51 protein-coding genes are annotated in these 57,671 nt (G+C 53.4%); 14 read left to right on the forward strand and 37 right to left on the reverse strand.

Annotated features, from left to right (window positions below; translation table 11 throughout):
* Positions 1-18: 18 nt before the first annotated feature.
* Together FAP39_RS10885 and FAP39_RS10890 are read right to left on the reverse strand one after the other, a co-directional pair.
* Positions 19-918, reverse strand: coding sequence for a thiamine pyrophosphate-binding protein (locus tag FAP39_RS10885; RefSeq protein WP_246059083.1), 900 nt, complete (start codon positions 916-918; stop codon positions 19-21).
* 193 nt (positions 919-1,111) lie between these two features.
* Positions 1,112-2,203, reverse strand: a complete 1,092-nt coding sequence (locus FAP39_RS10890) for an NAD(P)/FAD-dependent oxidoreductase (RefSeq protein WP_138016429.1) — start codon at positions 2,201-2,203, stop codon at positions 1,112-1,114.
* Between the two features lie 86 nt (positions 2,204-2,289).
* On the opposite strand from FAP39_RS10890, the gene FAP39_RS10895 reads away from it, so the two are divergent.
* Positions 2,290-2,637 carry a winged helix-turn-helix transcriptional regulator gene (locus FAP39_RS10895; protein WP_138016430.1) on the forward strand — a complete coding sequence of 116 codons (348 nt, stop codon included), beginning with the start codon at positions 2,290-2,292 and terminating at the stop codon, positions 2,635-2,637.
* 80 nt (positions 2,638-2,717) lie between these two features.
* Here FAP39_RS10895 and FAP39_RS10900 read toward each other — a convergent pair whose 3' ends face one another.
* Both FAP39_RS10900 and FAP39_RS10905 read right to left on the reverse strand, forming a co-directional pair.
* Entirely contained in the window at positions 2,718-3,401 is a 684-nt protein-coding gene (locus FAP39_RS10900) for a DUF1295 domain-containing protein (RefSeq protein WP_246059085.1), read from the reverse strand.
* Positions 3,402-3,433: 32 nt separating this feature from the next.
* The gene (locus FAP39_RS10905; RefSeq protein ID WP_138016432.1) at positions 3,434-3,904 is read right to left on the reverse strand and encodes a DUF2269 family protein; all 471 of its coding nucleotides are present in this window, start codon (positions 3,902-3,904) and stop codon (positions 3,434-3,436) included.
* A gap of 99 nt (positions 3,905-4,003) precedes the next feature.
* Between FAP39_RS10905 and FAP39_RS10910 the strand changes: the two genes are divergently transcribed.
* Positions 4,004-4,480 (forward strand): TetR/AcrR family transcriptional regulator, encoded by a 477-nt coding sequence (locus FAP39_RS10910; protein WP_138016433.1) that lies wholly within the window; start codon positions 4,004-4,006, stop codon positions 4,478-4,480.
* Positions 4,481-4,616: 136 nt separating this feature from the next.
* On the opposite strand, the gene FAP39_RS10915 is transcribed toward FAP39_RS10910, so the two are convergent.
* The 7 genes from FAP39_RS10915 to FAP39_RS10945 form a co-directional block, all read right to left on the reverse strand.
* Positions 4,617-5,762 carry an iron-containing alcohol dehydrogenase gene (locus FAP39_RS10915; protein WP_138016434.1) on the reverse strand — a complete coding sequence of 382 codons (1,146 nt, stop codon included), beginning with the start codon at positions 5,760-5,762 and terminating at the stop codon, positions 4,617-4,619.
* Positions 5,763-5,862: 100 nt separating this feature from the next.
* Positions 5,863-7,227, reverse strand: coding sequence for a glutamine synthetase family protein (locus tag FAP39_RS10920; RefSeq protein ID WP_138016435.1), 1,365 nt, complete (start codon positions 7,225-7,227; stop codon positions 5,863-5,865).
* A gap of 129 nt (positions 7,228-7,356) precedes the next feature.
* Positions 7,357-8,196 carry a DMT family transporter gene (locus tag FAP39_RS10925; protein WP_138016436.1) on the reverse strand — a complete coding sequence of 280 codons (840 nt, stop codon included), beginning with the start codon at positions 8,194-8,196 and terminating at the stop codon, positions 7,357-7,359.
* Positions 8,193-9,548: a (R)-1-hydroxy-2-aminoethylphosphonate ammonia-lyase gene (gene pbfA, locus FAP39_RS10930; RefSeq protein WP_138016437.1), complete on the reverse strand. Its 1,356-nt coding sequence runs from the start codon at positions 9,546-9,548 to the stop codon at positions 8,193-8,195. The genes FAP39_RS10925 and pbfA overlap by 4 nt, the downstream gene beginning before the upstream one ends.
* 78 nt (positions 9,549-9,626) lie before the next feature.
* On the reverse strand, positions 9,627-11,075 hold the full coding sequence (phnY, locus tag FAP39_RS10935; protein WP_138016438.1) for a phosphonoacetaldehyde dehydrogenase: 1,449 nt from the start codon (positions 11,073-11,075) through the stop codon (positions 9,627-9,629).
* A 13-nt stretch (positions 11,076-11,088) separates the two neighbouring features.
* Complete coding sequence (gene phnA / locus FAP39_RS10940; RefSeq protein WP_138016439.1) at positions 11,089-12,333, reverse strand: phosphonoacetate hydrolase; 1,245 nt, start codon at positions 12,331-12,333, stop codon at positions 11,089-11,091.
* 21 nt (positions 12,334-12,354) lie between these two features.
* Complete coding sequence (locus tag FAP39_RS10945; protein WP_138016440.1) at positions 12,355-13,542, reverse strand: 2-aminoethylphosphonate--pyruvate transaminase; 1,188 nt, start codon at positions 13,540-13,542, stop codon at positions 12,355-12,357.
* A gap of 118 nt (positions 13,543-13,660) precedes the next feature.
* Here FAP39_RS10945 and FAP39_RS10950 point away from each other — a divergent pair, with 118 nt between their 5' ends.
* The gene (locus FAP39_RS10950) at positions 13,661-14,551 is read left to right on the forward strand and encodes a LysR substrate-binding domain-containing protein (protein ID WP_138016441.1); all 891 of its coding nucleotides are present in this window, start codon (positions 13,661-13,663) and stop codon (positions 14,549-14,551) included.
* Between the two features lie 38 nt (positions 14,552-14,589).
* Here the strand turns inward: FAP39_RS10950 and FAP39_RS10955 are convergent, their stop codons facing one another.
* The 10 genes from FAP39_RS10955 to FAP39_RS17545 form a co-directional block, all read right to left on the reverse strand.
* A complete protein-coding gene (locus FAP39_RS10955) occupies positions 14,590-16,611 on the reverse strand; it encodes a putative 2-aminoethylphosphonate ABC transporter permease subunit (protein WP_138016442.1) in 2,022 nt (673 codons plus the stop codon).
* Positions 16,611-17,720, reverse strand: a complete 1,110-nt coding sequence (locus FAP39_RS10960) for a putative 2-aminoethylphosphonate ABC transporter ATP-binding protein (RefSeq protein WP_138016508.1) — start codon at positions 17,718-17,720, stop codon at positions 16,611-16,613. Before FAP39_RS10960 ends, FAP39_RS10955 begins: the two co-directional genes overlap by 1 nt.
* Positions 17,721-17,854: 134 nt before the next feature.
* On the reverse strand, positions 17,855-18,871 hold the full coding sequence (locus FAP39_RS10965) for a putative 2-aminoethylphosphonate ABC transporter substrate-binding protein (protein ID WP_138016443.1): 1,017 nt from the start codon (positions 18,869-18,871) through the stop codon (positions 17,855-17,857).
* Positions 18,872-19,011: 140 nt separating this feature from the next.
* Positions 19,012-20,064 (reverse strand): GlxA family transcriptional regulator, encoded by a 1,053-nt coding sequence (locus tag FAP39_RS10970; protein WP_138016444.1) that lies wholly within the window; start codon positions 20,062-20,064, stop codon positions 19,012-19,014.
* Between the two features lie 36 nt (positions 20,065-20,100).
* Positions 20,101-22,563, reverse strand: a complete 2,463-nt coding sequence (locus FAP39_RS10975) for a GcvT family protein (protein WP_138016445.1) — start codon at positions 22,561-22,563, stop codon at positions 20,101-20,103.
* Positions 22,564-22,650: 87 nt separating this feature from the next.
* Complete coding sequence (locus FAP39_RS10980) at positions 22,651-23,412, reverse strand: DeoR/GlpR family DNA-binding transcription regulator (protein ID WP_171006833.1); 762 nt, start codon at positions 23,410-23,412, stop codon at positions 22,651-22,653.
* A 193-nt stretch (positions 23,413-23,605) separates the two neighbouring features.
* Positions 23,606-25,288, reverse strand: coding sequence for a Na/Pi cotransporter family protein (locus FAP39_RS10985; RefSeq protein ID WP_138016447.1), 1,683 nt, complete (start codon positions 25,286-25,288; stop codon positions 23,606-23,608).
* Position 25,289: 1 nt separating this feature from the next.
* The gene (locus tag FAP39_RS10990) at positions 25,290-26,078 is read right to left on the reverse strand and encodes an inositol monophosphatase family protein (RefSeq protein ID WP_138016448.1); all 789 of its coding nucleotides are present in this window, start codon (positions 26,076-26,078) and stop codon (positions 25,290-25,292) included.
* Positions 26,075-26,866: a DeoR/GlpR family DNA-binding transcription regulator gene (locus FAP39_RS10995; RefSeq protein ID WP_138016449.1), complete on the reverse strand. Its 792-nt coding sequence runs from the start codon at positions 26,864-26,866 to the stop codon at positions 26,075-26,077. The genes FAP39_RS10990 and FAP39_RS10995 overlap by 4 nt, the downstream gene beginning before the upstream one ends.
* A gap of 42 nt (positions 26,867-26,908) precedes the next feature.
* Positions 26,909-27,067: a hypothetical protein gene (locus tag FAP39_RS17545; protein ID WP_171006834.1), complete on the reverse strand. Its 159-nt coding sequence runs from the start codon at positions 27,065-27,067 to the stop codon at positions 26,909-26,911.
* A gap of 114 nt (positions 27,068-27,181) precedes the next feature.
* On the opposite strand from FAP39_RS17545, the gene FAP39_RS11000 reads away from it, so the two are divergent.
* Positions 27,182-28,324 carry a DUF3095 domain-containing protein gene (locus tag FAP39_RS11000; protein WP_246059088.1) on the forward strand — a complete coding sequence of 381 codons (1,143 nt, stop codon included), beginning with the start codon at positions 27,182-27,184 and terminating at the stop codon, positions 28,322-28,324.
* On the opposite strand, the gene FAP39_RS11005 is transcribed toward FAP39_RS11000, so the two are convergent.
* The gene (locus tag FAP39_RS11005) at positions 28,297-28,611 is read right to left on the reverse strand and encodes a hypothetical protein (RefSeq protein ID WP_138016450.1); all 315 of its coding nucleotides are present in this window, start codon (positions 28,609-28,611) and stop codon (positions 28,297-28,299) included. The genes FAP39_RS11000 and FAP39_RS11005 overlap by 28 nt on opposite strands.
* Positions 28,612-28,892: 281 nt before the next feature.
* Positions 28,893-29,570 (reverse strand): TetR family transcriptional regulator C-terminal domain-containing protein, encoded by a 678-nt coding sequence (locus tag FAP39_RS11010; RefSeq protein WP_138016451.1) that lies wholly within the window; start codon positions 29,568-29,570, stop codon positions 28,893-28,895.
* A gap of 342 nt (positions 29,571-29,912) precedes the next feature.
* Here FAP39_RS11010 and trhA point away from each other — a divergent pair, with 342 nt between their 5' ends.
* Both trhA and FAP39_RS11020 read left to right on the forward strand, forming a co-directional pair.
* Positions 29,913-30,554, forward strand: a complete 642-nt coding sequence (gene trhA, locus FAP39_RS11015; RefSeq protein ID WP_138016452.1) for a PAQR family membrane homeostasis protein TrhA — start codon at positions 29,913-29,915, stop codon at positions 30,552-30,554.
* 206 nt (positions 30,555-30,760) lie between these two features.
* On the forward strand, positions 30,761-30,985 hold the full coding sequence (locus tag FAP39_RS11020) for a hexameric tyrosine-coordinated heme protein (RefSeq protein WP_138016453.1): 225 nt from the start codon (positions 30,761-30,763) through the stop codon (positions 30,983-30,985).
* A gap of 267 nt (positions 30,986-31,252) precedes the next feature.
* Here the strand turns inward: FAP39_RS11020 and FAP39_RS11025 are convergent, their stop codons facing one another.
* From FAP39_RS11025 to FAP39_RS11050, 6 genes are all read right to left on the reverse strand, one after another.
* Entirely contained in the window at positions 31,253-32,437 is a 1,185-nt protein-coding gene (locus FAP39_RS11025; protein ID WP_138016454.1) for an amino acid aminotransferase, read from the reverse strand.
* Positions 32,437-33,291 carry a 3-mercaptopyruvate sulfurtransferase gene (gene sseA / locus FAP39_RS11030; protein ID WP_138016455.1) on the reverse strand — a complete coding sequence of 285 codons (855 nt, stop codon included), beginning with the start codon at positions 33,289-33,291 and terminating at the stop codon, positions 32,437-32,439. The genes FAP39_RS11025 and sseA overlap by 1 nt, the downstream gene beginning before the upstream one ends.
* Positions 33,292-33,381: 90 nt before the next feature.
* A complete protein-coding gene (gene smpB, locus FAP39_RS11035) occupies positions 33,382-33,858 on the reverse strand; it encodes an SsrA-binding protein SmpB (RefSeq protein WP_138016456.1) in 477 nt (158 codons plus the stop codon).
* A 181-nt stretch (positions 33,859-34,039) separates the two neighbouring features.
* Complete coding sequence (locus FAP39_RS11040) at positions 34,040-35,350, reverse strand: ABC transporter permease (protein ID WP_138016510.1); 1,311 nt, start codon at positions 35,348-35,350, stop codon at positions 34,040-34,042.
* Between the two features lie 5 nt (positions 35,351-35,355).
* The gene (locus FAP39_RS11045; RefSeq protein WP_138016457.1) at positions 35,356-36,162 is read right to left on the reverse strand and encodes a taurine ABC transporter ATP-binding protein; all 807 of its coding nucleotides are present in this window, start codon (positions 36,160-36,162) and stop codon (positions 35,356-35,358) included.
* A gap of 94 nt (positions 36,163-36,256) precedes the next feature.
* On the reverse strand, positions 36,257-37,255 hold the full coding sequence (locus FAP39_RS11050; protein WP_138016458.1) for a taurine ABC transporter substrate-binding protein: 999 nt from the start codon (positions 37,253-37,255) through the stop codon (positions 36,257-36,259).
* A 411-nt stretch (positions 37,256-37,666) separates the two neighbouring features.
* On the opposite strand from FAP39_RS11050, the gene FAP39_RS11055 reads away from it, so the two are divergent.
* From FAP39_RS11055 to FAP39_RS11085, 7 genes are all read left to right on the forward strand, one after another.
* Positions 37,667-39,067: an aminotransferase family protein gene (locus FAP39_RS11055; protein ID WP_138016459.1), complete on the forward strand. Its 1,401-nt coding sequence runs from the start codon at positions 37,667-37,669 to the stop codon at positions 39,065-39,067.
* 162 nt (positions 39,068-39,229) lie between these two features.
* Positions 39,230-40,693 (forward strand): MocR-like pyridoxine biosynthesis transcription factor PdxR, encoded by a 1,464-nt coding sequence (gene pdxR / locus FAP39_RS11060; protein ID WP_138016460.1) that lies wholly within the window; start codon positions 39,230-39,232, stop codon positions 40,691-40,693.
* A 100-nt stretch (positions 40,694-40,793) separates the two neighbouring features.
* A complete protein-coding gene (gene xsc, locus FAP39_RS11065) occupies positions 40,794-42,569 on the forward strand; it encodes a sulfoacetaldehyde acetyltransferase (protein WP_138016461.1) in 1,776 nt (591 codons plus the stop codon).
* Positions 42,570-42,573: 4 nt separating this feature from the next.
* Entirely contained in the window at positions 42,574-43,743 is a 1,170-nt protein-coding gene (locus tag FAP39_RS11070) for an acetate/propionate family kinase (protein WP_138016462.1), read from the forward strand.
* A gap of 124 nt (positions 43,744-43,867) precedes the next feature.
* Complete coding sequence (locus tag FAP39_RS11075) at positions 43,868-46,675, forward strand: molybdopterin oxidoreductase family protein (RefSeq protein WP_138016463.1); 2,808 nt, start codon at positions 43,868-43,870, stop codon at positions 46,673-46,675.
* On the forward strand, positions 46,672-47,445 hold the full coding sequence (locus FAP39_RS11080) for a 4Fe-4S dicluster domain-containing protein (protein ID WP_138016464.1): 774 nt from the start codon (positions 46,672-46,674) through the stop codon (positions 47,443-47,445). Before FAP39_RS11075 ends, FAP39_RS11080 begins: the two co-directional genes overlap by 4 nt.
* Positions 47,445-48,317 (forward strand): dimethyl sulfoxide reductase anchor subunit family protein, encoded by an 873-nt coding sequence (locus FAP39_RS11085; protein WP_138016465.1) that lies wholly within the window; start codon positions 47,445-47,447, stop codon positions 48,315-48,317. The genes FAP39_RS11080 and FAP39_RS11085 overlap by 1 nt, the downstream gene beginning before the upstream one ends.
* Before the next feature lies 1 nt (position 48,318).
* Here FAP39_RS11085 and FAP39_RS11090 read toward each other — a convergent pair whose 3' ends face one another.
* The 8 genes from FAP39_RS11090 to FAP39_RS11125 form a co-directional block, all read right to left on the reverse strand.
* The gene (locus tag FAP39_RS11090) at positions 48,319-49,041 is read right to left on the reverse strand and encodes a porin family protein (protein WP_138016466.1); all 723 of its coding nucleotides are present in this window, start codon (positions 49,039-49,041) and stop codon (positions 48,319-48,321) included.
* Positions 49,042-49,068: 27 nt separating this feature from the next.
* Positions 49,069-49,728: a DUF1523 family protein gene (locus FAP39_RS11095; protein ID WP_138016467.1), complete on the reverse strand. Its 660-nt coding sequence runs from the start codon at positions 49,726-49,728 to the stop codon at positions 49,069-49,071.
* 10 nt (positions 49,729-49,738) lie between these two features.
* Positions 49,739-50,005, reverse strand: coding sequence for a hypothetical protein (locus FAP39_RS11100; RefSeq protein WP_138016468.1), 267 nt, complete (start codon positions 50,003-50,005; stop codon positions 49,739-49,741).
* A 4-nt stretch (positions 50,006-50,009) separates the two neighbouring features.
* The gene (locus tag FAP39_RS11105; protein WP_138016469.1) at positions 50,010-51,344 is read right to left on the reverse strand and encodes a DUF6638 family protein; all 1,335 of its coding nucleotides are present in this window, start codon (positions 51,342-51,344) and stop codon (positions 50,010-50,012) included.
* Positions 51,341-52,375, reverse strand: a complete 1,035-nt coding sequence (locus FAP39_RS11110; RefSeq protein ID WP_138016470.1) for a hypothetical protein — start codon at positions 52,373-52,375, stop codon at positions 51,341-51,343. Before FAP39_RS11110 ends, FAP39_RS11105 begins: the two co-directional genes overlap by 4 nt.
* Positions 52,375-54,306 carry an AAA family ATPase gene (locus FAP39_RS11115; protein ID WP_138016471.1) on the reverse strand — a complete coding sequence of 644 codons (1,932 nt, stop codon included), beginning with the start codon at positions 54,304-54,306 and terminating at the stop codon, positions 52,375-52,377. The genes FAP39_RS11110 and FAP39_RS11115 overlap by 1 nt, the downstream gene beginning before the upstream one ends.
* 67 nt (positions 54,307-54,373) lie before the next feature.
* A complete protein-coding gene (locus FAP39_RS11120) occupies positions 54,374-55,495 on the reverse strand; it encodes a hypothetical protein (RefSeq protein ID WP_138016472.1) in 1,122 nt (373 codons plus the stop codon).
* 26 nt (positions 55,496-55,521) lie between these two features.
* Positions 55,522-56,598, reverse strand: a complete 1,077-nt coding sequence (locus FAP39_RS11125) for a coiled-coil domain-containing protein (protein ID WP_171006835.1) — start codon at positions 56,596-56,598, stop codon at positions 55,522-55,524.
* Positions 56,599-56,812: 214 nt separating this feature from the next.
* Here FAP39_RS11125 and FAP39_RS11130 point away from each other — a divergent pair, with 214 nt between their 5' ends.
* On the forward strand, positions 56,813-57,589 hold the full coding sequence (locus FAP39_RS11130) for an ion transporter (RefSeq protein ID WP_246059092.1): 777 nt from the start codon (positions 56,813-56,815) through the stop codon (positions 57,587-57,589).
* Positions 57,590-57,671: the final 82 nt, after the last annotated feature.

The raw sequence follows: 57,671 nt of genomic DNA on the forward strand, positions 1-57,671 counted from the left end.
ACATAAACCAGATGCATCTTAGCCAAGCCGCAAACCTGTCCTAAAAAGCAGGACCACTTCATTCATCAACTTGCCACGGTCCGTCGTAAAGTCGTGCAACCCCGTTCCAAAACAAACGATACAATCAGATTGCGCAATCAACTCATAAGCTGCGGGCGTGGAAAGTGTCCCGAAGATATCGATGTTATACGGATGATCCCTAAATAGTCCTTTGGCCTTCAACGTTGTCGCAAGCGGGGCCTCAAGCCGATCAGCCAGCTTAATCAACTGGTCGCGCGCTCCAACGGCCCCGCCACCCGCCAATATCAATGGTCGACGCGCAGACGCGATCATACCGATGGCTTCGTCCAGAATATCGCCTTGGGCAACCCCCCCCGGTGCGGTGAATACGTCAAGCACCTGAAGCTCGTGCGTCACCTCCTGCCACATAAAGTCAGACGGCATATTCAAAACGACAGGGCGACGTTCGACTTGTGCTCGATAAAAGGCCCGCGCAACATCCATGCCAACCGTGTCGGGCGTCCGAACTTGCTCGAAACCGGCTCCGGTTGCTTTAACCAGTTCGCGTTGATCGATACCTTGAAGATGCCGCGGGTTGGCGACAGGTGTATCCCCCGCAAGCAAAACCATCGGAATATGCCCCCTTGCGCCCTCCGTCAGCGCCGTGATGCAATTGGTCAGTGCAGGGCCATGCGTCACTGTGGCGACGCCTATTTTACCTGCAACGTGGGCATGCGCCAACGCCATCAGTACCGAGCTGCCCTCGTGCGCGGCAGGAACGAACCGGCCGCCACAGTCCCGCACAAAACTGTCGACCATGAACAGATTGGCGTCGCCCATCAATCCAAACATCGTATCGACGCCGTGCTCGCTTACCGCGCGGGCAATAGATTGATAGACATGCATTTGGCTTTTCATCGGTGTGTTCTCCTGTCGCGATTTCAAACCAGATATCTGATAATAGATGCGTAAAGGGCGCGTTGTTCGCGCTAGCAAAAGAGAGTTTGCGGAATTTCCGCGCAATACCACTCATTCATGCGGCATTTTCACAACGAACCCCACCTACGAGCCAAACCACAGACGGGCTGGGCGGTCACCTAAGCCAACCACCCTATTTTTTGTCACCAGAAAGACCAAACGCTTTGCGATACTTAGGTATGAACAACGCGCTCCCCTTCATCTTGCGGGTGATCCAGTCACCCACGGTCAAGAAGAGCCAACTGTTGCCAACTACCGGTCCAAGCGGCACCAAGATCGGCGGCAACTTCCATGGCGTGTAAGCCTTTTGCTCTTCAACAGGTCCACCGCCCAGAACCCGCTTCAAGGTCTTAACAAGCCATGGGGTCTGTCGGGAAATCGCGACAATCGTCATACCATCGCCTAGGTCTGCGATATCTCCGGCAACGAAGACGTTCGAAAGTCCCGCAGGGCGCATCCAGCGGTCGGTCTTGACCCGGCCAGACGGACCAAATGCGACGCCCGGCAAAGCTTCGAGCAACTTTGATTGTGGTTTTGATCCAATCACGGGGAACACAAGATCGGCTGATATTACCCGCCCGTCGGCCAAGGCAACCGAACCGTTGAAGGGCATGTCTACACTCTGCAAATCTTGCGCTTTTTGTCCAAAAACAATGGAAACTCCAAGGTGCTCAAGCTTGCGTTTGAGCTGATCTCCCAACCGAGCCGGATACATCGGAAACAACCTGTCATCCGACGAAATCAACGTCACGTCCTTGCTCGGGTGCGCCGATGCAATTTCCCCAGCAAGCTCCGTACCAACGGCACCGGCCCCAACGATGGCGACCGACTTCGCCTCGGTCAATTGCGCACTTACCTGTGCGCTGGCTTGACGAAAATCATCGATGCTTTGGCCCGCTGGTTTAAACGGAGCCGCATAGGACGATCCTGTGGCGACGACGATGACATCAGCCGGATACACCGCCCCGTTTTCCAAAGTGACATCAGACTGCGATATCGACACAGCACGTCCACGAACCACTTGGCCCTCGGTCAGCAAATGATCATAGGGCAGGATGATTTGATCCAACAGCGTCGTATCAACAATGGCGCGAATGGCTGCAGGCGGCATGACAAAAGCCTCGCGTTGCTCAATCAGCGTCACATCGGCATGCGCATCCAGTTCCTTGGCCACCTCAAATCCAACATACCCCCCACCAACGATGACGATTTTCTTTCTGACCATGACGGCACCTGCTGCTTGCTTATGTTGTCATCCCTAGGTAAATTTGCATGGCCCAAACAACAAGTACGATCATCTAGGATACTGTAATGGAAATATCTGGACCGGATAAAAATTGTGTCGTCGAGACATTGATTTCCGCGATTTCTGGTCGCTGGAAGTTGTTGATTTTGTTTTGGCTTTCTCAGGATTCCTATCGTTTCAACCAACTTCAACGGAATTTGGGAAACATCACGCACCGGACCCTGACACGTCAACTGACCGAGCTACAGGAGGCCGGCTTTGTCTCTCGGCAAGACTTCAAGACAATTCCACCACATGTCGAGTACAGCCTCACACCCTTGGGGCACAGCTTGGGGCCCTTGCTCCAGGCGATGCACGAATGGGCGGAAGCCAACGCCGACAAAATGCCTGAACCATCACCCAAAGCTGGATAGCTGTCGCGAGGGAGACGACAACGCATTCAACTTGCAGCCCGACCATCCATAGGCGAGGCACGGCCGGTGGTCATCCGTGCCTAATAGAGGAACGGCACGAACTTTGCCGTTTTCTTGGCATAGACGCGGAATTCATCCCCATAGCGATCCGCAAGATACGCATCAAGCGGTGGGATATGGTAGAATATGAACAAATACGTCATCAATGCAGGGATCGAGAACGCCCAAATCGATGCCGCTAGAATGGCCCATCCGGTGAACAATATGCTGTCGCCGAAATAGTTGATATGCATCGCATACCCAAACAATCCGCCCGTATAACAACGCCCTTTTGAAGCTGGACGTTTTTTCCACCGGCGGCGCTGAAGTTCGGAAGCCGTATTCAGAAAAGATCCGATTCCCAAAAGCGCAAGGCCAACACCGTCCCACACGCCAAACGGTGTGGCCTTCCCAGAAATCACCCCGGCGCCCAAAAGCAGGAAGCCGATCTCGAAGATCGCGATGAAAGCGGTCAACCCCAGCCCTTCAGACAAGGCGACCTTACGCTGCAACAACACGAACAGGGTGATCATGTGGCGCAGCCAATACAACACTGCCGCGGTGGCCAACACTTTGGCGCGTATCGGGTCGGGCCACACGATCCCACCAAAGGCCAGCCACAGACAGATCGTTACGACACAGCCGTGTAAGACGGCAAAGATCACCTTGATCCCAACAGAATTGTCATGCGCGCGGTCCACCCCGCCATACTTGGTTGTCATCATCACACACTTTCGCTTCGGGTCGTCGCTGTTCCTCAGAACGGCTTAAAGACCATAAGGACCAGCGCCGCGACGCTCATCACTAACGCCGCACCTCCTATGGGCGCTGCTTTGGCAAACGTAATTTCATAACAGGTCGGCAGGCGCATAAGTTTCCCAAGTGATGCCTGTTGCGCGATATCTAGCAACCGTCGCTCGAAACGATCCCCCACCAGAAAGGCGGCGCAAAGTGCCATGCTTAGAGCGATCGATAACGACAGCCAGCCCGTCCACACGTCATACCCCAATAGCTTGACCATCCACAGACCTGAGACCGGAATGACCAACAATGATGGACCCATCATGAGTAAGTTGACGCTGGAAATTACCTGTAACAACGCCGTCGCCTCAGTCGGGGGCAATCGGCGCGCGTGAGAATGGATAACGCCGTTTATGATAGTCGCTCCGACCATCAGGATCACGGATAAGATGTGAACAAGTTTCACAGAAAAGAGTAGATCAGGCATGACATCGCCAATTTTTTCGACCAACCGGACTATTTAATCATCTATGGACCCTTCTTGGCATTCATGTCAATCTTATCTAGACCAAACGGACGAAATAAAATGCCGAAAATTGTCGACCACCAAGCCCACAGTCAGGATTTAGCCCAGCGGGCCGCGAAGTACTTCTCGGATCACGGGTATGCAGGGACCAGTATGCGCAAGGTTGCCTCATATTTGGGGGTCTCGAAAAGCGCGCTCTATCACTACTTCCCCACCAAAGAAGACCTATTCCTGGCCTGTACCAGACAAATTTTGACAGGATTTGACGCCAATTTTGTCGATCCGAACCTGTCCGAGCAAGAGAACCTAGAGCGGCTGGCGGATGCTTTACGTCAAAACTTTGCGTCCGAGATGGCGCTGGTCTTTGACTATCTGCGTGGCAAAAACCGAGCTGAAATTGCGGGGGACGAGGCCATGCAAGTCGCCATCGCCGCCTTTCGCAACATCGTCGCAAACATCGTCGGCGATGATAACGCAGAAGAGGCATTGGCCCAAATGTTCGGCAAGTTGATGCTAGAGTACATTTCCGGCAAGTAGCCCTGTGCTGGGCTGTGGCCTGACCCAGTCGGAATGGCGTCCGAATGAACAACGTTGGAGCATCAGAAATGGCCCATTAAACCGCGCAGATGTCGAAGACCCTGCGCGGGATCAAATCCGTAAGAACGTCACTGCCCTAGACAATCTCAAGCAACAAGCGACGCGTATTTTCCGCCGTCATCGTCACCGGATTCCCGCCAGTGCTTAGATCATCCAGAGCCCCTTGAACAATACGGTCAATATCAGGGGCATCAATGCCAAGAGCCGTCAGAGACTTGGGAATCCCAAGAGACGCGTTCAGATCATCCACATACGTGCAGAACCCGTCAAAGCCCCCGTCGATGCCGAGATAATTCGCAGCTTGACCCATGACGTGTTCAATTTCTGGTTTGTTGAACTGGAGAACGGCGGGCATGCACACTGCGTTTGTTGTGCCATGGTGTGTGTGGTACATCGCGCCAATAGGATGCGACAATGCATGTATCGCACCCAACCCCTTTTGGAAGGCTGTTGCCCCCATCGAAGCCGCCGACATCATATGTGCCCGCGCTTCGATATCGCCACCATCTGCATACGCGCGTGGCAAATACTCTTTCACCAACCGCATCCCCTCTAGGGCCATCCCCTGAGACATCGGGTGATAATGCGGTGAACAGAATGCTTCGACGCAATGGGCAAAGGCATCAAGTCCGGTCCCTGCGGTAATAAACTTGGGCATTCCGACCGTAAGTTCGGGATCGCAGATCACGACGCTTGGCAAAAACTTGGGGTGGAAAATGATCTTTTTCTGTTCTGTCACCGAGTTTGTAATGACAGACGCACGCCCCACTTCAGAACCCGTGCCCGCCGTTGTTGGCACAGCAACAATCGGCGCGATCGCATCTGCGTCCGCACGCATCCACCAGTCACCAATATCCTCGAAATCCCACAGGGGGCGCGTCTGCCCAGCGAGGAACGCCACCAATTTCCCCAAGTCCAGCCCGGCCCCACCTCCGAACGCGATCACACCATCATGGTTGCCGTCTTTGAACACCTTTACACCGGAGGCTGCATTCTTTTCGTTCGGGTTCGGGTCCACATCCGCAAAAATCGCCCGTCCAAGGCCGGCTGCCTCAAGCAAATCAAGCGTCTTGGTGGTGATCTCCATGTGTGCCAGGCCGCGGTCGGTGACAAGCAAGGGGTTGCGAATTCCGGCCGAAGCACATGCGTCTGCAATTTCCGAAATACGGCCTGCACCGAAACGGATGGAAGTGGGGTAAGACCAGTTGGCGGTAATGGACATCGTGTTAAGCCCTATTCATTTGGTGGATTTCTGACAAACAGCTTTGCCAGTGTTCGGTTAAAAATCTTGGGATCGCGACCCACGTTTTGGATCAGGGACCCTAGGCCCGTTCAAAACCGCGTGCGATTTCCCAATCAGTCACGACGCGATCAAACTCTTCCTGCTCCCATTCCGCCGCACGCGTATAGTGGTCGATAACGTCATCCCCCATAGCCTCACGAAGAAATGACGAGTTGCGCAAGGTCTCGGTGGCTTTTCGCAGCGTCTGTGGGATGTCGCCCGCTTTGGCGTCCTCATACACGTCGCCAGTTGTGGGTGGTGCAAGCTCCAACTGATCCTCGATCCCTTTTATTCCAGCGGCCAGCATCGCGGCCTGAGCAAGATAAGGATTCAAATCAGAGCCGCCGATGCGACATTCCACGCGCACCCCTTTGGTTCCTTCGCCACACAGCCGAAACCCGGCGGTTCTGTTATCTACAGACCAAACCGTTTTGGTTGGGGCAAACGTACCTTTGGAAAACCGCTTATAGCTATTTACGTAGGGGGCCAGAAAATAGGTGTAATCAGGGGCGTATTTGATGAGGCCCGCCATATAATGCCCCATCAACTTGGACATCCCAAGTTTGGCGGATGCATCCACGAAAACCGGGGCACCATCTTTCCAAAGCGATTGATGGACGTGACTCGAGGACCCCACGCGATCATGATGCCATTTGGGCAAGAAGGTTGCCGCGTGGCCGTGTTGCCATGCGATTTCCTTGATGGCGTGCTTGGCGATGGAATGAAAATCCGCGCAGTCCAATGCTGGTGAATAGCGGATGTTCAATTCTTCCTGACCTGCTTCGGCCTCGCCCTTGGTGTTTTCAATCGGCAATCCGGCCGCAAAAAGATGGTTACGGATTGGTCGCATCACGCCTTCTTCTTTGGTGGTTTGAAAGATGTGATAGTCTTCGTTGTATCCGCTCACCGGTTGCAAATTGCGGAACCCATCTTTGCGGATGTCGTCATAGCTTTTGTCGAACAGAAAAAACTCGAGCTCGGTCGCCATTTTGGCCTCAAAGCCCAAGGCGTCTAATCGAGCAATCTGCTTTTGGAGTATCGCTCGGGGCGCGTGTGGCACAGGTGCGTGCGTGTGGTGATCCAGCACGTCACACAAAACCATGACGGTCCCTTCCAACCAAGGGACAGGCCGGATCGTCCCAAGGTCCGGCTTCATCACATAATCGCCATACCCCGTTTCCCAACTGGTCGAAGCATATCCGTCAGGCGTCGCCATTTCCAAATCGGTGGCCAGCAAATAGTTACAGCAATGGGTTTCATTATATGACGTTTCCACAAAGTTGACTGCGTGAAACCGCTTGCCCATCAACCGCCCTTGCATGTCGACAAAGCACACCAGAACCGTATCAGTTTTTCCTGCAGAGACGGCGGATTTCAGATCATCAAAACTAAGTGTTCCAGACATATTTTTTCCATTTGCAGGAGGGCGATTATTCGAAACCCTCAGTTTGAAGTTATGCCTACAGAAACAAGGGCTGTGGGCTTTGTCGAGATAATTCTAAGACTCCGAGTATTCTTTTGAGACGCGCCTTGGTCAGCCCACCATCGCAATAATTCCAATTCCAATAACCACAACGATTGCGGCCACCAAGCGCTTGTTTGCAGGGCCTTCACGAAACCAGATAACGCCGATCAACGCGGCAAAGATCACGGACGTCTCTCGAAGAGCCGAGATAATACCAAGAGGCGCAAGTGTCTTGGCATAGAGCACCAAGGCGTACGCCAACCCCGAAATCGCACCGCCTGCAAACCCCATGACGACCGTTCGCATCGACACAGCACGCAAGCGTTCAAACCGCGTGCAAAAAATGTAAATTGCGACGAATATTTCGGCCACAAAAAGCCACCCAATATACCCGAGCGGGTTGCCGGAAATCCGAATGCCAACGCCATCAACCAAAGAATACGCGGTCACAGAAATTGCGACCCCGACCGCAGTGACAATTGCAATGGGGGACAACGTGCCATCAAAGACCCCCCCTGCCAAAATCATGATCCCACCAGACACTGTCAGGATGCCTACCCACGCCAGCAACGGGAGGGTTTCGCCAATCCAGATTTGAGATCCCAGCGCAATCAGAACCGGGGCCAACCCTCTGGCAATCGGATACACCAAACTAAAATCGCCCACCTTGTAGGCGCTGTTCAGGAGATAATAGTATCCCCAGTGGATCACGGTTGACGCGACAATGAACGGCACGGTTTCAATAGGCGGCAATGGCACGGCGGCGACCACCAATAGCCCCGGAACAACATGCCCAAGAGAAATTAGACCTAGGACTACGGCTTTGTCAGCTGCGCCTTTTACCAGAGCATTCCAAACTGCATGCAAAAGCGCTGCGGCCAAGACAACAAGGCCAACCCCAAGCGTCACGCCACGGACCGGATTGCCGTCACGACAATATCTAGGGCAGCGTCCAGCTCAGTGCGCGAAATGGTCAGTGGTGGCGAAAGTGTCAGCACACATCCCTGCGATATCTTAAAGCTCAGACCCGCATCCAAACATGCATAATAAATCTTTTCAGCGAGCGCATTTCCCGCTGTTTTGTCCTTACGATCCTGAACAATCTCAACGCCAAACATCAATCCACGTCCGCGGATATCACCGACGATTGGGACGGAACCAAGACGATCCTGAAGCTGCGCCATCGCATATGCACCAAGCTCTGCAGACCGATCGACCAATCCTTCTTCTTCAATGATCTGAATCGTGGTCAAAGCGGCACGGGACGTCACTGGATTTTTTTCGTGGGTATAATGCCCAATCGCAAAGTCGCCACACACATCCAGTTCTTTGCGCGCAATACAGGCCGCAATTGGCAGAACACCACCACCCAAGGCTTTGCCCATCGTCACGATGTCGGGGATAACATCGTCATGTTCGAACGCAAACATCTTGCCAGTTTTCCCAAGACCCGTGGGAATTTCGTCCATGATCAACAAGGCGCCGTGACGGTTGCACGCTTCACGCACGGCCTTCCAAAACCCTGCTGGGGGTACGTAAGGGACGGCGCGCATAGGTTCCGCAATGACAGCCGCAACATCCCCTTCGCGTTCCAGCACGAACTCCACCATCTTGGCACAGGCCAGCCCACAAATATCAGGGCCCGCATGATTGTACGGGCACCGGTAACAGGCAAAGGGCGCCACGTGCTCGGTGCCTGGCAACAACGGGCCAGCGATGTGACTGCGGAATGTTGCCTCGCCGCCGACACTTGCGGCCCCAAGACCCGCGCCATGGAATGAATCCCAGAAACTGATGGTTTTGAAACGACCTGTCGCTGCGCGGGCGATTTTCAACGCGACTTCATTTGCGTCTGATCCACCCGTCGTGAATAATGTCTTACTCAAGTCACCCGGAGCGATTTCGGCTAGCTTTTCTGCAAGTTCAACCGCTGGTTCGTTGGTAAACCGGCGAGGTGCAAACGGCAGATCATCCAACTGAGCTTTGATCGCCTCAATCAGTTTGGGGTGCCCCCATCCAATATGATGTACAGAGTTGCCGTGAAAATCCATGAAACGACGGCCATCTGAATCTTCAATCCAAATACCTTCGGCCTTGGCAATTGTGCTAACACATGGACTCGATAGACTTTGATGCAGGAATGCCTTGGCATCCCGTTTCAACAGAGGTTCAGAATTCTGCCCAGCCGATTTTGCTTGCCACGACTTTCGCGCCTCGGACGTGTTAGATTCACCTTCGGTATGTACGACAGTTTGGTTCATGGTACCTCGGTCAAAAAAGTGAAGCCCGATATTCTGGGCTCCACAGTCAGGGAGAGTTCTTTAGAGAAGCGTTGCTCGTCAATTTGGCCAAGGAAGCGAATATGTCTTCACGTTGGTGAAGAACTTCATCGCTTCTGTGACGCCTTCTTTGACTGCGTTACCCGAGTCCTTGATGCCACCAAACGGAGAGGTTTCAATCCGGTATCCCGGCTGTTCCCAGATGTTACATGTGCCCACATCAAGACCATTGATATAGGCAATGGCGCGGTTCAAGTCGTTGGTGCACACACCAGAGCTCAGTCCGAAGTCGGTCGAATTTGAAATCGCCATGACGTCTTCGTCGTTGTCGGGAACACGCACGATCGGAATGATCGGCCCAAAGGTCTCTTCCATTACCAACTCGCTGTCATGAGGCACTTTGTCGACCACGATTGGTGGCAAAAGCGCGCCTCTTCGTTCCGGATGATACAGAACCTCTGCGCCTTCCTTGGCCGCCTGAAAGACACGATTTTCAAACAGCTCTGCCGCCTGTGCGTGGATCACGCACCCCAGTTCGGTTTCAGGGTCCTGAGGATCACCAAATTTGATCTTCTTGGCCTTTTCCAGCACCAATGGCACAAACTTGTCCGCGACGCTCTCCTGCACAAGAATACGTTTGATCGCTGTACACCGTTGACCCGAGTTCCCAGTGGCTCCTGCCACCGCAATCGTCGCTGCTTTCTCCAGATCGGCATCAGACAGATCGTTACATACAATCAACGGATCATTACCGCCCAGTTCCAGCGCCTGACGCTTGTAACCTGCAGTCTCTGCAATCAGTTTGCCAACGGGTACGCCACCAGTAAAGGTGATGATATCGATATGTTCGTTCACCATCATTTCCTTGCCGATGTCTTGCGGCAACCCGGTTACGATTTGGAACATTTCTGGCGGCAGGCCCGCGTCATAGAGGATGTCAGCGAGAGCAATCGCCGTGAGTGGTGTCAGTTCGGTCGGCTTGCACACCATACAGTTGTTGGTGGCAATCGACGGTGCAATCTTGTGGCTGACCATGTTCAAAGGGTGATTGAACGGGGTGATCGCCGAGATCGCTTTTACAGGCTCGCGCTTGGTAAAAATCTTACGCTCTTTGCCGTTGTGCGTCAGATCACACGAAAAAATCTCGCCGTCATCATTCAACGCCTGTGCGGCAGCAAATTGATAGACATCTTGGGCACGTTTGGTTTCATAGATGGCGTGCTGATGGCAAATACCAAGTTCAAGCGTCAGCCATTTTGCGAGGTACTCGCGACGCTCACCAATCAATTCGCCCGCGCGCTGCAAAATTTGGCTGCGCTCGTACCGGCTGAGTTTGGGCTTGTAGTTTGCGGCGATCTCAAACGCCTTTCTGGCGTGCTCGGCAGTGCCCGCAGGGACCGTGCCAATCACTTCTTCGGTGTAAGGGTATTTCACCTCGATGACGTCGTCGGTGAAGACGATCTCTCCACCGATACGCATCCCCTCATTGCGGATTTCTGTTTTTGTCATTGAACCCTCCGGATCAAAGCGCAGCTGCTGCTGTCGCGTAGAAGAAGGCGTCAAAGTTGCGCAGAACGGGACGCTCAGGCAGGGGCAAGACGCGGTTACAGATAAACGGGACTTCCTGTTCGGTCAGACCGCCGTGACTGCGCAGCGGTTCATTCAAAGCAGCCAGATCATGACGGTGCTCGGATGTGCCGATACAGATATTTTCACCCGATACCAAAACAACGTCCCCGATACGGTCTGCTGGCAGTTCGAAACGGGCGACTGCTTCGGCGTTGGTCAGCACATCAGTAATGCCGTTGGTGGCACGCAGCTTGGCCATGATGTCTTCGTGGTCGCAATCTTCGGGCAAATATGCCGTCGCAAAGGATCCCAAGGCACCGTGGTGCACAACATAGGGGTCAGTGATCGGCAGGATCAAACGTGCAGCTGCTTCACCCAGCCATTCGTCCAGCAGGTCCTGAACATACACAACAGAAGGCGATCCATCGGCATGGTGCTTGGGTTTCATCCCGTGGTCAGCCGTCACAACAATCGCGGCACCCATTGCATCCAATTCGGTCAGGTACTTGTCGAACATTTCATAGAACGCTTTGGCTTCGGCCTGATCAGGCGAATACTTGTGCTGAACGTAATCCGTGGTGGTCAGATACATCACGTCTGGCGCCCATTCTTTCAGAAGCTTGACACCCGCCGCGAAAACAAATTCTGAAAGCTCGGCCGAGTAGACCTCGGGTTGCGCCATGCCAAGCCATTTGCTGGCTTCGGCCTGACCGTGCTCTTCCTGTGTGGATGTATCGGATTTCTCAGCCGAGAAACACTTGGCGCGGTCTTGGTCAAATTCCAGACCAGCACCGAGCAGAGCCCGCAGCTTGTCCTTGGCAGTGACAACAGCAACCCGCGCGCCAGCTTTATAGAACTCACCAAACAGAGTTGGGGCACGCAAGAAACGCACGTCGTTCATCATGACTTCTTCGCCAGTTTCACGCTCGTACAGGTAGTTCCCACAAATGCCGTGTACGACCGGAGGACGCCCCGTCGCGATCGACAGATTGTTTGGGTTGGTGAAGGACGGCACAACCGAGTGTGCATACCGGTCGGTCCCAGTTTCGCGCATACGTTTGAGGGTTGGCATCAAGCCATCAGCAATGGCTTTGTCCAAGTATTCTGGTTCGCAACCGTCAAGGCAGATCGCAATCGCGCAAACCTTAGGGGCCGGATAGGCGCGTCCATTGGCGACAACAGGAGTTTGAATGGTCATCGGGGAATTTCCTTATTATTCTTAAGCGGCCAGCTTGGCGCGTTCTTCAAGTGCGATTGCAGGAGGAGCGGCATTGGCAACACCCATCTCTTCCAGTGTTTCTTTGGCCGCAGCAACAACCTGCAGCATGACATGCTCATCCATCTGGCCAATACAGCCAACGCGGAAACTGTCCACAACTGTCAATTTTCCAGGGTAAATGATGAACCCTTTGTTCTTCATCTTCTCGTAAAAATCATCAAAGACGAAATGCTCGTCAGATGGGCAGAAAAAGGTCACGATGATTGGCGACAACCAACGGTCCTTGAGCAACGTTTCAAAGCCAAGTTCGCGCATACCGGCAACCATGACATCCCGGTTTCGGGTATAGCGTCCACCACGTCCGGCAACGCCGCCCTCGTCCATGTGCGCGCGCAGCGCCACGAGGAAAGCCGCAACCACGTGGGTCGGTGGCGTAAATCGCCATTGGCCGGTTTTGTTCATGTGCGCCCACTGCGCATGCACATCAAGGCTCAGTGAGTGGCTGTTGCCTTTTGCGGCTTCCAGCTCAGCTTTGCGCGCGATGATAAAACCAAATCCCGGCACGCCTTCGATGCATTTGTTCGCTGATGACACCATCGCCTCATAGCGAATGTCAGCGCATTTCAGCTCGATCGCGCCAAACGCTGACATCGAGTCGATCAAAAGTTTGCGCCCAGCGGCATACACGACCTCAGAGATTTCTTCGACGGGGTTCAAGATACCCGAAGAGGTCTCGCAGTGGATCGCAACCACGTGGGTGATCGCAGGATCGTCAGCCAAAATTTGGGCAACCTCGTCTCCGCGTGGCGGCAGATAATCCCCTTTGTTGAGCACAACATTTGCGCGACCAAGGTAATCCAGCGTTTGCGCAGAGCGCATGCCATAGGCGCCATTCGCCAAAACCAGCGCCTTGCCATCACGTGGAATAAACGAGGCAAGCATGGCTTCTACAGAAAAAGATCCGCTGCCCTGCATCGGCACACAATCAAAGTCGTCTTTGCCGTCACCCAGCAAATCCAAAAGGCGCGTACGTATTTCCAGAGTCATGCCGCGAAAGTCGTCATCCCAGCTGCCCCAATCGCGCAACATCGCCTCTTTTACAGCGTAAGAGGTGGTTAATGGGCCGGGGGTCAACAGGTAAGGTTCACCTAATCTCGGCGGTTCAAGTTTGGCATTAGGAGTGGGCATTCACTGTCTCCGGAAAGTGGCGTTCGAGTTCACCATTGCAGAAAAATCTCCCATATGTGAAATTGCAATTAGCAATCGATATATAGGCTCTGCTTATGCATGAATTTGGAGAGGTCAGATGCGACACAGTCAACTAAGGGCGTTCCACTATGTCGCCCATCTTGGGGGGTTTTCACGCGCCGCAGAATTTTTGCTGTTAACGCAACCCGCCATTTCTGAGCAGGTCCGGAAACTAGAGCAAGATCACGACATCCTGTTGTTTCACCGAGAGCGAAAGCGCGTGCGCCTCACATCTGAGGGGGAACAGCTATTTCAATTTACCAAACAGTATTTTGAGCTCGAACAGCAAATGGATGAATACCTCTCGTCGAAAAGCTCGGTTGTCGACGGCGAGCTGCGGATCATTGCAGACTCGGCGCACCACATCACATTTGTTTTGGGCAAATTTCGACAAAGATACCCGAATATCTCTGTTGTACTGCGCACCGGAAATACGGAAGAGATTTTGGGGGATCTACGCGCCTATAACGCTGAAATCGGGATCGTCGGCAGCCTGTCACCAGGCAAAGACATGGAAGCCTTGAATCTTGGCTCAACGGCAATCACCGCGTTCGCCTCAAGAGATGTGTTACTTGCCTCAAAAAAATCACTTACGATCGAAGAGCTCTCCAATTACCCGCTTGTGTTTCGCGAGAGCGGCTCAAAGACCCGTCAAAAGCTTGAAGACGAGGCGAAGAAACAAGGCATCACCCTTATGCCGGCGATTATCGCCGAGGGTCGCGAGGCCGTCAGAGAGGTTGTCGCGTCTGGTGCCGGTATTGGATTTGTGTCTCTGGCAGAGTTTGTGCGCGATGATCGATTTACGCCCATCAAACTTCAAGATGCCAATATCCAAATGAGCGAAACCATGGTGCATCTCACTCAGCGTCGAGATGTCAGAGTGATCCGTGCCTTCATGGACTTTGCCCGTAAAACGCTGGCGGAAAAAGAAAACCCCGCCGCGAGCTAACGCGACGGGGCAGAGTGTCTAAGCTGTCATCAAGACCCCTAGCGTTTCCGCCACGCTTGGGTTTTTGCGAGTAGCCCTTTTGAAGCAATCAAGTGGATGATCCGCGCCGCAGCATTTGTGTAGAAGATCATCATCCCCATTGCGGCTGCGGGTGCGATATCGCCTGCATCATCCATGTTCAGCACGGCAATCGACGCCAGTGATGTTTTTGGAGAATACAGGAACACCACCGCAGACACCGTTGTCATGGCGTTGACGAACAAGTAGATCGAGATATCCAGCACTGAGGGCATACAGACAGGCACCGTGACCCGACTGAAGAGCTTCATCGTGGGCTGCTTCAAAGATGCAGATACTGATTCAAACTCTCTGTCCATCTGCTTGAGCGCTGTCACAGCTGTCAAATGCGAGACCGTGTAGAAGTGCGTAACAGAGCAGATCACAAGGATCGCCATTGTGCCGTAAATTCCACTCATGGGGTTGGACGGGTTGTTAAAGAAGAAGATGTAAGCCAGCCCCAGAACCATGCCCGGAATTGCCATTGGCAGCATCGCAAGCATTTGGAACGCTGCGCGACCGACCAAAAATCCGTTGGATTTTTCGACCAAATAGGCCCCGAAGAACACGATTGATGTACCGACGACGGCAGTCAAAAGGCCGAGTTTGATCGAGTTAAAGTAGGACCCCCAACCGCCGCCGTCCATTTTATCAAACTGATAGTTGTTCAGGCTCAGGCTAAGATCATACGGCCAGAATTTGATCAGGGCGGCGAATTGACAGACGGCCAGCATCCCAATGATAAACAAGCCGATGATGCTGCAGTACACAAAGAACAGACTATCAGTCTTGCTATTCGGCTTAGGTTCAAAAGGTACCGACCGGGCCGTCAGAGACGAAACCTGTTTTGATTGCACCATGCGATCAATCCCAAAGGCAAAGAACGCCGGGATAATCAGGATCACGGACACAACGGCCCCCATCTCAAAGTTCTGCTGTCCAATCACCTGTTTATAGATATCGACCGCCAGAACGTTGAACTGGCCGCCAATCACCTTGGGTAAACCAAAGTCGGTAATCACCAAGTTGAAGACAACAAAGGCCGCAGAGATCAAACCATAGCGTGCACCAGGAATGGTGACTGTCCAGAAAGTGCGCCACGGAGACGCGCGCAAACTTGTCGCCGCCTCGTAAAGACGCCCATCAGAGATGGCCAAAGCGGTCGAAATGATGAGGAAGGCGTGTGGAAAGGTGAAGAACACCGAGCCGATCACAATCCCGATCGGCCCATAGATGCTGGCACCAAACAACAGCTCCTTGAGCATCCCTTGGTTGCCGAACAGATAGACCAGCGCAATGCCAGGCAAAAGCGACGGCACAAGGATTGGGGCCATGGCAACCAACCGGAACAGCCCTTTGAATCTCATGCAACTCCGGTTCAGCGCATAGGCGAACCAAAATGCCAGAGACACGGTCACAACCGTACTCAGCAGAGAAATCCAAAGCGAATTCTTGATAGAGTTAAACAACGCCGGTGTCGAAAAGTAATTGACGAAGTTATCAATGCCTCTGGCTTTTACCGGGCGCAACTGAACGCGTCGGAAGGTATTTGAGTCAACCTCAAGCCATTCGGTGCTGTCGTGAAGCGTCGACCCGACAAGAAAGCGCCCACCCTCAGCCGTATTGCGAAGCTGGTACATGACCGAGCTGCGAAAGCTGAAATCAGGAAAGAATTTTGAGACCGGCAAACGTCCGTCCGCGCCCGTGCTCAGGTCGGTATGGTCATATACGCCCGTAGTATTGTTAAGCTCGGTTCCGGTGAAAATGGTCCCATCATAGATGCCATCTTCATCGCTAACCTGGAATTCGTATTGTGACAGTTGAACCTGATAGGTCGAGAACGACTTGGACAACATCGTGTAGAGCGGCAACGCGAGCGTCACAATCAGGTACAAGGCGATCACAGCCATGCCGCCACGCATAACCAGGTCATCCCGGCTAAGCTTGCCTTTTACATTTGGTCCGGCTGGCAGTTGAGACAATTCTGTAGATGAAACTGACATCACCCCACCTCCGGGCGTTCAAAGGCCATCAGGCGATCAGCAGGGAGTTCAATGACCATATTGTTGCCAGCGCCAAGTCCAAGACGGCGCACCGCGTTGATCGAAAAATCGGCAATCAACTCGGATTGACCAAACCGTTCATTTTGCAAGCGACACCGCCAAAATGATCCCAAGAACTCCATCTCGTGCAGCAGAACATCAATACAGTTCTGGTTTTGCGCACTTGGTTGATAGCCGTCTTCGTGTGGAATTACATCCTCGGGGCGGATCGCAGCCACAACAAGGTCTCCGTCGGTGAAAGTATGATCGTGACAGGCGAATGTTTTCTCACCCACACTCAGTCGACCACCTTCAATCACTGTGGACTGGATTTGGTTCATTTCACCGATGAAGTCGGCAACAAACAGGTTCACAGGTTCCCGATAAATCTCGGTAGGAGATCCGACCTGTTCAATCACACCATGGTTCATCACCACAATACGGTCAGCCATCGCCAAAGCTTCTTCCTGATCGTGGGTCACCATGACCGTGGTAACGCCCAATTTACGTTGCAGTTCATGGATTTCATGACGCAAGTGCACACGTACTTTGGCATCAAGGGCCGAAAGCGGTTCATCCAGCAGCAGCAGACCCGGATTGGTGGCGATTGCACGCGCCAGCGCAATGCGTTGTTGCTGACCACCCGAGAGCTGCGCTGGGTATTTTTTGCCCTGATCTGGCAAGCCAACAAGGTCTAGCAATTCTTGGACACGTACTGCGATTTCAGACTTGCTCCGGCCAGCATTCTCAAGTCCAAAGGCGATATTTTTTTCAATCGTCAGATTTGGAAACAGTGCATAGGACTGAAAAACAATCCCAAAGTCACGCTCGGACGGTGGCAAGCTCGAAACGTCTTTGCCATCTTGCATGATCGTCCCTTTGGTCTGAAGATCAAGACCGGCAATGGCGCGCAGCAATGTCGTCTTGCCGCAACCTGATGGGCCGAGAAAGCAAATGAATTCGCTTTCTTTGATATCAAGAGAAATATCTTTGAGGGCCAAAAAGTCACCAAAAGCTTTCCATAGGTTCTCGATACTGAGGTAAAGTTCGCCTGAGGCGGTAGGTTGCATCACTGGATTGGTCCTTACTTTATCGTTTGGCGCGCACGCCAGATGCTCCGGGATTTGCCGGAAACTTTTCGCGGGAAGTGGTGGGGAGGTCATGCGAATTGCGAGGAGCAATAGCTGCTCCTCGCATCGGAGTATTACTTAGGATCTGACTTTCCATCGTAACGGCTCTGCCATTCTTTAAGAATTGCTGCGCGGTTGTTCGCAGCGAATTCGAAATCGTTGTCGATCATCGCTTCAAGCAAGCCTTCCGGGAAATGCTCAACAGGCTTGGCAACACCGGGATAGGCTACAACAGCATACCCTGTGTTGTACATTTCACTCGCACCCTTGGTAACCGTGAAATCGACCAGTTTTTGAGCGGCTTCCAGATTTGCAGTACCCGCCACAATCGCGGTGGCTTCCATATCCCAGCCGACGCCTTCTGTCGGTACGATAATTTCAAGAGGTGCCCCAGCAGCTTTGGATTTTGCGCCGCGGAATGCAAAGGAAATACCGATCGGAATTTCGCCAGCCGCAGCCAGTTTACATGGCTTTGACCCCGAGTGGGTGTAGCGCGCAATGTTGCCGTGAAGCGCATCCATATACGCCCAACCACCTTCTTCACCAAAGATCTGCAACCAGCTCGAAACGTCAAGGAAACCAGTGCCCGATGAATTTGGGTTCGGCATGATCACGTGGCCAGCATATTGAGGATCAGTAAGGTCTTGCCATGATTTAGGCGGCGTCAGGCCAGCCTTTTCTGCTTCGACCGTGTTGTAGCACACCGAAGCAACCCACGCGTCCATACCAACCCATGCAGGAGGAGTATCTTTATCGACAAACTTTTGATCTAGCTCGCCAACACCCTCAGGAGCGTAAGCCTCAAGCATGCCTTCCGACTTTAGCAACAGAAGCGACGTCGCAGCCAAACCCCAGACCACGTCAGCTTGTGGGTTGTCGCGTTCGGCCAGCAGTTTCGCTGTAATAATCCCGGTCGAGTCACGGACCCAATTGATCTTGATATCCGGATTGCTTTCATTGAACGTCGCCGCATAGCGCGCCAAATCTTCGGCCTCGACAGCCGTATAGACAGTAAGTTCAGTTTCGGCCATCGCCGAGGTCGCCATGAGCGCCCCCGCCAAAACCGAAGTTATCCCTCTAGTTTTATACATCTAGTTTTCTCCTCTGTTGGTTATCGCCGTTATTGGCAGCGTGAGTTCGCACCTTTGAATAGGCGTCTTTGACAAGGGTATCTTTCGCACTTTGGTTCAACAAGAAAAATCGATAATTCCTACAACTACATAAATTGAACTTATAGTACGAATTCTTGCGGATTTCCTGCGCACCTATTGTTTTGTCCAACGTAATAGAAATTTTCCCTCTGTGCGCGTTGACGCCGTTCTTGGACCGGCGTGACCTGAAATGTTTTTTTGTATCTATATGAAAGGGTTGCATAGGATCCAAAACCGGTTGCCAGCGCGATCTCTTGGAGGGAGATATTCGTCGCATGCACCATCATCTTGGCTTGCTCCATCCGCTCGTAGATATAGTACGCTTTAGGAGACAACCCTGTCGCACTCCTAAAGTGTCTTTCGAGCTGCCGCAAAGAAACGCCTATTTTCTTAGCAACATCGCTAAGTGGAAGCGGCTCCTCCATGTGCGTTCGGAAATAGTGAATCGCTTTATCAACCGCCTCATTGCCAGTGTCACCGCTCTCCAGTCCGTCAGGTTTGAGGGTGCAACCGCAAGAAAGTGTTGGCCGATAGGTCAAAAAATTCCGATTTAGCTCATTCAATTTTGATTGTGACAACTGGCGCGCCACCATTCCAGACAACAGGCTTAGAAACGAAAAACCAGCGCTTGCAGTCCATATTCGACCCGCTTTGAAACTGTCTTCTCGGGTTGATTGAACGTCTGGAAATTGTTCTTGGAATGCCAGCGCCAAATCCGCAGACACGCTCGCGGTCAGACCATTCAGCACCTTGGTTTCCGCCAGAGCAAACACCGCCCGATCAACGGCTATCACAATCGCCCCCACCCTTAGGTGCCCCCTCACTGTCCGCGCCCGCAAGCGCTTATGCTCACTGGTTGATTGGAGACCACCAAGCAGAACGAGAACGTGAAAGTCGGCACCATCGCGCCCGATGGGGTTCGTCGACACTCCCATCCCACAGGACGTCGTGATGTCCCCACCGTGAATTGACAATAGAACAACCGAGTATTCTTCATCGCCGGACAATTGCCCCGCCAACTTTAAATACTCTAAGCCAAGCGCGAGTTGATCCAAAGGCATTCCGTCTGCGCACAAAAAGCCCACCGTGGTGGTGTTTTGTGCCGTCGCATTTTTAACTGGCGTAACAAGCATGAGACGGCACCCTTTTCTCGTGTTGGCTAACCTTTTTCAGCCATTTGCTTTTGGCCGCTCACTTTTCGGATCATAGGGTGACCGCAGATGGGCCTTGGCCGCAAACCTGATACCCGCCAGATCAATTTCAAAGGTGTGTGACCTTATGAAATCCGCTGTGACCTTTTCTGTCGCATCCAACTGGCAAAGCGCAACTGAGGCTCCCAGTGTATGGCCATAGGCGGCAGACCGGACCTCACCGATCTCTTCACCATCGCAGAGCACCGCCTCGCCGCCCCAAAGTTGCGGGGCACTGTCTTCCAGAACCAGTTGAATAATGCGGGTTTTCATGTGATCCGGATCGGCTTTCGCCGCAAGCAGCGCATCCTTTCCGATAAACCCACCTGGCTTGTCGAAATCGACCGCAAAACTTAGGCCCGCCTGAAGGGGTGAAATATCCGGCGTCAGCTCGCGGCTCCAAGCCCGGAACCCTTTTTCCAGACGAAGACCCTCTAGCGCATAATAGCCTGCATCCCGAATACCGAATTCCGCACCAGCGGCCATCAAGTCGTCATAGACTCCCGCTGTGAACTCGACGGGCACAAGCAATTCCCACCCAAGTTCCCCGACATAGGTCATCCGGTTGGCAATCACAGTCGCATACCCAAGATCGATTTCCTGAGATGTGGCAAACGGGAAGGCCTCATTCGACAAGTCAGCTTTGGTCAACGTCTTGAGCACGTCACGCGACCGCGGTCCCATCACCGCAAGAACAGACCACGCGGCGGTCACATCGGTCAGAAACACATGGGCGTTTTCATCAAAGTTTTTCCGGATCCAATCGGCATCATGCACGGCCTGTGCAGATCCGGTGATCAACATGAACTCCTGTGCTTTCAGACGCAAAACGGTAAGGTCACTCTCGTACCCCCCGCGTTCATTCAGCACCCCCGTATACACCGTGTCACCGATTTCAACGTCAACATTCGCGGCGCAAATCTGGTTCAACTGTTCACAGGCGTCGCGCCCCTGAACCAGAAGCTTGGCAAACGAGCTCTGATCAAAGACCGCAACGTCTTCACGTGTCGCCTTGTGCTCTTGCGCAACATTGTCGTGCCAATTCTGACGTCCAAAGCTGTATTCAATAACAGGGTCCTGACCTTCAGCTGCGAAGAAATTCGCGCGCTCCCAGCCCATTTTTGATCCAAAGACGGCGTTCTTGGCCTTGAGACGATCAAACAACGCTGACCGGCGAAACGGGCGTGCGGTATCCAGCTCGCGGTTGGGCCAAGGCATCGCATAGTGCAACCCAAGCGTTTCTTTGACCCGATCATGCAGCCAAGTTGGATTGTTGTTGAAATTTGCAAACCGTCGAATATCGACCGCAAACAAATCCGAAGTAGGCCCACCCTCGACGATCCATTCTGCCAAGGCGCGCCCTGCCCCGCCAGCGCTGGCAATCCCCATCGAATTAAAGCCCGCACCGACGAAAAAGTTCTTAAGCTCCGGTGCCTCGCCCAACAGATAGTTGTTATCGGGCGTAAAGCTCTCTGGGCCATTATAAAATTTGCGTACACCGGTATCCGCCATCTGTGGGACACGGATCAGCGCATTTTCCAGCAAGATTTCGAATTGATCCCAATCGTCCGGCAAGAGTTGGAAAAAGAACTTGTCCGGGATGCCATCCATCGCCCACGGCTTGGCTTCTGGTTCAAAGCCCCCCATCACAAGACCGCCCGTCTCTTCTTTGAAATAGATATATCCGTCGGGATCGCGCAGCACTGGAAGGTCAGGGTTCACACCTTCGATCCGCTCGGTCACGATATACATGTGCTCGGCCGAATGAAGCGGCACATTCACCCCACACATCTGACCCAGTTTACGTGCCCACTGGCCCCCGCAATTGACAACGACATCAGCTTCGATTGTGCCATGATCCGTTACAACCCCCGTGACCGCGCCATCCTTGGTCAAAATATCGGTGACGGTCACGCCCTCGATGATCTTTGCACCATTCATACGTGCACCCTTGGCAAGCGACTGCGTCAGATCAGTGGGGTTCGCTTTGCCATCTCCAGGCATCCATAGCCCACCCTTGACATCATCGACCTGCATCACCGGCCATTTATCTTGAGCCTCGGAAGCCGTGATAACATCAACATCCACACCTTGCGCACGCGCTGCGGCGGCTGTGCGCAACAGCATCGTCATACGGTCATCACTTCGGGCGACGGTGACCGATCCGCATTCATTCCACCCAGTCGCAAGACCTGTCTCGGCCTCGAGCTGTGCATAAAGCTCAGTCGAATACCGGATCAAATTCGTCATCGCTGGTTGACTGCGAAGTTGCCCCACAAGACCCGCAGCATGCCACGTTGTCCCACAGCTCAACTGCCCCTGCTCCAGCAGTACGACATCGGTGTGACCCATCTTAGCCAAGTGATATGCAACGGAACACCCGACGATGCCCCCACCAATGATGACGTACTGCGCTCTGTCCGGGAAATTCTTACTCGCCATGTCCAAGCTCCATGCAAAGGAATCAATCTGTTCGACTCACCCTACTGCAACTTGGCAAAATTTGGCAATATTTTTCTTTATTGGCAGTTATGCAATTTCGAATGCAACTGCCTTTTCTAGTAATGCAGCCATCACCTCGGCGGGTGGTTCCGTATCCAGCACCGCGGTTGTGCTTGCAGGGAACCGCCGCATAACCACCTGACCAACGACCGAAAATTTACTGCTGTCAGCCAACACAAAGCCGTGCTCTGCATGCTCTAACATCAGATGTCGCAAGTCCGCCGCATCGCGGGAGAAGTCAGTAAAAAGTGCCTTTCCACTGAGTCCACCGGCACCAATCACGGCAAATTCCGCTCGAAACCGCGACAGGTTCTCAATCGCCGCTGATCCGAATGTGGCGTTCTCCTTTACGTCCAACCGGCCGCCCAATATGGTCAACTCCCTTGTAACCGGCCCCAAAAGCTCTGCGATTGTTAAGTCATTTGTGCAAACAGAAAGATCTGTACGAAATTCTCGTAACAGACGTGCAAAGGCAAGCGTCGTTGACCCATTGTCGATAATGACAGACGCACCATTTGGAATTTTATCCAGAACATGCTGCGCTATTCGCGCCTTCCCTTTTGGGTTTGTCGCGGCACGCATTTCAACCGCGGGCTCCTCGGTTCGAATCTGGGTCGCCCCGCCACGCACTTTGTTCAGCTTGTTCTCGCCAGCCAACTGCTCGATGTCTTTGCGAATTGTTTCACGGGACGCGCCTAACTTCTCAGTGAGCGCACGAATAGAAATAGCAGGCTGTTGTGCGACTTCTTTCAGAATAATTGCGTGACGCTCCGCTGGTAGCATTGGCATTTCTCCACTCAGACAATATTTTGCAAAACTTTGCCAAATCCGAGGGGGATTGTCCATTCAATTGGTCGAGGTCCGGGCCACCACGATACGTGCCACCCATAATAGCGACAGATATACGGGGCCCGAGAGACCCAATCGCGAGTGAGGGTATCGCCGTGGCCGCGCAATAGACCGTTGTAATACGTTCCACCCTTTATGAGTTTGCTTCTTTTAGCTCCAAGCTTTCGATGAGACGGGTCTCGAGAAGCTGCCCATTGCGATAGAGTATTGGGTAGGCAATCGCTGAAATGTGACTATTGATATCTCTCAACGCCCGTAGGGTTTCCAAATGTACATCACTGGTCTCAAAGCTCTCGACTCTGCCACCCTGCAATCGCGCCAAATGGCGCTTGCGGCTCTTACGCTCTGCCCGCTTAAACTCTGCTTTTTCCACGACCAGCAGACGCGCGCTCTCGAGATCATCCGAGATCAGAACATTACTCGCAAGCTGAAGATTTGCGCGCACGCCATCATACATTTTTAACAGTTCACTCCACCCTTCATCAGAAAACCGCATATGCCCGTCGCGCTTTTCTTTTGCGACGGATGCAATTTTCTTCGAGATCACATCCCCGGCGGTTTCCAGTCGAATGGCATAATCCATCAGACCGCGAACTGCTTTGATATCCTGCTTGCGATAGGCATCCTGCGGCATGCTGGCCACATAGGACCGGACCCCGGAAAGCGCTGAATTCACCACTTCGTCCTGATCCACAGCGGACTGAAACAACTCTTCATCTCCCTGCTCGTACATATCCGGCACCAAACGGAACATCACTTCGACCATATCAATCATGCGCAGCAACTCCCTCTTGAGGCTCGAAATCGCCTGGGTTGGGGACTCCAGAACTGCCGTATCGAGAGCACTGGCGGTTTGGAAGTTTTGCGCATCAGCTTGCGCCGCCGTCAAAGTCGGAAACAACAGTGTGAAAGGAGCCTCCAGCCCCCGACAAAACGGCAGCATCAACACCAGCAGCGAAAGATTAAACCCGATATGCGCATAGATCAGAGATTGGCCAGCTTCAGTGAATAACAGCACGGAGGGATCAAACGCCAGATTGATAACCATCAACACTAAAACCGCCCAGGTCCCACGTAAAATCAGGTTCGCAATCGGGATACGCCGCGCGTCCGTGTTCATGCCGCGTGTCAACCAAATCGGGATAAGCGCACTGCCCATGTTCGCCCCAAGCATCAACGACAAGGCCGCAGCAAACGGAATGGCATCAATCTGAACGAGGGTGACACACATCAATATGGCCGCAACGCTTGAATGCATCACGAACGCCAACGCAACACCGACCAAAAAGGCTGTGAGAAAATCACGCGCCAAATAGTCAGCCACCGCTGGCAAAAACGCGCTGTCGCGGATCGGTGCGACCGCTTCTCTCAGGAACTGCAGCGAAATAAGAATAAAGGCGATTCCCATAAGAATACGCCCCAGCTGACGGCCTTTTTTGTTTTCGACTTTGACAAAGAGCCAACCGCCAACTGCCAAAAGCAAGGGCACAAGCCAGTCCATCTTAAAGGACAAAATTTGAATAATGAGCGCCGATCCAAGATCGCCACCAAGCACAATTGCCAAACCCGTTGAAAACGCAAGATAGCCGCTTGCCGCGAAACCAGCGGTCAGCAGCGCTACGGCCGCAGAGCTCTGCAGGACGATCGCAAGCATCAAGCCAGACGAACTGGCGCTCAGCATGCTTTGGTTTTGGGTTAACATACGCTGAAATGATGCCCCGTAGCTGCGTTCAATTCCGGTACGCACCATACGAACAGCAAACAGCAACAGCATTGTTGCCCCCGCCAAACTTACCAAGAAGCTGATGATCGCCATCTTAGATTTCCAATTCGCTCAAGATTTGCGCATGCAGCTCTGGCGTTGCGGCCGACACAATGGCGGTTCCGCCAGAAGACAAGGTCAGCGGATTGCCTTGCCAATCAGTCACAACACCTCCGGCGGCTTCAACCACCGCCACAATCGGCAAATAGTCGTAGGGCTGAAGATCATAGTCGACAACCACGTCCACTTGCCCCATCGCCAATAGGGCATGGGGATAGCAATCATAAGAAAACCGGCGCGTGTGACCGACTTTCAAAATATTCGAAAGCACCTCAGGGCATTCTGCGATAAGCTTCTCGCCCTCATTTATGAAGACGATTGCGCTGTCTAGTGAGGTCTGGCTTGACGAAAATACCTGACGACCATTGAGTGTGGTTCCAACACGTCGGCGCCCCACAAGGGTTTCACCCAATGCAGGCATTCCAATTACACCCACTTCGGGGACGCCCTTGTGCAAGCGCGCAAGCAGAAAGCCGAACAACGGATGCCCCGACAAGAACGAGCGCGTTCCATCAATGGGGTCGATCGACCAAACATTGTCTGAAACCTTGTTAGATTGATCCAGTTGGCCAAATTCCTCGCCCACGATTCCGTCGTCTGGAAAATGCTTTTGCAAATAGGTCCTGACACACACCTCTACAGCCTTATCCGCCTGTGTAACCGGGCTTTCGTCGTCTTTGAGTTCGACCTCGAGAGGATTGCGAAAGTACCCCATTGCGGTCTCACCGGCCAGCGCTGCCAAGCGATTTACATGGGCAACAACAGCATCATTTACCTCAATCATTTTGACTTCTTTCCATGCGCGAGCTGAACTTTGACATCCCATTGCTTTAGGGTCGAAGACAGCTTCGGGGGTGGCTCTTGATCTACGAACAACGTTTCGACGATGCTGGGGGAAAACCCCCAATGCGGAGCCTTGGTTTCAAACTTGTGGTGCGTCATCGCCACTTTCGTTGTCTCGGCGCACTCACTGACAACAGCCGCAAGGCTGGCTTCCGCAGGGTTCAGATACAGAAAGCCGCTTTTTGAATTCAGGGCATCAGCACTTAAAACAGCGACGTCGAAGCAGAACCGACGCGCCTGACGCTCGCAAACGTGACCGAATGCGCCCAATTCATCGGCCTGCATCTCGCCCCCAAGAAGAAAGACACGGCACCCGCTCTGACCGACAAGAGACTGGGCCACGCGAATTGAATTTGTGGCAATCGTCAAATTACTTTTTTGCCGCAACTCTTCCGCAACAAATGCTGTGGTGCTTCCAACATCCAAAAATAGCGTCATACCATCAACAATGGACTGTGACAGCTCCCGAGCGACAAGGCGCTTTTGTTCAGAGTTCTCGGCGATTCTCCGAAAGTAACTTGGGTCACTTTGTGTTCCGACCAGATACGCTCCGCCATGGACCCGTGCGACGGCACCGGCTTTTGACAGCGACTTGATGGAACGCCGGATGGTTTCCTCTGACACACCAAGAATACCCGCCAATTGAGAGTTCTTAGCAAACCCTCCCAACCTGCGCACTGCATCAAGAAGCTCTACCTCTCGGTGAGAATGTGTGAGTTCATCCGTCATATTAAACACTGAAAGGCGGAGCCTTTCCTCATATTGCCACTATCATGTGGCTTTTTGACCGAATATTTCAAAAAATTCAAGATTTTTCCACACAACATCGCAAAATGAGGTGTCGTTGCCCAAGGTCTCGGGCATTTCAGGCACCACTCCGGCAGGAATATGCCCCACCGCAAAGCGCACATTCTCGGGTACGGCCTGCACGCGAGCATCCATACTTTGGTGCGCACAGCAGGGTCAGATCAAAACGCATGAATTAATGATCCAAGACCTTGGTGCTGACGTATTTAGGGTGAACAAATCAAAAGCAGAGTGGACATGGCGCATTTACCCGATACCAGCGATGCCTTTGAAGGCATGGTTGCGACGACTGATTTTGTACATCTTTGCAATCCCGCACACTATTCGACCCTGCCGGATGAATGGGTCTTGGGGGTCGCGGATGTTGTCAATTCCACAGCCGAGATCGCCGTCGGACGTTATAAAACGGTCAACATGGTGGGCGCTGCGGTCATCTCTGCCCAGATCAATGCCGCGCAACCTTTGCGCATTCCCTATGTGTTTGGCGGCGATGGCGCGGGATTTGTGGTGCGCCCCGAACACCGACACACAGCCGAGGCCGCCTTGCGCGCGGTGCGCAATTGGGCAGACCAAGAGTTTGGAATTAAACTGCGTATTGCGACAGTGACCGTCTCGCAAATCAGACATGCTGGTCATGACCTTCGTGTGGCACGGCTCAAGGCCAGCGATGGCGTGGATTATGCGATGTTCTCTGGCGGCGGTCTGGCATGGGCCGAGGCCGAAATGAAAGCCGGGCGATTTAAAATACCAGACGTGGACCCCATCACCCCACCAGATTTAACCGGATTGTCGTGCCGGTGGTCAAACATTGCGGCCCAAAATGGCATGGTTCTGTCCCTTGTGGTCAAACCATCCAAGACAACCTCTGAGGCGGATTTTGCCAAAGTGGCGCAAGATGTTCTTGCGGTGTCTGATCGTTTGAACAGGTCAGGCCACCCGGTACCACCGCAAGGGCCTGCGTTCCGGTTCCCCCCTGACGGGCTGACGCTCGAGGCGCATGTGTCGCGCAAAACCCGCCCGCTCTGGTGGCAAAGTGCCAAGCTGTTGTTTTCCAACGCGTTGATTTGGGGCCTGTTTATGTCCGGCATGCGGCTTGGCAATTTCGAACCCCGCCATTACCGCGAGATGACGGCCCGCAACGCCGATTATCGAAAATTTGACGATGGCCTCAAGATGACCATAGATTGTGATCTAGCGACCCGAGACGAAATTAAGGCTCTGCTGGCTCAGGCACGCGCAAAAGGGTTGGTGCACTATGGGTTGCACGAACAGGACGAGGCCATGATGACCTGTTTTGTGCCCGCCGCCACCGAAGACAGCCATGTGCATTTTGTTGACGGGGCTTCGGGGGGCTATGCCAGTGCTGCCGCCCAGATATAGCGGCCCGGCGCTTGAATTGGTTCGATTGCCTCCAGCAATTCAAATAGCTGCGCCTTACACTTTTCTAAGGCGTGTTCCCTTTCGTGCTTTGCAAAACGCAATGCTTTAGAAACACCGCTCCCCGACAACTTTGCTAACGAAGGATAGTCAGATTCATTTGTGGGATAGGGAACCCCGCACCACTCGCAAAATCCATGGCCGGTCGGACACCGCCCATTCGCATGACCAATATGCCATTTTCCAATCACGCCAGCCGCATCGCCCGCGTTCGCAAACATCTCTGCCATAGCGACGTCCCATTGCACCAGACCGTAGACACCTTTCGCTCAACGGGGCGACACCGTTTCCACTGCGAATAGCATACCGACCTGTCATGATATCCGAACGTCACAACACATCTGCAACAAAGCTCGAACGTATCGAGGTCGCGCAGATGATCAGGACGAAAAAATTTGATATGCAAGACAACGGATTTAGCCAGTTCGCTGCGCTTGCAGGATGACTGTATCTCGCGGTTGGGGTACCCTCGACCTCACTCCAATTCTGCGGCAGAGCCAGATATAGCGTTTCACTTTGCTTCTTTTTCAGCCTCTGGGTGTGAGGTTTCGAAATGACGCGGAAAGGTCGCTGCCAAATAGGCACGAATGCGGCTCTTGGCGGTTTGTCGCGAGAACTTTGCGGGATACATCAGGATATTTAGCCAGAACCCGTCGTAGAGACCTTCCAGCGTATCTGCGATGCATTCGGCCTCTACGCTGTGATACGCGCCATCCGAAATGATCTTTCGGATAAGATCGACGGAAATGTCCCAGCGCTCTGGATCGATCTCTTCCATGATGGCGCGATATCTGGCCCGACTTGCCGCTTCTCCGTAAAAGGCAAACCATACCGCGATCTTTTTCCGGTTGTTGATGCGTGCATGGTAATGCGCATCCACAATCGCCAAAAGCTTTGCCTGAGGGGTTAGATCCGCCCGTGCATAGCTCTTCTTCCACTGATCGCGGTGTTCTTCCGCAAGAAAGCGTAGCGTCTCTTCAAACAGTGTTTCTTTGTTCTTAAAGTGAAAATTCACCAAGCCCATCGACAGGCCTGCAAACCCGGTCACCGTTGTCATCGTGGTGCCCGACACCCCGTGCTTAGCGATACTTTCAATGGTCGCATCTATCAATTGTTGGCGTCGGACTTCTTTCGACGCGGTTCTCGATTTTTGCGAGGCTGCCGGCTTGCCGACCTTAGCATTTGTCATCCTGTCACCGAATTCAGTTATGTTTCGTTGCGGCCTTTTCCGAGGGCAGCTTGAGTTGAAAATGACGTCAACGGATTGGCGCATGCATCGTAGTTGAAGATCAATGCCCCCACGTACCCTTCGCACTCCGCTTTCAAAATAGGCAAATTCGCTCTTTTTGGTATTGAACACTTATTCAATGGATGGGCGGGCTTTTTTACTAAGTCAAGCCAAGGGTTGCTCAGTCCCGGTCTAAAGGGAGGCTCGGCACCTGTAACACCGCCGGTATGGGTGACCCTTCGGAAGTCTGGACACACATGCAGCCAACTCCTAAATCTGAATAGCCTTGCCACAGAGACAACCATGACCACAGAAAATTTTCCAAGCTCAGACCCGACGCACCGGCGCATGGACTTAATCGTACACATTTTCGGGCTTGTCATGATTTTGACGGCAGGTGGTGTGCTCGTCTACAAGACGGCGAATGCGTATGAAAACACCGTGGTTCTCGCGGTTGTGCTGTATGCAGTGTCGGCACTTCTGTCCAATGTGGCGTCGTGCTTTTATCATTTTATGCCTTGGCATGAACGGCGCACCCTGTTGAGACGCATCGATCACGCCGCCATATACCTGAGCATCACCGGCACATTTACCCCGTTCTTTGTGCTTGGTGGAACAACATGGACGTTCGCCCTGCTTTGGATTTGCTGGGGGCTGACCTTTGTGGCCATCTGGAACAAAGTCACCAGTGAAACCGTCAAGTCACGTTGGTCAACTGCATCATATCTTGGCTTGGGGGCGATTGGCCTAAGCGCCCTGCCCGACCTGACCAATCTACCTGTCGCAAGCCTTTGGTGCATCATCGGCGGCTCTGCCTGTTACGTCGTGGGAACCGCGTTCTATGTTCGCAAAACGATGCCCTTCCGATATGCAATTTGGCACACATGCGTCACAATCGGTGGGGCTGTGATGTTCGCGGGTGTGTGGATGGCAGTGTTCGCATAAGCAGCAGTCACCGCCCAAACACTCAGGTCAGCTGGTGACCGCTGCTACGAACAGCACATTCCGTAAAACCCGCGCTGCCAATTCCACATATTTTGCCAAGCGACGAGACATCTCGCCGATCACCCAATCGCCAAACCCGCTGTTTACTTAAGACCCGTGATGCCGCAAAGCTGTGGAGATTGTATCAAAAAAAATTGGAGAAATCGATGTCTTGGCTTCCAACGCTGCAAACCAACACCCCCGAGCAAGGGTATGAACTTGCGATCAAATTGTCGCGAATGGCGGTAAAGAAAACCCAACCTGACGACGAAACACGCAGCAGCTTACGGCATGACTATGCTAACAACGCTGACAGCCTGACAATGGCGTCCCACGTCGTCGCAACGAACTTTCAAACTGTGGCCCAAGCAAACAACTACTGGCGCGACTGAGACCGAAGCTACGGATTACAACTACCCACGAGACCGCCCCTCCAAGACAACCATCAGGGTGGAATTTATCCACCACTGATGCGGCAGTGGGACATGATCGAGCAGCTTCCCGCATGCTGTATCCACCTCCGCCGCAGACCCGCGATAAACCTGCCAAACCGGGTAATCACACTCCAAACATTGAGCTGGGCCTGAAACGGGTAGAAATGCAAAAGGCCGCTTTCAGAAGCATCTAAAAGCGGCCTTTTTCGTTATCTTGGCCAGAGATTAGATACCCGACTCGACGATCGCATTTGCCAGGATCGGAACCGTCGTTGCATTCAAGCCAGCAATGTTCAGACGGCTGTCAGACACCATATAGATCCCGTAATCGGCGCGAAGCTTTTCGACCAGATCAGGCGTTGTGCCCAATTGAGAAAACATTCCGCGATGTTGTGCAAGAAACCCGAAACGATCCGATCCCGACAGACGTTGCAATTCGCTTGCGAGTTGTTCGCGCAGGCCCAGCATCGACAATCGCGTATCTTCAAGCTCGCTGGCCCAATCCGCACGCAGAGCATCATCTGTCAAAATTGTTGTGACAACCCGCGCACCATGATCCGGCGGAAATGAAAAGTTCTGGCGGTTGAGGTGGTTCAAGTTTCCCTGTGTCACAGCGGTATTATCGGCTTTCTCAGAGATCGCCATAAACAGACCTGTACGCTCGCGATATACACCAAAGTTTTTAGAGCAGCTTGCCGCAATCAGACATTCAGGCACCGACGATGTAACCAGACGTGTGGCAGCCGCATCTTCTTCCAGACCATCTCCAAAGCCTTGATAGGCAATGTCGATCATCGGGATCAGACCTTTTTCGTTCAACAGATCAATAACGGTTTGCCATTGCGTCAAGTTCAAATTGGCACCAGTTGGGTTGTGGCAGCACCCATGCAACAGCACCACATCGCCTGCGCTTGCTTCTGACAGGTCCTCGAGCATGCCATCAAAGTCCACGCCGCGCGTCTCGCTGTCAAAGTACCGATACGTTGTGTTCTGAATGTTCAGATAGTTCAGAATGCTCACGTGGTTTGGCCATGTCGGGTTAGACACCCATACCTTTGCATTCGGGTTTGTGTTGCGGATCAACTCGAACGCCTGACGCACAGCACCAGTGCCGCCAGGAGTTGCAGCAGCCGCAATGCGGTCTCTGGACACGGCGTCGCTCAAGATCAGGCTGATCATCGCATCAGAATACGCGGGATCGCCAGCCAGACCGACATAAGCCTTACTTGTCTGCTCTTCGACCAAGCGACGCTCGGCTGCTTTTACAGCCCGCATAACAGGCGTCACGCCCTGTGCATTTTTATAAACGCCAACACCCAAATCAATTTTGGTAGGGCGCGGATCTTCGCGATACATCGCCATCAGGGCAAGGATTTTGTCTGCTGGTTGTGCTTTGAGGTTGCTAAGCATCATGCTTCTCCGGTTGCAACTGGGACAGTGGGGAATGCTCCCCATTCGGTCCATGATCCGTCATAAACAGCGTGGTCGGTCTTGCCGAAACGCTCCATGGCGAGACTTAGGATACAGGCCGTAACACCTGATCCACAGGATGTGATGGCAGGCTTGGAAAGATCCACGTTCGCGTCCTCAAAAACGGCTTTGAGGTCAGCAGGATCTTTCATCGTGCCGTCATCGTGAAACAAAGTCGCAAAGGGCACATTCTTAGAACCAGGAATATGCCCTGATCTTAAACCTTCGCGAGGTTCAGGCTCGTCGCCACGAAACCGTCCTGACGATCGTGCATCGATGATCTCGAAGTCTCCCAGTTTGGAGGCACTTGCCACTTGTGTCACATCTTTGACCATCTGATTTTGACGGCGCACCGTCATGTGCCGATCTCGGATCATCGGAGGCATGTCCTCGATGTCGCGGTTCTCGGCGCGCCACTTGGGCAGCCCGCCATCTAGCACCGCCACATCAGTCTGCCCCATCAAACGGAACATCCACCAGACACGCGCTGCGGACATCAGCCCGGCACCATCATAGATGACCACTTGGTGCCCATCACCAACGCCAAGAGCCCGCAATCGCGACATAAACTTCTCAACCGGAGGAACCATATGCGGCAAGTCAGAACGCAGATCGGAAATTTCGTCGATGTCAAAAAAACGTGCGCCGGGAATATGTGCGGCATCGTATTCTGCTTTGGGGTCCCGATTTTGCGCTGGCATGTACCAAGAACCGTCCAGAATACGCAAATCCGGATCTTTTAAATGCGCGGCAAGCCATTCAGTTGAGACAAGTGTCTTTGGATTATCCAGCATCGTAAGAACCCCCTTTTTGTCAGTCACCTGACTACTATTGGTGTGATTCAGAAGCAAGGGGCGCAAACAGACTTGCGGCCAATCCGTGTCCTAATCGCCGTGCCGCAACAGCCGTTGCTTTTGACGTCCCCAATCGCGCTTGGCATCACTGGCCCGCTTGTCATGAAGCTTCTTGCCTTTGGCGATCCCAATCTTGAGTTTGACCAAACCCTTGTGGTTGAAATACATCACCAATGGCACAAGGGTCATGCCCTTGCGTTGCGTATCACTCCAAAGATTAGACAACTCTTTGCGGCTGACCAACAACTTGCGTCGGCGCCTTTCTTCGTGGCTGAACATGGCGCGATTATAGGGTGATATATAGCTGTTCACCAACCAGAGCTCGCCATCTTCGACTGCGGCATAGCTTTCTGCGATATTTGCAGAGTTCTCGCGCAGAGACTTGACCTCTGATCCCTCAAGGAGAATCCCGCACTCGAGATCATCTTCGATTGCGTAGTCAAACCGTGCCCGCCGATTTTCGGCGATCACCTTATAGTTCGGATCGGATTTAGATTTATTAGCCATAGTCGGGCATGACTACATTGGCTTTGGTTTGGTGTCCATGGCCCGCATAGGCAAACCAACGTGGTCTCTCGACACATTTGCCGTCAGGTGACACACATGAAAGCAGCCGCAAGATATCTCTTGCGGCTGCTTGTCTGCTATGCGAGCCGAAACGGACTCGGCGCGATATTTCTCTGACGGATCAGCCCTTGCCCTTCCAAGGCACCAAGACACGTTCGGCCCAGCGCATCAGCATATCGATACCAAAGCCGATAATCCCAATCAGGATAATCCCCATGATGACGATATCCGTCAGCTGAAATTTGGACGCCACCATGATCATCATACCGGTGCCTTGCGACGCCGCCACAAGTTCGGCAGCAACAACCGTGCCCCAGCAGACGCCCATCGCGACCCGCGCGCCAGTAAAGATTTCCGGCAACGAATTGGGCACAATGACATAACGCATGATCTGGCGTTTGCTTGCCCCCAAAGAATACGCCGCATGAACCTTGGAAATACTGACGCCTGAAACCCCGGATCGGGCGGCGATCGCCATAATCCACAGCGCCGCAAGAAAGAGCAGGATGATTTTACCTGCCTCTCCGATCCCAGCCCAAATTATGACGAGGGGAATCAATGCCAGTGGCGGCACCGGACGCATGAACTCCACAATCGGATCAAACCAACCACGGAACCAATTACTCAGCCCCATGGCATACCCCAGAGGAATCCCCACAAGCGCACCACACAAGAAGCCAAGAATCACGCGAAACAGCGAATACCCCAGATGCTCGAGCAAGGTTGACCCCTGATACCCGTCACTGGCAATCTCAATAAATCGCGTCCATACGTCCTCCGGAGGCGGGAGCCAGATTGGCTCCATCTGGATGCCCTTGGTCGGAGATACGCTCAGCGCCCCTTTGTCTGTGAACGTGATTGTGGCGTTTTCGACTCTGATCTCGGGTTTTTCGTCAACCAGATTTCCATTGTCATCACGACGTTTGTGATCGAAATTTACGGGCTGACCGTCAACCTCGACGATGCGTGCGCCCGCCTTACGTTTGGCGGTATCGTTCACATCCCAACGTACCTGTCCACTTCGATATTTGCGGATCAGGACTGTATCGTTCAGCGCCGCCCCAGTTCCCTCATCGACTTCTTGCGGCATGGCATCAGCATCTGGTTGTGCCACCCGCCAGTACACGGTGGATGAATCCTTGGTGCCATCTGGCGCTTGAACGACCACATCAAATTGCCCATCCCCAACATAAGGGCCCGGCATATGCAGGAAAGAAGGCACAATAACAGACCCGGTAAATGTTCCCCACATGAAGAAGATCGTGACGATCGAAATAATCGAAGCCGTCCGGTTCGAGCGCACCGCGCTTTCATCCCCAAACGTTACGGTTTTCAGAGAGGTGTAATCACGGATGGCTGTGCGATGCCGAATGAACCGCACCACGTAAAACGATCCGATAAATATGCCTGCATAGAGTAGAAACGGGATCAACGATGTCATTGTGCGTCCTCCGTACGGCCCATGATCTCTTCTTCCATATCCCAAATCATACCCAGAATTTCCTCTCGCCGTTCAGCGAACTCGGGATGTTTTTTGACGTCTCGAAGATCTTGGCCAACGCCCATATCCGCGAATGGCAGCTCATATTCCTTGTGGATCCGCCCGGGGCGAGGTGCCATCACGATCAGGCGTTCCCCCAACAATAATGCTTCTTCCACCGAATGGGTGATCAGAATAATTGTCTTTCCGGTTTCCTTCCAAAGCTTAAGAACCAAACTTTGCATCTTTTCTCGCGTTAACGCATCCAGAGCGCCCAGAGGTTCATCCATCAAGATCACATCAGGGTCATTGGCCAAACACCGCGCAAGCGAAACACGTTGCTGCATGCCGCCCGACAACTCGTATACCGCCTTTTCTTTAAAGTCCTGCAAGCCAACCACATCCAGCAGATGATCCACAATCTCGGCTTTTTCTTCTTTGGGCATCCCCTTCATCGAGGGGCCAAAGCCGACGTTTTCCCGCACGCTCATCCATTCAAAAAGAGCGCCCTGCTGAAACACCATGCCCCGTTCGGCATCGGGCCCAAGCACAGTATGGCCGTTCATCACAATCTGGCCCTCTGTCGGAGCCAAAAAACCCGCCAAGATGTTGAGCAAGGTGGTCTTACCACACCCAGAAGGTCCCAAAACACTTAGCAATTCGCCTTCTTTAAGATGCAGGCTCACATCCTTGAGTGCCTGAACCGCGCCACCGTCGGGCAGGTCAAACCTCATTGAGATACTCTCGATCGACAGTCCTGACATGGTCCGCCTTTCAATTTCAGTGGAAAATGTGGCGAGCCTTGTGATCCAAGGCCCGCCCTAAGATGGTATTGAGGCTATGCGCCTCAGTACACTTTTACATGCCTTTGGCAGCAGCCAGCGGCGCAGTGTTCACAGATGCAGCATAGCTATCCAATGCGCCATCAATGCTCCCGGCAGCCACAAATACGTCGGCCACACCTTTCATAAAGACAGCCGCGCCGCCACCAAGCCACTTGTCATCAAGTTGCTCATCAATTGATGGGAACGAGAACGTCATCAGAGACGATTTCGCGTCCTCTTCACTCATGCCGGCGTCTTTCGCAATGACGGGCAACATCTCTGCCATGTGATCTCCGCTGTTCCACATCGCATTTGCGTCGGCTGTAACCTTGAGAAACTTTGCAAGCATATCACCTTCTTCAGCGACAAAGTTCGCAGGAGCGGCAGTCACGTCAAATACCAAAATTCCCAGCGCTTCCTTTTCCGCACCAGTCAGCAGGACATTCCCGTGTTCTTTCATACGGCGCAGACCACCGCCCCAGCCACACGACATATCGACCGATCCCTGCGCAAGCGCTGCCGCGCCTTCAGCTGGGGCCATGTCGACAACATCAAGACCTCCGATGTCTACGCCAAAATGGTTCATTTGGCTTAGGAAGCCATAGTGTGCAGCGGTTCCCAACGGCACTGCAACTTTCTTACCGGCGAGTTCGCTGGCACTGTCTTTGTCAATTTCCAGTGCGCTGGCAACAACGCAGTTGTCATTTTCGGAATAGCTCACTGCGACATCGACCGTTTGGATGTCTTGCCCTGCAGACGTCGCAACAACGAAGGGTGGAACACCTTGGCTAACCGCAATTTGAACATCGCCCGAGGCCATTGCCGCGCTCATCGCAGTGCCCGTGTCAAAGCTGACCCAGTTGATCGCGACGCCAAGTTCTTTCTCATAGGTACCCATGGCTTTGGCGTATTGGAATGGCATTGGCCACTCTAGAAAGTAGGCGACCGTAAGATCTTCTGCCATTGCGGCTTGCGCGCCGCTTAGCAAGGCAATCGCTGCAACCGCACCAGTCAACTTTCGTTTGATAGGCATATATTTTCTCCCGTGTTGATCTGCACTCTTTGTGCATTTGTATCCGCCGGGCACTTGCGCCTCTTGCGGATTTGGACAGGGTTCGCGCCCCGACGCATTCAATCCGACGGGAAAATACATCACCGATCAACAACTATTTCACCTCAGACCCTTCTTTTGCTGTCGCCCTCCAACAGCCCACACCTTGGAACACCGACCCCTACCAACTTAAAAACAATGAATTTTCCACGAGATTTTCACAAAAATGCTCACGGTAAAAAAAACTCGCTGGACTTATACATCAATAGCTCTGGCCCTATTGAATTGATGCAAAATCCAGCGAGGATGCCATCAGGATATACCGGATTCTTCCGGCCCATTTATGTTTCCCGAAAAGTAGGAAACTCCACTCACATAATACGAGGTGCACCGATGGACGGCAACTTCAACGACAACGATCTGGACAAGGTCGTCTCCGCAGACAAAGCCCACGTATGGCATCACCTAACTCAGCATAAACCTTTTGAGACCAGCGACCCGCGCGTCATTATCGAAGGCAAAGATATGCGCGTTTGGGATCAAAACGGAAAAGAATACATCGACTCAGTCTCTGGCGGTGTATGGACTGTAAACGTAGGGTATGGGCGCGAGTCTATTGCCAAAGCTGTACATGACCAATTGATGAAACTTTGCTACTTTGCGCAATCTGCTGGATCTATTCCCGGATCGCTGTTCGCGGAAAAGCTGATTTCAAAGATGCCGGGCATGAGCCGCGTCTACTATACCAACTCGGGTTCTGAGGCTAACGAGAAGGTTTTCAAGCTTGTCCGCCAAATTTCCCACAAGAAGTATGACGGCAAGAAATACAAGATTCTGTTCCGGGACCGTGACTATCATGGTGGAACTCTTGCCACGATGTCTGCTGGCGGCCAAGACGAGCGGGTGATGCAATATGGTCCACTGGCTCCGGGCTTTGTACGTGTCCCGCATTGCATGGAATATCGCAAACACGAACTGGGTCTTGAGCATCTTTCCGGAGCCGAGTTCGGGCGGGCCGCCGCAGATTTGATCGAAGACGTCATCCTCAAGGAAGGTCCTGAGACAGTAGGACTTCTTTGCCTTGAACCTGTCACCGCGGGTGGCGGCGTCATCACTCCCCCAGAAGGATATTGGGAGCGCGTGCAGGAAATTTGTAAGAAATACGATATTCTGCTTCACATTGACGAAGTTGTTTGTGGCGTCGGGCGCACAGGAACCAAATGGTTTGGATATCAGCACTATGATATCAAACCCGATTTTGTGACCATGGCAAAAGGCGTTGCCTCGGGCTATGCCGCGATTGCCTGTATGGTTGCCACAGAAGAAGTGTTCGATTTGTTCAAAGACAATCCGGATGACAAGCTGAACCACTTCCGTGACATCTCTACGTTTGGTGGATGTACTGCAGGACCTGCGGCCGCGCTTGAAAACATGCGCATCATCGAAGACGAAGGCCTGCTAGAGAACTGCACCGCAATGGGGGACCGCATGAAAGCGAATCTCGATGCGTTGATGGAAAAGCATGGCGTCATTGGCGATGTGCGTGGCAAAGGTCTGTTCCTTGGTGCAGAGCTTGTGAAAGATCGCGACACCAAAGAACCTGTAGCGGAAAAAGATGTGATGGCTGTTGTGGCCGATTGTGGCGCGCAAGGCGTCATTATCGGGGCAGCCAACCGTTCCATTCCAGACCGCAACAACGTCTTGTGTTTCTCGCCTGCGCTGATCGCCACAGCAGACGACATCGACGCGATCACAGATGCCGTTGACCGCGCGCTGACCAAGGTCTTTGGCTGATTTCAGCCCCAAAAATCCCCTACCGTGCTCGCGCCGTTGGCGCGGGCACTGCACTCTCGCACCAAGCGACTTTGGCACTGCACGCCCCCAACTGAACCGAAACGCTTGATTTCGATTCGCAATCAGGCCAGATTGGATGCTCAATAAGGCCAGAGCTTCCACATGACGATCGCCGTAGAAACGTTTTTTCTTAGCCCCCAATTTCAAGGCACCTTGCAATCACAAATTCAACAAATGATTGCCGAGGGCATTTTGTCCGGCCGATTCCGTTGTGGGGAAAGGCTTCCATCCACGCGGAAACTGGCAACCCATTTGGGCATCAGTCGGATCACCGTCACTTTGGCTTATACCGAATTGCTCGCGAACGATTATCTGATGTCGCGCGGTCGGTCTGGATATTTTGTGTCCGAGAATGCGCCGGTTCCCCCAGATTTTTCCCCCCAACAACGCGGTGAAGACACGATCGACTGGTCGCGCGCAATCGGACGGCGTTTTACCGGAGGCGACACCCCCGTCAAACCGCAAAACTGGGCTAGCTTTCGGTATCCATTCATTTACGGGCAGGCCGATCCGACACTGTTTGACCATGCAAATTGGCGGCTATGTGCGCTTCAGGCTCTTGGGCAAAAGGATTTCACGGCCCTCACGACCGACTATTATGATCAAGATGACCCTCGGTTGGTCGAATTTATCGCGCGGAATACTTTGCCAAGGCGCGGTATCACGGCACGCCCCGAGGAAATCCTGATCACTTTGGGCGCCCAAAATGCGCTTTGGCTATCAGCACAAGTCTTGCTGACCCAGCGGCGTATGGCTGCCATAGAGGACCCCTGCTATCACGCGCTACGCGATATCTTGACACAATCCAGGTGTCACTTGGCGCCTTTGCTGGTTGACCGGGATGGGCTTTTGCCCGACTCTATTCCGCCGCAAACGGATGTTATTTTCACGACCCCCAGCCATCAATGCCCAACCACCGCAACCATGCCCATGGCCCGAAGACACGCGTTGCTCGAACGTGCGCGCGAACTGGACGCCCTCGTCGTCGAAGACGATTATGAATTCGAAATGTCCTTTTTGAACTCGCCATCACCCGCGCTCAAATCTCTGGATACAGAAGGGCGCGTGATCTACGTTGGGAGTTTCTCAAAATCGGTATTTCCCGGCCTTCGCCTTGGATATCTCGTCGGATCAGAAAGCTTTATCCGAGAGGCGCGCGCCCTGCGCGCCAGCGTCTTGCGCCATCCACCGGGGCACATTCAACGCACGACCGCCTATTTCCTGTCCCTTGGGCACTACGACGCCTTGGTCCGGCGCATTCGAGAAGCGCTACGCACGCGCCGCGCCGCGATGCAAAGCGCTTTGGACGAGCACCGGCTGACCATCGCGGGCCAGGGTGTCCATGGCGGATCTTCGTTCTGGATGCAGGCCCCAGATGGCATTGATACCGAAATTCTGGCGCAAACATTGCGAGAGCAAGGCGTTTTGATTGAGCCCGGACGTACGTTCTTTCATGGCACAGGCCGGCCACGCAATTTCTATCGTCTCGCATATTCATCCATACCAACTCAGCGTATTCCCGAAGGAGTGGCGCTGATTGCGGATGCGTTGCGCGCAAATACGTAAACTGGATATATTCTAGCGCACCCACTGGCCCTAACCGCGCCGTGCTGCAGAACGTTATCGTAGCTAAAATTCAAGTTTCGCGATTCAGGAGAGAACCGCCATGAAAATGACTACCGAAGAGGCTTTCATCAAAGTCCTGCAGATGCACGGCATTGAACATGCTTTTGGCATTATCGGCTCTGCAATGATGCCCATCTCGGATCTGTTCGGTCAGGCCGGCATCTCTTTCTGGGACTGTGCCCACGAGGGGTCCGGCGGCATGATGGCCGATGGCTATACACGCGCAACTGGGAAAATGTCGATGATGGTGGCTCAGAACGGGCCAGGCATTACCAACTTTGTGACGCCCGTCAAAACCGCATACTGGAACCACACGCCATTGCTTTTGGTAACACCGCAGGCTGCCAACAAAACCATGGGCCAAGGTGGTTTTCAGGAAGTTGAGCAAATGGCCGCATTCGCTGACATGGTCTGCTATCAAGAAGAAGTGCGCGACCCGTCACGCATGGCAGAAGTTCTGAACCGCGTCATCATGCAAGCCAAACGTCACAGCGCTCCGGCCCAGATCAACGTACCTCGGGACTATTTCACACAAGTTGTCGACATCGACCTTCCGGCCATCGTCGACTTCGAGCGCCCTTCTGGCGGCGAAGACGCCCTGAACGAGGCCGCGGCCCTGCTGTCATCCGCAAAGTTCCCCGTTATTCTGAATGGAGCAGGTGTAATTATTGGCGGTGCAATTCCTGCCTCGATGGATTTGGCCGAACGCCTTGATGCCCCTGTATGCTGTGGCTATCAACACAATGATGCCTTCCCTGGATCCCACCCACTTTTCGCAGGTCCCCTTGGATATAACGGGTCCAAAGCTGCCATGGAGTTGATCGCAAAAGCGGATGTTGTTCTTGCGTTGGGTACACGCCTGAACCCATTTTCGACTCTACCCGGTTATGGCATGGATTACTGGCCTACAGACGCGAAAATCATTCAGGTCGACATCAACCCCGATCGCATCGGTTTGACCAAAGCCATCGCCGTGGGGATTATTGGGGATGCCAAAAAGGTCGCAACGTCCATCCTTGGAAAGCTCACCGATGACGCCGGTGATGCCGGGCGTTCGGATCGTAAGAACATGGTTTCAAAAGCCAAATCGACATGGGCTCAACAACTGTCTTCCATGGATCACGAAGACGACGATCCCGGCACGACGTGGAACCAGCGTGCCCGCGCAGACAAACCCGAATGGATGAGCCCACGTATGGCGTGGCGCGCCATTCAGGCTGCACTGCCCAAGGATGCGATCATCTCGTCAGACATTGGGAATAACTGCGCTATTGGCAACGCATATCCTTCGTTTGAAGCTGGCCGGAAATACTTGGCACCGGGTTTGTTTGGGCCCTGTGGCTATGGCCTGCCAGCCGTGGTTGGTGCCAAAATCGGTTGCCCTGACACGCCGGTTTGCGGGTTCTCGGGTGATGGTGCCTTCGGCATCGCCGTGACCGAGCTGACTGCCATTGGTCGCGAGGAATGGCCCGCCGTGACCCAAGTGGTGTTCCGAAACTATCAATGGGGTGCTGAAAAGCGCAACTCGACCCTGTGGTTCGACGACAACTTTGTTGGCACCGAGCTTGATACTCAAGTTTCATATGCCGGAATTGCCAACGCTTGCGGCCTCAAAGGCGTCGTAGCACGCACAATGGACGAGCTTACCGCGGCCATGAACCAGGCCATGCAAGATCAAAAGAATGGCATTACCACGCTGATTGAAGCGATGATCAACCAAGAACTGGGCGAACCCTTCCGCCGCGACGCCATGAAAAATCCAGTCGCCGTGGCCGGAATTTCTGCCGACGATATGCGTCCGCAAAAGGGCAGCTAAGTAAATGAGTCGACCCGGCCAACAGGGCCCCATTCTTGTTCTGAACGCCGGGTCGTCCTCGATTAAGTTTGCATTGTTTGATACAATGCTGTCACCGATTTTGTCTGGAATGGCCGACGGGATCGGGGGCGCTTCTCAACTGCGGATCGCAGACACAGATTTCCCCCAAAACTTGCCCACCCACGAGGCAGCTCTTTCCGCGATACTTACGGGTCTGGGTCAATTGGGATTTCAGGCATCCACCTTACGAGCGGCCGCACATCGCGTTGTTCATGGCGGTAAGAACCTCACCCAGCCAAGTCAGATTACACCGACCATACGCCAGCGTATACAAGCCAATATTCCCTTGGCTCCGTTGCACAATCCGCACAATTTGGCTGCGATTGACACGTTGGCCAAACTGGCCCCTGACTTACCGCAATTCGCGAGTTTTGATACAGCATTTCATGCGACCAACCCTGATGTTGCGACCCACTACGCGGTGCCGCAACAGATCACGGATCGCGGTATTCGACGGTATGGGTTCCATGGCTTGTCGTATGCATCGCTTGTTGATTTATTTCCCGACCTCACATCGACACCGCTTCCCGCGCGAGTTCTTGCTCTCCACTTGGGGAACGGAGCATCCCTTTGTGCCATTAAAGACGGCCGGTCAGTTGCCACCACGATGGGGTACTCTCCGCTTGAGGGGCTCACAATGGGCACACGCGCAGGATCACTTGACGCGAACGCCGTCCTCCGGCTTGTCGAAGAAGATGGATTGGATGTAACACGCGACCTGCTCAACAGCAAAAGCGGCTTGCTTGGCCTTTCCAACGGAACATCCGACATGCGCGCCCTGTTGGCGCAAGGAACGGCACAGGCCGATTTTGCAATCGAGCATTTTTGCTATTGGGCCGCACGGCACGCTGGATCAATGATCGCAGCAATGCAGGGTGTGGATGCCTTGGTTTTCACTGGCGGAATCGGAGAAAACAGCCCCGAAATCCGCAGACGGATTGTGGCTAATCTTGGCTGGACTGGCGCGGGCATGGATCGGGCATACAACCAATCGAATGCACTTCGCTTAAGCCCACAAACCTCAAGGACGCCAGTTTGGATTGTGCCGGCACAGGAAGAACGCAAAATTGCTGCTGATGCGCTGACATTGCTCGCGCAAGGAGCACGATTTTGAGAATTATTTTCCACGCTAATTGCGAAACCCAAGAAACTTTGACTACGATCAAGCGCATGTTCGGAAAAATGTCGCGAACCTCAGCTATCTCTTCTAACGTATCCGAAACAGGCAAGGACCGCGCATGACCTCTCGACAGCCTCAGATCAATACGTCGCCGTATGTTTCGGACGAAATCCGTAAAACAACATGTTACATGTGTGCCTGTCGGTGCGGCATCAACGTTCACATGAAAGACGGTCATGTTGCGTATATCGAAGGCAACCGTGACCATCCTGTGAACAAAGGCGTCTTATGCGCCAAAGGATCCGCGGGCATCATGCAGGTCAATGCACCCTCGCGGCTACGTAACCCGATGAAACGGGTCGGGCCGCGTGGCTCAGGCGAATACGAAGATATCTCTTGGGACGAAGCGCTGGATATGGCAGTGAGCCTGCTCAAGCCGATCCGCGAGAACAACCCTGAAAAACTGGCATTCTTCACAGGCCGCGATCAATCGCAGTCGTTCACTGGTTTCTGGGCTCAGAACTTTGGCACGCCCAACTTTGCAGCTCACGGTGGGTTTTGTTCCGTCAATATGGCGGCGGGTGGCATCTATACCATGGGCGGCGCATTTTGGGAGTTTGGCCAACCTGATTGGGACCATACCAAGCTGTTCATGCTGTTTGGCGTGGCCGAAGACCACGACAGCAACCCGATCAAAGCTGGCATCGGCAAGATCAAAGCACGCGGCGCACGTATCATTGGCGTTAACCCGGTGCGGTCGGGTTATAATGCTGTGGCGGACGATTGGGTCGGTATCACACCCGGCACGGATGGCTTGTTCATACTGTCGCTCGTGCACGAACTGATGAAAGCGGGTAAGATTGACCTGCACTATCTGACACAATACACCAATGCACCTGTGTTGGTGGACGCAGAAACCGGTCTGTTCCTGCGGGATGACGATGACAAACCTCTGGTGATTGACCGCGCCACAGGCAAACCAACTCCATTTGACCGAAAAGGTGTTCAGCCCGATCTATCCGCCAGCTATCGCCACGCTGGCCAAACACACCGCACAGTCATGGCATTGATGGCCGAAAAATACCTCTCGTCTGAATACGCCCCCGAGGCGGTATCTGAACGGTGCGGTATACCGGCGGATCAAATCCGCCGGATCGCTGCCGAGTTGGCCCAAGTGGCCTTCGAGGAGGCGATCACCCTACCCATAGAATGGACCGATTTCCGCGGTGAGACACACCACGAGATGATCGGGCGTCCTGTCGCCTTTCATGCGATGCGAGGTATCTCGGCCCATTCGAACGGATTCCAAACCTGCCGTGCGTTGCATGTGCTCCAGATCATCCTTGGTAGCGTGGAAACCCCAGGTGGATTTCGCTTTAAGCCCCCCTACCCCAAACCCCCCGAAGCACACCCCAAGCCCCATTGCGGCGCAAAACCAAGTTGTGCCCTAGATGGACCACACCTTGGCTTCGTGCATGGCCCCGAAGATCTGATGTTGAAGCCCGACGGCAGCCCTGCACGCATCGACAAGGCGTTCACATGGGAAAACCCGATGAGCTCGCACGGCCTGATGCATATGGTGATTTCCAACGCCCATGCAGGCGATCCATACAAAATCGATACGCTGTTCATGTATATGGCCAACATGTCGTGGAACTCTTCCATGAACACGCGTGGTGTCATCGACATGCTAACCGACACAGATGAAAACGGGGACTATGTCATCCCGAATATCATCTATTCTGATGCCTATTCATCTGAAATGGTCGCCTACGCGGATCTGATCCTGCCCGACACGACCTATCTGGAACGTCATGATTGTATCAGCCTGCTGGACCGCCCGATTTGCGAGGCCGACGCCGCCGCAGACGCGATCCGTTGGCCCGTCATTGAACCCGACCGCGAGGTCAGGGGATTTCAGACCGTTCTGGTACAGCTGGCCAATCGCCTTGGCATGCCCGGCTTCACCAATGACGACGGCAGTGCCAAGTATCAGGATTATGCTGATTACATCGTCAATCACGAACGCAAACCCGGTATTGGCCCACTCGCGGGGTTCCGTGGCGATGGCTCTGACGTGGGCCGCGGTGCCCCCAACCCCGAACAGCTTGATAAATACATCGAAAACGGCGGATTCTTTGTCGAACATCTGCCCAAGGCGGCCAGCTACTATAAGCCATGGAACATGGACTATCAAAACTGGGCTGTGGGTATGGGCATCTTTGACGCGCCCACCCCATATCTGTTCCAGCTTTACAGTGAACCCGTGCGCAAATTCCAACGCGCGGCCGAGGGCCACGGAGAGCGTCAGCCGCCCGAACACCTACGCGCGCGCCTCAAAGAAGTCATGGATCCACTGCCTACATGGTATGCCCCGTTTGAGGACAGCCACGTAGACACCGAAGAATTCCCCATCCACGCACTGACCCAACGCCCGATGGCCATGTATCACAGTTGGGGGTCGCAAAACGCGTGGCTGCGCCAGCTTCACGGCACCAACCCGCTCTACCTCCCGACAAAGATCTGGGAAAAACATGAATTCACCGAAGGTGACTGGGCCAAGGTCACGTCCGCGCATGGCTCTATCACCGTGCCTGTTGCACATCAGGCTGCCCTGAATGACAATACCGTCTGGACATGGAACGCCATCGGCAAACGCAAAGGCACTTGGGCGCTCGACGAAAACGCACCGGAAGCCACCAAGGGTTTTTTGCTGAACCACCTCATTCACGAGCTGCTACCGGCCAAGGGCGACGGGCTCAGATGGGCCAACTCGGATCCGATCACCGGACAGGCCGCGTGGTTTGATCTGCGCGTCAAAATCGAGAAAACCGCACCGCTGACTGAGACCCAGTCAGAGTTTCCAAAGATAAAGTCCCCAGTCCCAACAGGGCCAGACAGCCTTGCATGGAAGGTCGGAAAATGACCCAACTTCCCGAAACCACCACCCGCAAACTCGGCCTTGTGATTGATCTGGATACCTGTGTGGGATGCCACGCATGCGTAATCTCTTGCAAAGGTTGGAATACTGAAAACTATGGCGCACCACTGTCGGACCAACGCCCCTATGGCGAAGAGCCGATGGGCACGTTTCTCAATCGCGTACATACCTATGAGGTCCAGCCAGAAAGCGGCCCCGCCCAAACGGTGCATTTTCCAAAATCATGTTTGCACTGTGAAACCGCACCCTGCGTGACCGTGTGCCCAACTGGCGCCAGCTACAAACGTGTCGAAGACGGTATCGTTCTGGTCAACGAAGACAACTGCATTGGCTGCGGCCTGTGCGCGTGGGCCTGCCCATACGGGGCGCGAGAGATGGATCAGGAAGAGAAGGTGATGAAGAAATGCACGCTCTGTGTGGACCGCATCTATAATGAAAACCTGCCCGAAATTGACCGCGAGCCTTCTTGTGTGCGGACTTGCCCAGCGGGTGCGCGCCATTTCGGGGATTTCTCCGATCCGGACTCGCATGTGTCGCGCCTTGTCAAAGACCGTGGTGGTATGGATCTCATGCCAGAACAAGGCACCAATCCCGTAAACAAATACCTTCCGCCCCGCATCAAAGACACATGGGGCCAAGAAAATCCTCTCGCGCCCTATCTGGATACAGTCCACGATACGCCGACCGGGTTCTTGGGCTGGATAGACTCTCAACTTTCACGGCTCCCCAGCGGTTCAAAAGAAGGCTCCGAGTAATGCACCCAGCACCCTCAATTATCGCATTCACAACTCTCTCGGGGCTTGGGTTCGGGCTGTTGGCTTGGCTGGGCATAGACAGCACCCCGCCAACCGGAATGGTCGGATTTGTATTCTTTGCGCTGGCATTCCTTTTGGCGGCGGGGGGCCTGATGGCCTCGACCCTGCATCTCGGACACCCCGAACGCGCTTGGCGGGCGTTTTCCCAATGGAAGACCAGTTGGCTTAGCCGCGAAGGCGTCTGTGCTGTGCTGGCAATGGGCACTATGGCGCTGTATGCGGCCGCGCTTGTATTTACGGGAACCCATATTGTTTGGCTGGGCCTACTGGGTGCTGCGTTATCCTTGGCGACCGTTTTCACAACTTCGATGATTTATACCCAGCTGAAGACCGTCCCAAGATGGAACTCACGCCTGACACCGTTGCTATTTCTTGTTCTCGCGATAAGTGGTGGCGCACTATTGTCCGGACGCGTCAGCATGGCATCGGGCTTGCTGTTTGCCGCTGGTATCATTCAAATTGTGTGGTGGCGCAAAACCGACTCCGCCTTTTCTGAGCGCAACCACACCCTTGGCACTGCAACAGGGCTTGGTGATCGAGGCGACGTACGTTCAATGGCACACCCGCACAGCTCTCCAAATTACCTGATGAAAGAAATGGTATATGTCGTCGGCCGCAAGCATGCCCAGAACCTACGTGTGATCTCTTTGGTTTTGATGTCGGTTCTGCCCGTCATATTCTTGGCGATGCCCTATCCACATGTCTTTGGCTTTCTCGCAGTTCTAAGCCACCTCATCGGTGTTGCAGTGTCGCGTTGGCTATTTTTCGCACAAGCAGAGCATGTCGTGGGGCTGTACTACGGCATGCGTTAGGTCAGAACTGAAAGCCCAGCGCGACAAAGGGCCCATAAATCTTGATATCAGCCACTGCGGCTTGGCCCTCAAAATCAACCTTGAGATACCTATAGCCAAGTCGCAACTTGGTCGCGTCGCCAAGCCGCCACGCAACCGACCCTGATACATCCGCTTGGAATTGGGACCCGACACCAAAGCCCCCGATATTTACATCGCCATCCACGCTGAGGGTCTCTGTGATAGCATGGCGTCCGCGCAAACCTATGACGGGGTCAATCCAAACCTGGCGGGATTGTGCGCCACCAGCAAGTTGGTTGCGCGCTGTAAGCGTCAGGTTCCAGTACCGCGCGCCACCATATACATCCAAACGGCTTTTGGAATGCTGTGTGACCGTGCGTGCATACGCCAACATCGCCATATAGCCATCTAGTCCGACGTCGGTTTGAAGCACCGGCACCGACGGGGCATAGGTATTTCCAAGCTTAAGATAGTTGAACTCGCCAAATACCGCGAAATCGTCGTTGCGCGCCTCTCCCTGAAGCAGGAATGCGCCTTCCAGTACATCCCAGAATGACGTTTCCCCTTCGGTCGGGGGCAGCGCCCCAAGTGTCAGCCCCGCCGAAAACGACGGCATCCAAAGATAGGGCGTCACTTCATAGTCCCAAGGTTGCGCACCGCCAGTGCTGGCGGTCAAAACAAGCATGACCGCAGCAGTACGCAAAAGCTTATGAGTTGTGGCCATCCAACAGCGCCCCTGCAAAGTGTGTCGCTATTTTTTGGCCGGATCACGCCAGCTGTCGATCCACCGCGAAAACCGCCCACGCTTTTCGGCAATACTGTCACCCGCCGCTTCGAAGCTATCGCCAACCTCTTCGAGCATGGGGTCTATTCTTGCTTTGCGAAACCGCCGCCAACGCACATAGATCGCCCAGACCAATGCAAAAAACACCGTCAGGATGGTGATATTCAACCATGGGATCAATCGCACATCTGGGCCTTCAACTGACTTGATGGACACCGCATTTGGATAGATAGACCACGGAATAAACCGCCAGCCATAATATCGGATCGCCACCCAATTCGGGTTGTCAGCCGTCGATGTCAGGTTGCGCATCTCTGCCTGCAAGTTTGAGCTGTCCAGCTTGAAATATGGCGGCCATCCCCAGCCCGTGTCTTCGTTGCGGTATACCTTGACGCGGCCGTTTGCCTGAACGGTATCAATGAAACGCACGTCCCGCTTTACCACGCCATCAGAGATATTGGCGCCCGTATCCGGTGCTGCCCAAAAGAGAGAGTTCTCGCCGAACTGCTCCATCTTGATTTCGACACCCGTGACATACACGATATCGCGTTTGGGCAACGTATAGTGGAATATCGCAGCAATCAGCAGCCAAAACGTGCCCCAGAACGCCCATTTTACATAGACCATATCGGTCCCCTCACATGAAATTTACAACATAGATGATCGCGCTCACTGCCAGCACAGGCAGGATATAGACGCCAAGAATAAGCTTGCGCCGCAACGAGTCGTCATAGTCCTTAAGACCCTCTTCGACCCACGCCTCGCCGTCGCCCACCATATCGTTTTCGGCCCACTCGGCCTCAAGCTTGTCGCGCCGCACACCGCGGGAATACAAGGACACACAGACGTAAATGATCGTCAAAATGATAAAGCCAACAATCGCCAACCGTGCCAATGCAAACATCTTTCTATCCCCTCACTGCGCCCCACGGACCAACCTGAGCAATCAAATCATCCTGTCGGACGTCTTGCATAGGTGCATCATGCCCGAAAAGCGCCGCGCGTGCACCGACCTTATCTGCCTGATACTCTCGTTCCAGAAAATCCGCCACATAGGATTTCTTGGTGTCACTCCACCCCGCATAGGCCGCATAGAACGCTTCTTTGTGGCAAATGAACAGTTGGCGCACATCTTTGGGGGCCAATTCAGCCAGCAACATGTTGACCAAATCCCGATCTGCCGTGTCCGCCGCCCGCAACGTATAAAAATACGCGGGATGATCGGACGTGATGCGCGGCCAAGGTCCGTCGTTTTCGGCCCAGTTCACCAATTTCTGCAGGCCGTGGAATTCTTCGGGCAACTGATCTGCATGCGCGCGGGCCAGTCCACGAATATCGCGTCGTGTGGCCCCGGTCAGGTCCACACCTGCGTCTTGGGCGGCGTCCACCACGATGAAATCCATCTTTTGGCGCAGGATGGCGCTAGCGTCGATGCCCCGTGACATCACAATGGATTCAACCAAGCCATTATATTCAAAGAACTTGGCGATCCGGTTGCGGTCATTGAAATCAAACAAGTATTTGATCGGCAGATCGCCCAGCGTTGCCTTGTCAGCCCGTGAAATCGCCGCCGGATGTTCCACGCCCCGAAACACATAAAGCCCACCAAAATGCGCGGTCCAGAAATTGTCTTGCGCAAATTCCATATGCCGCAAGCGTACAGGGTTGCGCGTGACATCGCCGGTACGTTTGGCCAGCGTGATCATATCGGCAATCAGCACATCATCAAACCACGCATCATCGTCCTGTTTGAACCGATCCACCATCTGGCCAAGCTTGTCGGCATCGCGAATGGTGCCTTCGGTTGTATCGGCCTCGACCACCACCTTGCGGATATCAAACAGGCGCGCGGGTTGGGTCACGCTATAGACCGAATTGACCAGCTCGCCCGCCACCGCATCACGCGCGGTCAGGGCAAACAACTGGGGTTCGTTTTCGGTGATAAACGCCTTGAGAATATCGCGGCTGGTTGAAAATTTCGCCCCCAGCAACGGCGCGGTTTTCTGTTCCGTGGTCAACAAGATAAACTGTCGGTTACAGCCCCCTTGGTTCAGATACAGATGATCATTCAGCGCCTCACCCACCTCTGGGGAATACCCCGAAATATCAATGTGAAAATCGGTCAGATCAGTGGTCTTGCCCGTCAGGTGCTTCAGCGCACGATTGTACCTCTCGACCAGAACAGACGAGGACACTTCGATCAGATTGCCAAACATCAGGCCGCGTTGGATGAGACGTTTCATCTCCGCCCCCTGTTTGACGGAGCATAGTCTCTGCGCAGCAATAGGGACATTGCAGAGGGAGGGCGATTGCCGGAGCCTTTGATCTTCGCCGCGATTTCCTTACCCTCTTCTCTAAACTCCGCTAGCCGGTCTTGAACACTTCCAATTTGGCCGACATTCAAGTTTACCCGCAATATTGTTCCAGGAAACGAAGTCACGAAATTCGCTTTGGTCTTCGGTGTCATACAGATAGCGCTGCTACCACTGCAAATTACGAAGTTGCCACCGTTACGTGCCAGACGATTGGTCATGTAGAGACCGTAACCAGAATTAAACCAGTTTGATGATCGCCTCGGTTCATGAGTCCGCCCGGAAACACTTGGAAGAAGAGAACATTCGAGAGCCTTTTTGTCAGAGTCAAAACGAAAATTCGGGTTCCGACTTAACCCTCTGCGTACTCCGACCCCAAAGTCACATGCAGCAAATTCAACCTTGTTGCTCGTTGGCCAATACTGAGCACAGTAATAAACTCTGTTGGTCTCACCATGTTCAAAACTGTTTCGCAAAACTTCGCGGAGAGCATAACCAAGAACATCGTACAGGTCGCGATTCTCGTATTGGTCATGCGCGAGAACCAGCGCGATTCTATCAACGGACCGTTGCAGCAAATCTTGCATCTCTTCAAACTGATCTGTTGGTTTTTCGACAAGGTCTTCGCTGCGTAGTCGTGTAATTGGTAGATAGCGAGAGTTTCCCGGCGCTTGCCCTATCGCATTGCCATGAACAAAACCGCACATGTCATAAAACCCCATGTGCGAAAGGTAGGGAAGACTATCCCAGTTGTCAAAAATGACATGCAAGTTTTTACACTTTTCTTTCAGATATCTAATTTTTGCGCCTAAAAGCAACATTGCAAATGGGCCGCAAAACACCTTGTTTGGCATGTCGATAATCAGGCGATCATGTTGGCTATAGTAGTCAAGCTCCTTGGCGAAACTCATTAGTGTCGAAACGTCAGTTCTTTCCGGAAATGCTATTCGAGCATTAGGCATCACTTCCCCTCCAGATACCGACGTTTGGCCTCTTCCATCCGGCCCATATCGCGCACGGCATTTTCAATCGCGACCTCGTCGGATTTATCGGCATAGCGGAATTCGGAATCGGCATAGCGGTTGATTTCCTGAACGACCATCTCGACCGTGATCGGTTGGCGCAGCTCGGAAATCATGCCCAGCTTGTCGTCATAGCCTTTGAACAGGAACAGATCGGGGTTTTCCATCCACTCGTCGGGCAATTCAAAATCCATCGCGCGCACTTTGACGGCATCGGTGATGTTCTTGATCGCGCGACCTGTGAACCGTTCGTCCGCTTGCTGAATGCCCTTTAGATACGCGCCCAGCTTGGCAATGGTATCCAGCGGCCCGATCTGGCCTTGGACCTGATCGAACACCACCTTTAATCCGTCTTCATGCGGGCGCGCGTGGCTTTCAAAGCTGGCAGCGACGGCGGTTTTGATGGCTTGGGCCTTGTACAGGTCATGATCGCCCAGCGGAATATCGTGGTTTTTCCCCATCAACAGCGCAAGGATATCAACATAGTCATCCTGTGTTTGCGGCCCATCCACCAAGAACCGTGCGCCAGCGCGTTGGCGCAGCGCGTCATCGACATTTTCAGGATAGTTGGAAAACATCCCGAACGTACAGTTGCCCCGCACCACGGTATTGGCGCCTGCAAAGCTCTCCATCAAGACGGCGGTGATCTCAAGCTGGCCAGCCGATGATTGTCGGTCGCCACGCTTGCCGGCAAGTTGGTCAATATCGTCAATTGTCCCAAACCCGATGGCCTGTGGATCAAGAATGTTGTTGATAAAGGCCTTGGCATTTTGGCCCGATTTCCCTTGATAGCTGTCGATATTGTCGGTGCTAAGGTTCTGATACCGGAACGGATAACCCGCCGTTTCACAATATCCATGGATCAGGCCAGCCATCATTTGAATAAGTGTGGTCTTGCCCGTGCCCGGCTTGCCATCCCCCATAAAGGTAAAGATGAAACCGCCCAATTCGGCAAAGGGGTTCAGCTTGCGATCAAAGTCATAGGCCATCAACATCTTGGCCAGCTTCATCGCCTGATATTTCGCGATATGGTTTCCAACCACCTCGTTGGGTTGCTTGAACGTCATGGTCAGGCGGCTGCTTTTGGCAGCGCGCGCGGGCGTAAAACCCGACAATGTCAGATCGTCAGCTTCGACGCGCCAATTTGCACCGGTAAACGCCCCCAAACGCCCTGTGGATTGCGCCCGAAGCGCCACCTTTTCCATAAGCTGTTCGGCAAAGGCGCACACACACGCCACCAGCTTGGCCTCATCGACTGCCAGCGCAGCAAGGTCTTGGTCAAGCTCCCAAAGAACGCCGTGCAACGCCAGTTGTGCATTGTCGGTCAGGATTTCGTCGACATCCCCCACCTCAACAGAAACCTCGCCCATCTGGGGCGACAACAGAAACGACGTTGCATTGGCAAATACATACAGCACAACCAAGGCTTCAGCGGCCAAGAGTTCGCTAAAGTCTGATCTGTGGCTTTGGCCCAGTGCCCCCGCAAGATTATCCCGTTTCAGATCACTTAACCCCGAGGCTTCGGAAAAGTTCTCGCCCACGGCCAATGCGATTGCCAGTGCCCTCCGCAAACCGTTCAAAACCGTCGCCTGACGCGGGGATACCAACGGGTCATCGACCTCTGTCGTTTCAATGCGCTCGATCAGATGCACGCCCTCGGGGCGCGCGGTGCTGCGGGTCACCAGACCCGGTGTGGTCGTGCGAAACCGGCGGCGCGTTCCAATCCCTGCGGATCGCTCTGGGGTGGATGCTTGGGCCGCCTTGGCAATGCGAGGTGTGTGGTCAAAGCCATTCAACATTCCTACAGCGGCATCATAATGTTTGCGGATATCTTCTTCGCGCAATTCCATTTGATCAGACGTCAGGCTCATGTCTTACACCTCAGCTTTAGTAAACATACTTGGACCAACAATTCCGGCGTCAGGCCGAAATGTAATCTTAATAACTTAAGACGCGGCCTTGGGGGCTCACGACGTATTTGTTCACATTTGCGAACCCGGGGGGGTTTAACTCTTCCAAAACCTGATACGGGCGCTGTGGCAAAATAATGGATCGTTCAGTGCGCGTTGCCCCCGTATCCACTCCGCGACCAGAAAACGGATCCAACGCAAAGACTTCACGCTCGACCGTTGAGAACCACCCAGATTTCTGGTGCTGCACACGTTCGCTGTTCAATTCTTCCAAGGTCCATGCCAACGCCCAATCCGCCCCCTCGGGCGAGCGCGCAACATCCAGCACCTGACGAATTGGACCTGTCTGATGTGTATATGCGCTTGAATACATCGGCCCCACATGGAACCGTCGCAGCCGTTTGGGATGCAAGTCATCAAAGCTCTCGTCAAACCCTTTGGCGATGGTGACCAGCTTAAGGCCCCCAAGGCTTTGACCCATCAAGTGGGCTTGGACTTCGGGCCAGCGCCTTTCATCTTTGGGCAGTCCTGTTTTCCCTGAGTCTTCAACGTCCATAAGATAAATTGTGGGCAGATTTATTTGGCTGTCATAGACGGCCCAGTGGACCAAAAACCGTTTTCGACCCTCGGTCAGATTTTCCACCCAACGCGCTTGCGGGTGGTTTTGCGCCCAAAACAAATCGCCTTTGCTCAACTCTTCGTAATACAGCCGCTGTGACAACGCGAACTGAAGCTTGGTCGGCACCTCGCGATCACCAATGATCGCACGCAGCATCTGATCCTTTAGGTCTGCCGTACCCGGCATATGCTGCAAGTGCTGTTCGGCTTGCTGCGCATCGTTGGCCATCACCAGCAATTCATTGAATACAGGAAATCCGCTTTCGACCGTATCCATCGACAACGACCCGAAATGCTGTCCGGTATCGCGGCCCACCAGCAGATACTTCATGCTCAGCGCACGAAACGTATGTGTGATCTCGGACAGATACCGCGTCAGTACCTTTGCGTCAGTTTCATCAAACGCCCCTTCTGCCGCGCGCTGTGCAGCAACGTGCGTCAAATGCTCGGTGATACGGGCAAATTTGTTGAAATACCGGCGCGAGGCATACGTATCCTTAAGCGCTTTGTGGTCTTCAGTAGAATATGTCATTTTTGATCGCCTCGATGTCGGGGCATTCAGGCGCCATACAGATTTTTGTCATGTTTCTCGACGATCTTTTCAAAGCGCCGCGCGAACCGCTCATCCGCTTTGGCTTTGGCCTCGAGAACGTCGCGTGCGAAGACCATGTGCTCTTCGTGTTTTTCCATCATATCGGCCATGCGCTGATTGGTGGCTGTCCCAATCGCGGCCATGCTGGCTTGGGCCTCTTTGTCTGTTGCGACCCCAATTTCGTTGATCCGGTGTGCCACATCTTGCTGTTGCGCCGTTTTCAAAGATTTAGAAAGCGCATCGTACAGCACCACACGTTGTTTGGTGTCTGTCTGTAATTTGTTAATCAGAACCATCTGAGTGGCCGCTTGGTTTTGCAAGCTGTCGATCCACGTTTTGCCCTTTTCGATATAGCGCTCCAACGTCTGCGACTTTGCCAGACTGACCTGCTCGCTCTGAACCAAAGCGTTGTACTTGGTATTCAGATCAGCCAGCTCTGTCTCGAGAGATGTGCGGGCTGCTGCGTCCTGTTCAACCGCAATCTTATTCTCCAGCGCAATGATTTCTGGATCCAGCGCGCGAATTTCATCTTTGACCCGCTCAAGGTCTTGTACTGTGATTTCGCGTTCATCCAGAGTTTCCGAAAGATTGGTTTCAACCTTTTCTTTTTGTTCATTCAGCACCAAAAGCTGCCCTTCAAGCAACTGGGTGATGACATCGGATTTCGCGATCAGATCTTGCAGTTTGTCATCAATATTTGCGGTCTTGATACGCTCTTGGCGCATGGACTCTGATTTTCCACGACTGAAAACTCCGACAAAGGTTTCCCACCCGGTTTTATCTCGCATCTCTTCAAAGTCTTTTGAGAAGGCCGCCGTAACATCGTCTAGCCCCATGATAAGTTCGGCAATATTGGCATTCATGACGTCGGTATGGGCATGCACATCTTCCAACGTCGCATTTTCAATATCAATCGACGCATCGTCGCCAGATTTGAGTTTGCTTCGCGCCGTTTCGATCCGCCCCGTCAGCTCCGAAATTTTGGCCTGTGCAGCAGCCACCTGCTCTTGGGACTCGCGCACCTGTGCATCAAAATTTGACATAAGAATCTCCGCTACTAGACAATACCTTGGACTTCATATGGTGATGTAAACATGATTTACATCACCGAAACCCCCTAAATTTTTCTAATTGTCGCAAATGCGCGCAAATATGGGAACCCCAACTTCAGCAGGTTGTTCGCTAATATTCGCCCAACAGACCTTGCTCTGGCTTTGGCAACTCGCCATATCAAACGAAATTCAAGAGGAATTCCCTGTGCATCAGTTTGTTAAGCGCCTTGTCGACAGTCCCATTTTCTTAAACACCATTGTCGCTATCATTGTGTTCAACGCGATTCTTCTGGGCATGGAAACCTCGCCAATGATCATGGATCGCTTTGGTGGGATTGTGCTGTTTCTGGATCAAGCTTGTCTGACCATTTTCGTGATCGAAATCTTGCTTAAACTCTATGCGCGCCCCCTCGGGTTCTTTCGCAACGGTTGGAACCTATTTGATATTGTGATTGTCGGCATCGCCCTTGTCCCAGCCGCAGGGGGATTTCAAGTTTTGCGCGCCTTGCGAATATTGCGGGTGTTGCGGGTCATTTCGACCGCGCCACGTTTGCGCCGCGTCGTCGAAGGCTTTATCACCGCATTGCCGGGCATGGGCAGCGTATTTCTTTTGATGGCGCTGATCTTTTATATCGGTGCAGTCATGGCAACAAAGCTGTTTGGCGGTGCATTCCCAGAATGGTTTGGCGACCTCGGGCGGTCTGCATATTCGTTGTTCCAGATCATGACACTTGAAAGCTGGTCTATGGGAATTGTGCGCCCGGTGATGGATGTGTACCCACATGCATGGGCGTTCTTTGTGCCGTTCATCCTGCTGACCACGTTTGCGGTCGTGAACCTTTTGGTCGGTCTGATCGTCAATTCAATGCAAGACGCGCATCACGAAGAAGACGTCGCACGTACAGATACCTATCGGGACGAAGTTCTGGCCCGCCTCGAAGTCATCGAACGCCACCTCACGCAAGCCGACACCCCCAAATAGACATCTCGAACGCACAGACACATATTGCAAAACGGGCCTTTCCACAGATGAAAAGGCCCGCTTTCAATTGGCTTTGGTATGC

It is taken from the genome of Shimia litoralis (assembly GCF_005518135.1).
Classification (GTDB): Bacteria; Pseudomonadota; Alphaproteobacteria; order Rhodobacterales; family Rhodobacteraceae; genus Shimia_E; species Shimia_E litoralis.

What these genes read in the sequence shown, in the direction of transcription:
- FAP39_RS11070 (WP_138016462.1), top strand. Translation starts at nt 42,574, where the DNA reads ATGAGTCGACCCGGCCAACAGGGCCCCATTCTTGTTCTGAACGCCGGG.
- pdxR (WP_138016460.1), top strand. Translation starts at nt 39,230, where the DNA reads ATGACGATCGCCGTAGAAACGTTTTTTCTTAGCCCCCAATTTCAAGGC.
- FAP39_RS10910 (WP_138016433.1), top strand. Translation starts at nt 4,004, where the DNA reads ATGCCGAAAATTGTCGACCACCAAGCCCACAGTCAGGATTTAGCCCAG.
- FAP39_RS10970 (WP_138016444.1), bottom strand. Translation starts at nt 20,064, where the DNA reads ATGCTTGTTACGCCAGTTAAAAATGCGACGGCACAAAACACCACCACG.
- FAP39_RS11110 (WP_138016470.1), bottom strand. Translation starts at nt 52,375, where the DNA reads ATGCCTAATGCTCGAATAGCATTTCCGGAAAGAACTGACGTTTCGACA.
- FAP39_RS11045 (WP_138016457.1), bottom strand. Translation starts at nt 36,162, where the DNA reads ATGTCAGGACTGTCGATCGAGAGTATCTCAATGAGGTTTGACCTGCCC.
- FAP39_RS10885 (WP_246059083.1), bottom strand. Translation starts at nt 918, where the DNA reads ATGAAAAGCCAAATGCATGTCTATCAATCTATTGCCCGCGCGGTAAGC.
- xsc (WP_138016461.1), top strand. Translation starts at nt 40,794, where the DNA reads ATGAAAATGACTACCGAAGAGGCTTTCATCAAAGTCCTGCAGATGCAC.
- pbfA (WP_138016437.1), bottom strand. Translation starts at nt 9,548, where the DNA reads ATGAACCAAACTGTCGTACATACCGAAGGTGAATCTAACACGTCCGAG.
- FAP39_RS10950 (WP_138016441.1), top strand. Translation starts at nt 13,661, where the DNA reads ATGCGACACAGTCAACTAAGGGCGTTCCACTATGTCGCCCATCTTGGG.
- FAP39_RS11010 (WP_138016451.1), bottom strand. Translation starts at nt 29,570, where the DNA reads ATGACAAATGCTAAGGTCGGCAAGCCGGCAGCCTCGCAAAAATCGAGA.
- phnA (WP_138016439.1), bottom strand. Translation starts at nt 12,333, where the DNA reads ATGACCATTCAAACTCCTGTTGTCGCCAATGGACGCGCCTATCCGGCC.
- FAP39_RS10985 (WP_138016447.1), bottom strand. Translation starts at nt 25,288, where the DNA reads ATGGCGATCATCAGCTTCTTGGTAAGTTTGGCGGGGGCAACAATGCTG.
- sseA (WP_138016455.1), bottom strand. Translation starts at nt 33,291, where the DNA reads ATGCTGGATAATCCAAAGACACTTGTCTCAACTGAATGGCTTGCCGCG.
- FAP39_RS11000 (WP_246059088.1), top strand. Translation starts at nt 27,182, where the DNA reads ATGGCGCATTTACCCGATACCAGCGATGCCTTTGAAGGCATGGTTGCG.
- FAP39_RS10945 (WP_138016440.1), bottom strand. Translation starts at nt 13,542, where the DNA reads ATGCCCACTCCTAATGCCAAACTTGAACCGCCGAGATTAGGTGAACCT.
- FAP39_RS10990 (WP_138016448.1), bottom strand. Translation starts at nt 26,078, where the DNA reads ATGATTGAGGTAAATGATGCTGTTGTTGCCCATGTAAATCGCTTGGCA.
- FAP39_RS11105 (WP_138016469.1), bottom strand. Translation starts at nt 51,344, where the DNA reads ATGAAACGTCTCATCCAACGCGGCCTGATGTTTGGCAATCTGATCGAA.
- FAP39_RS10915 (WP_138016434.1), bottom strand. Translation starts at nt 5,762, where the DNA reads ATGTCCATTACCGCCAACTGGTCTTACCCCACTTCCATCCGTTTCGGT.
- FAP39_RS10955 (WP_138016442.1), bottom strand. Translation starts at nt 16,611, where the DNA reads ATGTCAGTTTCATCTACAGAATTGTCTCAACTGCCAGCCGGACCAAAT.
- FAP39_RS11085 (WP_138016465.1), top strand. Translation starts at nt 47,445, where the DNA reads ATGCACCCAGCACCCTCAATTATCGCATTCACAACTCTCTCGGGGCTT.
- FAP39_RS11125 (WP_171006835.1), bottom strand. Translation starts at nt 56,598, where the DNA reads ATGTCAAATTTTGATGCACAGGTGCGCGAGTCCCAAGAGCAGGTGGCT.
- FAP39_RS10980 (WP_171006833.1), bottom strand. Translation starts at nt 23,412, where the DNA reads ATGCCAATGCTACCAGCGGAGCGTCACGCAATTATTCTGAAAGAAGTC.
- FAP39_RS10900 (WP_246059085.1), bottom strand. Translation starts at nt 3,401, where the DNA reads ATGATGACAACCAAGTATGGCGGGGTGGACCGCGCGCATGACAATTCT.
- FAP39_RS11115 (WP_138016471.1), bottom strand. Translation starts at nt 54,306, where the DNA reads ATGAGCCTGACGTCTGATCAAATGGAATTGCGCGAAGAAGATATCCGC.
- FAP39_RS11020 (WP_138016453.1), top strand. Translation starts at nt 30,761, where the DNA reads ATGTCTTGGCTTCCAACGCTGCAAACCAACACCCCCGAGCAAGGGTAT.
- FAP39_RS10995 (WP_138016449.1), bottom strand. Translation starts at nt 26,866, where the DNA reads ATGACGGATGAACTCACACATTCTCACCGAGAGGTAGAGCTTCTTGAT.
- FAP39_RS10905 (WP_138016432.1), bottom strand. Translation starts at nt 3,904, where the DNA reads ATGCCTGATCTACTCTTTTCTGTGAAACTTGTTCACATCTTATCCGTG.
- FAP39_RS11100 (WP_138016468.1), bottom strand. Translation starts at nt 50,005, where the DNA reads ATGTTTGCATTGGCACGGTTGGCGATTGTTGGCTTTATCATTTTGACG.
- FAP39_RS11120 (WP_138016472.1), bottom strand. Translation starts at nt 55,495, where the DNA reads ATGACATATTCTACTGAAGACCACAAAGCGCTTAAGGATACGTATGCC.
- FAP39_RS10965 (WP_138016443.1), bottom strand. Translation starts at nt 18,871, where the DNA reads ATGTATAAAACTAGAGGGATAACTTCGGTTTTGGCGGGGGCGCTCATG.
- FAP39_RS10920 (WP_138016435.1), bottom strand. Translation starts at nt 7,227, where the DNA reads ATGTCTGGAACACTTAGTTTTGATGATCTGAAATCCGCCGTCTCTGCA.
- smpB (WP_138016456.1), bottom strand. Translation starts at nt 33,858, where the DNA reads ATGGCTAATAAATCTAAATCCGATCCGAACTATAAGGTGATCGCCGAA.
- FAP39_RS10975 (WP_138016445.1), bottom strand. Translation starts at nt 22,563, where the DNA reads ATGGCGAGTAAGAATTTCCCGGACAGAGCGCAGTACGTCATCATTGGT.
- FAP39_RS11095 (WP_138016467.1), bottom strand. Translation starts at nt 49,728, where the DNA reads ATGGTCTATGTAAAATGGGCGTTCTGGGGCACGTTTTGGCTGCTGATT.
- FAP39_RS10890 (WP_138016429.1), bottom strand. Translation starts at nt 2,203, where the DNA reads ATGGTCAGAAAGAAAATCGTCATCGTTGGTGGGGGGTATGTTGGATTT.
- FAP39_RS11055 (WP_138016459.1), top strand. Translation starts at nt 37,667, where the DNA reads ATGGACGGCAACTTCAACGACAACGATCTGGACAAGGTCGTCTCCGCA.
- FAP39_RS11005 (WP_138016450.1), bottom strand. Translation starts at nt 28,611, where the DNA reads ATGGCAGAGATGTTTGCGAACGCGGGCGATGCGGCTGGCGTGATTGGA.
- FAP39_RS10895 (WP_138016430.1), top strand. Translation starts at nt 2,290, where the DNA reads ATGGAAATATCTGGACCGGATAAAAATTGTGTCGTCGAGACATTGATT.
- FAP39_RS11025 (WP_138016454.1), bottom strand. Translation starts at nt 32,437, where the DNA reads ATGCTTAGCAACCTCAAAGCACAACCAGCAGACAAAATCCTTGCCCTG.
- FAP39_RS11050 (WP_138016458.1), bottom strand. Translation starts at nt 37,255, where the DNA reads ATGCCTATCAAACGAAAGTTGACTGGTGCGGTTGCAGCGATTGCCTTG.
- FAP39_RS10960 (WP_138016508.1), bottom strand. Translation starts at nt 17,720, where the DNA reads ATGCAACCTACCGCCTCAGGCGAACTTTACCTCAGTATCGAGAACCTA.
- trhA (WP_138016452.1), top strand. Translation starts at nt 29,913, where the DNA reads ATGACCACAGAAAATTTTCCAAGCTCAGACCCGACGCACCGGCGCATG.
- FAP39_RS11080 (WP_138016464.1), top strand. Translation starts at nt 46,672, where the DNA reads ATGACCCAACTTCCCGAAACCACCACCCGCAAACTCGGCCTTGTGATT.
- FAP39_RS11075 (WP_138016463.1), top strand. Translation starts at nt 43,868, where the DNA reads ATGACCTCTCGACAGCCTCAGATCAATACGTCGCCGTATGTTTCGGAC.
- phnY (WP_138016438.1), bottom strand. Translation starts at nt 11,075, where the DNA reads ATGACAAAAACAGAAATCCGCAATGAGGGGATGCGTATCGGTGGAGAG.
- FAP39_RS11090 (WP_138016466.1), bottom strand. Translation starts at nt 49,041, where the DNA reads ATGGCCACAACTCATAAGCTTTTGCGTACTGCTGCGGTCATGCTTGTT.